Here is a 56,932-nt window from a genome sequence, read left to right as displayed (position 1 = left end):
GCCGAGCTTCGGCTTGACGTCCTTTTCGTAAATGCCCTCCAGCGTTTTCTTCAGGCTGGTCATGGTGGACTTCACGTCCGCCTGCTGGGTGAGGATGGCCGCGGCGGCCTTGGCCAGTTCCTGGTCGGCGCCCGGGAGGAACACCCGGGCATTGTCCTGGACCCGCGTCACGGCCAGCTGGTCCACGGCGGTCTGGATCTGTGGGGTCTGGGCCAGGACCGCTTTCATGTCCGCCGACTCGCGGGTGGGCATGTAGCCGGTGGCAGCCGAGAAGGCTGCGCTGTTTTCCGGCTCGGTCATGAACTTCAGGAACGTGCCGGCCGCCAGCTGCTCCTCCTTGGTGATGCCGCTGGGGATGCCCAGTCCGGCGCCGCCGGTGGGGCAGACGTTGGTCTCGGCCTTCGGTCCGCCGGGCAGGAAGCCCACGCCCACGTTGAACGGTGCGGACTTCAGCACGCCCAGGAGGGACCCGGTGGAGGAGATCGTGGAAGAGGTCAGCCCGGCGGAGAAGTCGTCGGCAGCTTCCTTGGAGGAGACGCCGGCCCAGCCGTTCTTGTAGATCGAGTCCTGGGCCCACTGCAGCGCCTCAATGGATTCGGGCGAATCGCAGGTGATCTCCCACTCCTTGGACCAGGAGCCGCCCCAGCCCCACAGGTTGTTTTGCAGGGTCCAGCCCGCGTAGCCCGCCAACGCCGGGTAGATGTAGGCATACTGCGCGCCTGAGCTGGCCTTCAGCTTGGGCGCCCACTCGCCGAACTCCTGCCAGGTCTTGGGTGCCCGGTCCGGCAGCCCGGCGGCCTGGAAGTGGTCCTTGTTGTAGTAGAACAGGGGAGTTGAGCGCCCGTAGGGCAGGGCCCATTGCTTGTCCTTGTACTTGTAGTCGTCCACGAGTGACTTCCGGAAATCGTCCAGCTTGATGTCCAGCTGCTTCACGAGGGCGTCCACCGGGATGATGCTGCCGTTGGTGAAGTAGCGGAACCACCACACATCGGAGAGGACCACGACGCCCGGGAGGCCCGATTTGGCCGCCTGCGAGGTCTGGAACTTCTGCGCGATTTCCTCGTAGTTCGCGCCGGCCGTGACCAGGTTGACCCGGATGTCCGGGAACTTGGCGTGGAACTTCTCGATAATGGCCTTTTCGACGTCCTGCGACTTGCCGGGGTGGTTTGACCAGAAATCGATTTTCGCGGCCGGCTTCACTCCACTGAAGTCGAGTTCCGCCGCTTCGCTGGCCACGGGGGTGCCGCTCGTTGACGGGCCGCCGCAGGCTGCCAGGGCAGCGGCCGACGCCGTGACCCCGGCGAGTCCCAGGAAGTGCCTCCGATCGAGGTGCTGTGTCATTGCAGGTCCTTTCGTTGGGTACCACATTGAGGAGTTGGGTGCTTCTTCTGTGATGAACGACGGCGGCACGGGCTTACCCGGTGACGCTGCCCTGGGTGAGCCCGGCGACGATGTAACGCTGGAGGGCTGCGAAGACGATCAGGATGGGGACGATCACCAGGACGGCACCGGCCATGAGGATGCCCCAACCGGAGGCGTTGCTCTCGGAGTTCTGGAGCAGCGTCAGGCCCACCGGCAGGGTCATGGTGTCGGGACGGTCCGTGATGATCAGCGGCCAGATGTACTCGTTCCACTCGCTGACGATGGTCACCAGCGCCACCGTGGCGATGGAGGGAACGGAGATGGGAACCACGATGCGCCACAGCCGTCGCCAGTGGCCTGCGCCATCGATTTCCGCGGACTCGAGGATGGAGTTGGGCAGGGTGAGGAAGTGCTGCCGCAGGAGGAAGGTGCCGAAGGCGGTTCCGAGGCCCGGCAGGATGATGCCCCACAGGGTGTTTTTCCCGCCCATCCCCGAAATCAGGATGTAGTTGGGCAGGATGGACACTTGGGGCGGCACCATCAGGGCCACCAGGATGAGCATGAAAATGACGTTCTTGAACGGGAACCGGACGAACACCAGGGCATAGGCCGTGAGGATGGCAAGGACCACCTTGACGCTGGCGCCCGCGGCCGTGACGATCGCGCTGTTAAGGAAGAACTGGCCGAAGGGCACGGTGGTCATGGCGATCTGGTAGTTCTGCAGGTTGAGGCCTTCCGGCAGGATCTCCAGATCCATGGTGATGATTTCACCGGGCTGCTTGAACGAGCTGAGCACCATCCACAGCAGCGGCAGGAACACCACCAGGGTTGCCAGGATCAGGGGGACGTACCCGCCCAGGACGGCCTGCACCAGGTTCCGCCGGGAGAATGGCCGGTCCCGCGGGATCACGGGGTCCGGGGCCTGCGTGGGCGGGGCTGTGGGGTCCGGGTTGACCGGTGACAGGGAGCTCACGAGTAGTGCACCTTCCGTTCCACGAACCGAAGTTGGAACACGGTGATCACCAGGAGGATCGCGAACAGGATCACCGAGATGGCCGCGGAATAGCCGGCCCGGTTGAAGGCGCCGAAGGCCTGGAGGTAGGCCTCGTAGATCAGGGTGCTGGTGCCGGTTCCCAGCGGCGTCATGATCCTGATCAGGTCAAAGGCCTGCAGTGAACTGAGCAAGCTGGTGATCAGCAGGAAGAACGTGGTGGGGGACAGGAGCGGCAGGGACATGGTGATGAACCGCCGGAATCCGTTGGCGCCGTCCAGGGAGGCTGCCTCCATGACATCCTGCGGCAGGGACTGGAGCCCTGCCAGGTACACCACCGCGCAGTACCCCAGGTTTTTCCAGACGTACACCAGGATGACCATGACCAGGGAAAGCTGGGGGTCGTTGATCCACTGCGGGCTTTGCTGGCCGATGCCCCGGAGCAGCCAGGCGAGGACGCCGTAGCCGGGATCGAAGATGAAGAGCCACACCAGGCCCACGCCGACGCCGGACAGGACGTAGGGGGCGAACACCGCCGAGCGGGCGAACGTGGTTCCCCGGACTTTCGCATTCAGCGCCAGGGCGATGAGCAGTCCCAGGATCATGGATCCACCCACGGTGACCACCGTGAAGATCGCCGTGGTGCCCAGTACCTTGGAGGCGTCGTCGCTGGTGAAGAAGGTGACGTAGTTGTTGATGCCCACCACCGTGGCTGACGGTGACCCCAGGGTCCAGTCCAGCGTGGAGTAGTAGATGTTGCTGACCAGCGGCCGGTACGTGAAGACGGCGATCAGCACCAGGTTGGGCAGAGCGAGGGCAAGGAACACGAAAAAGTCCCGCCGGGTTCTCTGCGTCCAGCGCCGGCGTTTTGGGGCGGCGGCCGGTCCGGGCTTCGTGGGCTTGGTGGACGGATGGGGTGCGAGTTGACGGGTCATGCGGTCTCTCACGGGATTCGTGCCTGCTCGTGGCCGGCCGTGGTCGGGGGAGTCTAGCCATTACTTCACCACATGGTCAGTAGGCAGAAAGCCGCAAGTGTCCTCGCCAAAGGACTGTTATCCGAGGCTTCGTTGCCCGTTAACGCTGTGTTGCCTGCAGTCTTGCACAAAGTTTGTTTGAAAGGCAGGGACCCGCCCGTATTCATCCGTTTGCTGGTCAAAAGGGCAGAATGGGTGCCATGGGAGCAATCACTGACGTGCCGGGAGTCCGGGTGGGGCACCAGCAGAAGTCCGGTGACGGCTGGCTGACTGGCGTCACGGTTGTCCTGCCGCCACCGGGGACCTGCGGGTCCGTGGATGTCCAGGGCGGCGGACCTGCCACCCATGAAACAGATGCCTTGGATCCCACCACGCTCGTGAGCGCCGTGGACGCCGTTGTCCTCACCGGAGGCAGCGCCTACGGCCTTGCCTCCGCCGCCGGTGCCCAGCGCTGGTGCGAGGAGAACGGCCGCGGGTTCGCCGTGCCCGGGGGAGTGGTTCCTATCGTGCCGGCAGCCGCAATCTTCGACCTCGGCAGGGGCGGGGACTTCTCGGCACGTCCGACGGCGGACATGGGGTACGCGGCAACCGCCGCCGCTGCGGCGCAAACGGAAGGGCACGACGTCGGACGCGGCAACGTGGGTGCCGGCACCGGCGCCGTCATGGCCCGCACGTACAAGGGCGGCGTCGGGACTGCCTCTGTGACGCTGGAGAACGGCGTGGTGGTAGGGGCGATCGCAGTCGTCAATGCTCTCGGACTGCCATTGACTCCGCCGGGAAATCGCGAACCCTCCGCGCGCTCGGTCGTTCCGCCCCACGAGCCCCCTAACCTCGCAAGCTCGGCCAGGGAACCCGGCTCGCGTGGGCCCACCTTAGACGCGCGCTTCCGGGTTCCCGATTCCCCTTCAGGGGGTGCGGCCCCGCCACCCCTCAATACCACCCTTGTTGTGGTGGCTACCAATGCTGTCCTTGATGTGGCCGAGTGCAAGCGGACTGCAGCTGCATCACATGCTGGTATTGCGAGGGCTCTGAATCCTTCGCACACGTTGGCTGACGGAGACACGGTTTTCTGTCTGTCTACCCAGGCCGTGGCACTCGACCGCTCGGACGAAGCCGCCCGGCAGATCAGCCTTATTACCCTCCAGAGTGCGGCAGCCGACGTCGTACGTTCGGCCATCCTTGACGGCGTGGCCAGCGCGGAAGCCGTCAGCACTCCGGCCGGTGATTATGGTGTGTTTGGCGCCCGGTAGGTTACCATTGCCGATTTAACTTTTTCAGCGATACAGAGTAGTGTTGTTTGTTGGTTGTCTGGACTGCCACGCCCTTTTGGGTCTGGAGCCGGCAATCGATCCAACCAAAACGTTCGTGGCCATGTCCGGTGCAATCCGGCGGGGCTGCGGCAACAACAGTTAGCGGAGGGTATGGCCAAGAAGGACGGGGTCATTGAGATCGAAGGCGTTGTGACCGAGGCGCTGCCTAACGCGATGTTTCGCGTTGAGCTCACCAACAAGCACATCGTTCTGGCACACATCTCTGGAAAGATGCGTCAGCACTACATCCGAATCCTCCCTGAGGACCGCGTAGTGGTGGAGCTGAGCCCGTACGACCTCACCCGTGGTCGTATCGTCTACCGCTACAAGTAAATTGCTGGGCGGCTCCAGTGCGAGCTGGCTGCCGCTCCAGTTGACCAACTGTTACACGCAAAGGAATGCCATGAAGGTCAAGCCGAGCGTCAAGCAGATCTGCGAAAAGTGCAAAGTGATCCGCCGTAATGGCCGGGTCATGGTGATCTGCGAGAACCCGCGCCACAAGCAGCGCCAGGGCTAATTCCCTTCATCGGGAAATCCTGGGTTGCTAACCCACGCAAGTAAATAAAGGCAGCACAAGCTGATCTGGAACATTTAGCTCGAAAGAGTCCGGACAGCTAACCCCCGGTCGGAGGCTGGGGCCGCACGGAACGTGCGGGTGTACTGCCTACGACCTCCGGTTTATTCAAGGAGTACTGCCACTATGGCTCGTCTCGCTGGCGTAGACATTCCCCGCGAAAAGCGGCTGGAAATTGCGCTTACTTACATCTACGGCGTGGGCAAGACCCGTGCACACGAAACCCTGGCTGCCACTGGCATCAGCGCCGACGTTCGCGTCAAGGACCTGACTGATGCACAGCTGGTTGAGCTGCGTGACTACATTGAAGGCAACTACAAGGTTGAGGGTGACCTTCGCCGCGAAGTAGCAGCAGATATCCGCCGCAAGGTTGAAATCGGCAGCTACGAAGGCCTGCGCCACCGCAAGGGCCTGCCCGTACGCGGACAGCGTACGAAGACCAACGCCCGTACCCGCAAGGGCCCGAAGCGCACCGTCGCCGGCAAGAAGAAGGCCCGTTAAAATCCCGCTCGGGATTAACGGACTTTTCCCCAATAACTTTCTGTAGGAGAAATAATGCCCCCGAAGACTCGTGGCGCGGTTCGCAAGCCGCGTAAGAAGGACAAGAAGAATATCGCGCTTGGCCAGGCGCACATCAAGAGCACGTTCAACAACACCATCGTTTCCATCACGGATCCGAGCGGCGCTGTTATCTCTTGGGCCTCCTCAGGTGAGGTTGGCTTCAAGGGCTCGCGTAAGTCCACCCCGTTCGCAGCCCAGATGGCTGCCGAAGCTGCTGCCAAGCGTGCCCAGGAGCACGGCATGCGCAAGGTTGACGTTTTCGTCAAGGGACCGGGTTCCGGACGCGAGACCGCGATCCGTTCGCTGCAGGCCGCAGGCCTCGAGGTTGGCTCCATCCAGGACGTCACCCCCGCTGCGCACAACGGCTGCCGCCCGCCGAAGCGCCGCCGCGTCTAAGGCTTCCGACGCCGCATGAGCTTGCCCGGACCGTTGATGGTCCGGGCAAGCCCAGCGCGTTAAGTCTTCAGACCGAATTTCCACCACCTGTGTTGCGTCATATAGCGGATGCTCGCCGAAAGGAAACCTAAGTGCTCATTGCACAGCGCCCCACCCTCTCCGAAGAGGTAGTCTCCGAAAACCGTTCGCGTTTCATCATTGAACCGCTGGAACCGGGCTTCGGCTACACCCTCGGAAACTCCCTCCGCCGTACCCTGCTCTCCTCCATCCCCGGTGCTGCTGTAACCAGCATCCGGATCGATGGCGTGCTGCACGAGTTCACCACGGTTCCGGGTGTCAAGGAAGATGTCACTGAGATCATCCTGAACATCAAGAGCCTCTCGGTTTCCTCCGAGCACGATGAGCCGGTTGTTGCGTACCTGCGCAAGCAGGGACCCGGAGTCGTCACCGCCGCGGACATCGCTCCGCCGGCCGGCGTCGAATTCCACAACCCGGATCTGCACATCGCCACGCTGAACTCGAAGGGCAAGTTCGAACTCGAACTGACCATCGAGCGCGGCCGCGGCTACGTTTCGGCAGCTCAGAACAAGTCCGGCGACGCAGAGATCGGCCGTATCCCGGTCGACTCCATCTACTCGCCGGTGCTGAAGGTTACTTTCCGCGTGGAAGCAACCCGTGTTGAGCAGCGCACCGACTTCGACAAGCTGATTGTCGACGTCGAGACCAAGCAGGCCATCGCCCCGCGCGATGCCGTCGCTTCCGCAGGCACCACCCTGGTGGAACTGTTCGGTCTGGCCCGTGAGCTGAACACCGCAGCTGAAGGTATCGAGATCGGCCCGTCGCCCACCGACGCTGCCCTGGCAGCCGACATGGCACTGCCGATCGAGGATCTGGACCTCACCGTCCGTTCCTACAACTGCCTCAAGCGTGAGGGCATCCACACCGTGGGTGAACTCGTTGCCCGCTCCGAGGCTGACCTGATGGACATCCGCAACTTCGGTGCCAAGTCCATTGACGAGGTCAAGGCAAAGCTGGTTGAACTGGGCCTGTCCCTCAAGGACTCGCCTCCCGGTTTTGACCTCGCAGCACGCGCCGCAGCAATCGAAGAGGACGACGCCGCCTTCGGCGACGACGAACTCTAAACCAGACCTTGGCCGGCGGGCAGGCACCATGGTGTGCACAGCCCACGGCTTCCATTTGAGGAGAAACAATTATGCCTACCCCCACTAAGGGTCCGCGCCTCGGAGGCGGCCCGGCTCACGAGCGCCTCATGCTCGCGAACCTGGCAGCATCCCTGTTCGAGCACAAGCGGATCACCACCACGGTGACCAAGGCCAAGCGCCTGAAGCCGTACGCAGAGCGCCTGGTCACCTTCGCCAAGCGTGGCGACCTCGCTTCCCGCCGCCGGGTCCTCGGCCTGATCAGCAACAAGGGCGTCGTCCACGAGCTGTTCACCGACATCGCCCAGGCAGTGGAGAACCGCGACGGCGGCTACACCCGCATCACCAAGATCGGCAACCGCAAGGGCGACAACGCTCCCATGGCTGTCATCGAGCTGGTTCTTGAGCCGGTTTCCGCCAAGCAGGCCGTTGTAGCCGAGGCTACTTCCGCTGCGAAGCGCGACGCCGACAAGAAGGAAGCCGCTGCTGCTCCCGTTGCAGAAGAGGCTCCCGAGGCTGAGGCCGCTGAGGCTCCCGCCGCTGAAGAAGCTGCTGAGGCACCTGCCGCTGAAGAAGCTGCAACCGAAGAGGCTCCGGCCGCCGAGGAAGCACCCGAGGCTCCCGCAGCCGAGGAAAAGGACGCGAAGTAATTCGCTGATGTTCTTCGCATAGACTTGGGTCTATGAACGACCAAAAACCCGCGGCCCCCGTATTGGGGGGCGGCGGGTTTTTGCGTGTCCGGCTTGATGTGTCGTACGACGGCGGCCCCTTCAGCGGGTGGGCGCTGCAGCCGGGCCGGAAGACCGTCCAGGGCGTCCTGGAGGAAGCCCTGCACCTGCTGGTCCGGCGCCCTGTCCGCGTGACCGTGGCCGGGCGCACGGACGCCGGCGTTCACGCCCGCGGGCAGGTGGTCCACCTGGACCTGACGGAAGCCGAGTGGCAGGGATTGCCGCGGGGGCACGAACTCGATCCCGCCGTCGCCATGCTGCGCCGCGTCCGGGGTGCCTTGAGCCGGATCCTCGGCGACCTGACAGGCGCCGTTGAGGTGCACCGGATTTCGCTGGCGCCCGCGGGCTTTGACGCCCGCTTCTCCGCCCTCTGGCGCCGGTACAGCTACCGAATCGCGGACGGGCCCGCCCTGTGGGACCCGCTGGAACGCTACTTCACCCTTTGGCACAAGAACCCGCTGGACGTTGTGCTGCTCAACGAGGGCGCGTCCAAGCTGCTGGGGCTCCAGAACTTCCTGTCCTTCTGCAAGCCCCGGGAGGGCGCCACCACCATCCGTGAGCTGCAGCGTTTTGAGTTTGCGCGGGGGGAGGACGGCGTCATTGTTGCCACGGTGCAGGCCGACGCGTTCTGCCACAACATGGTCCGGGCCCTGATCGGGTCTGCGCTGTACGTGGGGGAGGGCGTCGAGGAACCCGGCTGGCTGCACGAGCGGCTCCTGGCGAAAAAGCGGGACGCTAAGTCGGTCCTCGCCGCGCCGCACCCGCTGGTGCTGGAAGAGGTCGCCTACCCGTCCGACGACGAGTTGCTGGCCCGGGCAGAGCTGACCAGGGCGCTGCGCGAAAACTAGAACGACGGCGGAGGGCCGTCCGCGGGCAGGGTCACCGTGAACGTGCTGCCCTTTCCCTGGCCGCTCTCGCAGCTGATGGTCCCGCCGTGTCCCTCCACGATCATCTTGGTGATGGAAAGTCCCAGCCCGGCCCCCGAGATTGAAGCGCGCTGGGCGGATTCCGAGCGGAAGAAGCGTTTGAACACCCGGGCGCTGTCCTCCCGGGACATTCCCATTCCGGTATCGCTGACGCTGAGCTGGACCCAGTCCTTGCCCGCGCGGGCGCTGATGCTCACCGTGCCGCCGTCGGGGGAGTACTTGATGGCGTTGGACACCAGGTTGTCCAGCGCCTGGCCGATCCGGAGCGGATCCGCGTAGGCCCACAGGGGCGAGGGCACGTCCGCGCTGAGCCGAATGTGGGCCCGCTCTGCCTGCGCCTGCGCCGACCCCAGGCTCGTCTCCACCAGGCTGGCGAGGTCCGTCCTTTTCGGATGCACATTCAGGGCAGTCGACGCCGACGCCGTCAGGTCCGCCACGAGGGCCAGCAGCCGTTCCGCGTTCCGCTGGACCACCCGCAGGCGGTGGGCCACCTGCGTCGGCAGGGCGCCGGCGTCGTCCAGCACGAGGTCTATGTTGCCGATGATGGAGTTGAGTGGCGTCTTGAACTCGTGGGACACATTCGAGACGAGCTCCTGGTTCGCGGCCAGCGCCTCCACCCAGCCGGTGACGTCGGTGTACACCACTACCGCGCCGTTGAAGCTGCCGTCCTCGCCCACCAGGGGCCTGGCGGCCGTGGACACGGCGCGCTGGTCCGCTCCCTCTCCGGCCCAGACCAGGTAGTCCGCGAAGGACTCCCCGGCGATGGCCCGGCTGATCGGGCGTTTCCCGGGCGGCAGCAGGGTGCGCCGGTCCTGCCCGAAGATCAGTTGGTGGCCCTGTCCCGGCAGGGCGTCGTCCGCGCCCGTTGCCTGGCGGAAATGCCGCTGCCGGTTGTTGGATACCAGCAGCTGCCCGGAACGGTCGACGGCGGCAATGCCCACGTCTGTGGCGTCCAGGACCGTCTGGAGAAGCTTTTCCCGCTCCCGGCTTTCGTGCAGCAGCGTCCGCAGTTCCCTGTCCTTCTGCGCCAGTTCCTGCTGCTGGAGCCGAAGGTGCACGCTGGCGAAGCGGATGGCGAGGGAGACGGACAGCATCATGAGGGGGAAGAGGATCACGGTGGTGATGTCTGAGGCGGTCAGAGCGGGGAAACGGCCGGCCAGTGACGGGACCATGATGAGCATGGTGCCGAAGAAACTCAGGACCAGGCTGCTCCGGGCCAGCATGCCCGAGGCCGAGAGCCAGATCACCGGGAAGACCGCCAGGACTGCCAGTCCCGGGAGCAGCGGCGCGGCGCCGTTCCGGAGCAGCCCGATGGCCAGGAAATCCAGGATCGGGACCAGCAGGTAGGGCCGGTGGGCCAGGCGTTCCCAGGGCACCAGGAGGCAGCCGAGGAACAGTGCGCCGTGAAGGAGGATGCCGGACAGGTAGACGGGGCTGTGCAGCAGGGTTGGCCAGGCGAAGGGAGTGGCCACGGCCAGCGCCGCCACGATCAACGTCAGCGGCAGTTGGCACAGGGCCACCTGCGCCCGTGGTCCGAGGCCACGGAAGAAGCGGGCAGGTCCGCGCTGGAACAGGTGCTCAGCCACCGGTTGGATTCGGGTCCCGCGGCCTGGACCGGACAGCCGGTCCGCGCGTGCGCTCGAATTCCTGCTGGCCACTCTTTGGCACATCCTTTCGTCGCATAATCCACATGTCTTGTCATAGTAATTGACTTTCCAGAATGACTGCTGAAAAGGATGTGATCAGCCGGGCTTACTAGTAGCGTATAAATGGTTGGAGCGGGTATGGCATTGGCGCTGGGCTGATGGGGGGCCATGTCCGCCTGGCACAGGGATATCAATGGATGAACTTGGTGTGGCTGTAGTAATTGAAGACGATGCCGACGTACGCAACCTCCTTGAGGGAGTGCTGACCCAGGCAGGATTCGAAGTGCATACAGCGGTGGACGGACGTGCCGGCGTGGAAGTGGTCCGCAGCAAGCAGGCCAACGTCGTCACGCTGGATATCGGGCTTCCGGACATTGACGGGTTTGAAGTGTTGCGGCGGATCCGCCACTTCAGCAACGCCTACGTGGTGATGCTGACCGGCCGGACAGAGGAGCCGGACCTGTTGTCTGCGCTTAACGCCGGAGCTGACGATTACATCGCCAAACCTTTCCGGCCCAGGGAGCTGCGGGCGCGGGTGGCCGCCATGATGCGGCGGCCGAGGCATGAGATCAACGGCCAGAGGCCCGCGCCGGCATGGGGAGTACCTGCCACGGCGGCCGCAGCGCCGGGGAGCCACGATTCGGCCGTCCTGCAGCATAACGGCCTGACCCTGAACCACCGCACCCGGACAGTGGAGATCAAAGGCGAACCGCTCGGGCTGACCCGCAGCGAATTCGACCTGCTCCACGTGCTGCTAAGGGGCGGCGGTGCGGTGTGCACCCGGGCTGACCTGGTGCGGGCGGTGCGCGGCGAGTTCTACGAGCATGACACGTACATCAGCGAAGCGGACGAGCGCGCCGTCGAAGTCCATGTGGGGAACCTGCGCCGCAAGCTCAAGGAGGACCAGCTGTCCCCGCGCTGGCTCCAGACGGTCCGCGGCGTGGGCTACCGGCTGGCCCCCAGCAGGCCATTCGAGGACTAGGCGGGGTCAGTCGTTTTCCAGGATGTAGGTGGCCTGGAGTTCGGTGACCGTCTGCCCGCCGTCCTGGGCCACGCGTTCCATAAGCGCCCGGCCCTGGCCGAAGTCGCCCAGGCGGATCACGGACTCCAGCAGTTCCGCGAGTTTCGCCAGCCGCAGGCCGCCCACCATGGCGGACGTGATCTTGAGGCTGATGACGGCGTCCAGGGCGGAGGCTCTGTCCTGTCCGTCCACCGCTGCAGCCAGCCGGGCGTAGCGCTGGTCCCACATGGCGGCGTAGTCGCGGGCGAACCGCTGGGCGAGGCCGGAGCCGGCCAGCTCGTCCTCCAGCTCTTCGAGGACGGCTGCGTCAACGAGCGGCAAGAGACCGGCCGCTTCCTGTGGCAGCGCAGTCCCGGCGGCTGAAGAGATCCCTGGCTGCAGGGAGCCCGCAGCGGCGGCCTCGCGGCTGGTGCCGGGATCTTGACTGTGCATTGTTCAAGGCTACTTCCTGAAATTCTTCCGTTGTCCTATTTCGGGGGATCCTGTGGAAACCTTGAGCGATCTTTCAGCCGGGACTGCGTTGGCTTTACTGTCCGCTGAAAGTCACCACGGTATTAATGACGGCCGGTCCAAGAATGGCGATAAAGAGAACCGGGAATATGAAGAAAAGCAGCGGAAACAGGATCATCACCGGGAGTTTCATCGCCTTCTCCTCGGCCCGCTGGCGCCGCTTTACCCGCATCACCTTGGCCTGCACCCGCAGAACCCGGCTGATGGCAATGCCGTAGGTGTCCGCCTGGACCACAGCCTGCACAAAGCTGCGCAGCTCCGGAATGCTGGTCCGTTCGGCCAGGGCGGTATAGGACTCACGCCGGCTGCGGCCCACCTGCATGTCCTGCAGGGTCCGGACCAGTTCTTCAGCCAGCGGCCCCTTGCCGTTTTCCCCTGCACGGGCCATGGCGCCTTCGAAGCCGAGTCCCGCTTCCACGGAAATCAGCATCTGGTCCAGGGTGTTGGCCAGTTCCAGCTGCATGACCTTCTGGCGTTCCTGCCCCTTGCTGTAGAGCAGGAGGTCCGGGATGAAGTAGCCCAGGAACAGGACAAAGAGGCCGGCGAGCTTCATCAGCGGTGTGCTTCCGATGGCCGTCAGGTAGATGCCCACCGTGATGCCCGCCAGGCCTATCGCCAGCTTGGAGCCGAGGACCTTGCCCAGCGGCATTGAGGCCGGCCGGCCGGCGAGGGCAAGCAGCCGGTCAAGGAAGGCGACATACGCGGGGGGAGTGAGGCGCCTGCCGACGCCTTCAAGCATTCCGGGTTTGCCGGTGGCTGCGACAGTGACCGTCGCGGCGCCGCGGGCCAGGAGCTCGGTGGCTGCCAGGCGGCCCTGCTTGTCCACCGTCAGGACGGACCATGCCAGCCCGGCCAGGGGGACGCAGACCAGCAGGATGGAGAGAAGAACTGTCAGGTTCATGGCGTCCTCAGAACTTCAGGTCGATGATCTTGCGCATCCACAGCGCACCGATGGTCATGAGCACAAACGAAGCCCCGATCATGGCCCAGCCCAGGGGATGGGTGAACATGGAGTTCATGTAGTTCGGGCTCACCGCCAGCAGCATGGCCACGATGCCGAACGGCATGGCGATGAGGATGTAGGCGGAGAACTTGCCTTCGGCCGCCAGGGCTTTGATGTGGCCCTTGATCTCGGCGCGCTCCCGGATGGTTTCGTTGACCTGGTCCAGGACGTCGGCCAGGTTGCCGCCCACCTCGCGGTTGATTTGGATGGCCTGGGAGATCCAGACGAAATCCTCGTTCTTCATCCGGTCCGCGGTGTCGTTGAGGGCGGCCAGCAGGTCCCTGCCCAGGCTGGTCTCCGTGATCACGCGCCGCATTTCCTCCGACGTTGGCTTCTGTGATTCTGCCGCCGCAGCATCGATGGCGCGCAGGATGCTGTGCCCGGCGCGGAGGCCGCCGGACAGCAGCTGGAGGGTGTCGCCCAGCTGGCCGTCGAAGGTGGCCCGCCTTTTACCGGCAAGGAATCCCAGGACGAGTTTGCCGGCCATCGGTGCCAGCAGTGCCAGGAGGAGCCCCACCAGGGGTCCCACGGTGACGGTGCCTACCAGCATCCCTACGCCCGCGCCGATTCCCACCAGCAGGAAGAACTCGGCCTGGCTGAGCCGGAGCCCGGCGTTCTCAAGCTCGGGCCGGGCAAAGAGGGGGATGTTCCGGCCGGCGAGGAGCCGCTCGAAGGACCGGACGGCGGAGAGCGCCAAACGCGACAGGGAAGAGGGAGGTTCGGGATCGAAGGGACGACGGCGGTCCAGGGGCACGTCCGGCGCGCTTGGCAGCAGCACCGCGGCGCCGAACAGGGCCACGGCTGTGAGGAGGATGGCGGTTCCGGCAGCGAGAATCATGGCGTCTGTCACCGTCCGCCGTGGTTCTGGACCGCCGCCGCCTGGGGTCCGGCGAAGACGCCGGGGGAGACGTGGATGCCCAGGTCCTCGAACCGGTCGATGAAGCGTGGCCGGATGCCGGTGGCCACGGGCTTGCCGAGGAAGCGGCCGTGGGCGTCCACTCCGGCGGAGTAGTCGAAGACGAAGGCGTCCTGGAGGGTGACGATGTCCCCTTCCATGCCCTGGACTTCGGTGACGTGGGTGATGCGGCGGGAGCCGTCACGGAGCCGGGAGATCTGGACGATGAGGTTGACGGCGGAGGCGATCTGTTCGCGGATGGCGCGCAGCGGCAGGTCCATGCCGGCCATCAGCACCAGGGTTTCGAGCCTGGCCACCGCGTCCCGGGGCGAGTTGGAGTGGACCGTTGAGAGGGAGCCGTCGTGGCCGGTGTTCATGGCCTGGAGCATGTCCAGCGATTCCCCGCCGCGGACCTCGCCCACCACAATCCGGTCCGGGCGCATGCGCAGCGAGTTCCGCAGCAGTTCGCGGATGGTCACTTCGCCCTTGCCCTCGGTGTTCGGCGGGCGGCTTTCGAGCCGGACCACGTGCTGCTGCTGGATCTGCAGTTCCACGGCGTCCTCGATGGTCACGATCCGTTCGTCCGCGGGCAGGAAGGAGGACAGGACGTTCAGGAGGGTGGTCTTGCCGGTGCCTGTACCGCCGGAGACGATGATGTTGAGCTTGGCCTTGACGCAGGCGTTGAGCAGCTCGGCCATCTCGGGGGTGAGGGTGCCGAAGTCGATCAGGTTGCGGACAGTGAGGGGGACCTTGCTGAATTTACGGATGGTCAGTGAGGAGCCGCCCACGGCCAGCGGAGGGATGACCGCGTTGACGCGTGAGCCGTCCTCGAGGCGGGCGTCCACCAGCGGGGAGGACTCGTCGATGCGGCGGCCCACCTTGGAGACGATCCGCTCGATGACCTTGCGCAGGTGGTCCTCCGAGCTGAAGCGGGACTCCGTCAGGGTCAGCTTGCCCTTGCGTTCAACGTAGATCTGGTCCATCCGGTTGACCATGATTTCGGTGACGGCGGGATCGTCCAGCAGGCGCTGGAGGGGCCCGAAGCCCAGGACGTCGTCAGAAATATCCTGGACAAGCCGGGTGCGTTCCTCGGGCGTCAGCGGAACCTGTTCGGCGTCGATGATCCGGCTCAGTTCCTCCTTGGCCGTGCTCCGCAACTCGTGCTCTGTGGCCGTTGCGTCGTTGAAGCGCGCGCCCATCCGCTCAAAAAGCGCGGTAGCCGCACGGTGCTTCATGGCGGCGAAGACATCCACGGACTGTGCCTTGGGCACTGAGGGAGCTGAAGGCACAGGGGAGGCACCGGCGTCGGACGTTGGAACCACGACGGCGGGAGCGGCGGGCAGGTGCCGCGGCTCGCCCTCCCGGGTTCTGGCCGGGGCCGCCGCGGGACGCGGTGGTTCGAGCACGGCAACGCTGCTGGCGGCGGACTGGTTGCGGTCCTGGACCGCGCTGATCCGTTCGGAGAGTTTCATCAGATGACCACCCTTCGGTGCAGCTTCCGCTGGGTCTGGGTACGCCACGCCGGGTTGAAGCGCTCCACCAGCTGGCGGAGGCTTTTGACGGCGGGGTCCTTTTTGGATTCCTGGAGGACGGGGATGCCACGGTTGGTGGACAGGGCCACGGCGCGGGACCGGGGAACGCTGACGTCCACCGGGGCGCCGATGGTGGACTCGACATCCCGGACGTTGAGGCCGGCCTTGGCGTCGGCCATGTTCAGGACCACGTGCCGGGATTCGGGCATGATTTCCAGCTGGCGGAGCACCTCGAGGCCCGAACGCAGGCCGCGGAGGCTGGGGATGTCCATGGCGCTGACCCACACGACGTCGGTGCACTGTTCCATGGCGGCGAGGCCGATTTCGGGCATGCCGGGGGCCGTGTCCAGGACGACGTACTGGAATTCCTGGGCAAGCTGTTCCAGCAGGTGGGTGATCTGGTCGGGCGTGATGTGGTCCGCGTCCACCGGGTTCGGCGGCGCGCACAGGGCGTAGATCCCGGCGGGGTGCACCGTGAGGAAGGCCTTGAGGACCAGGGAGTCCTGGGCAGCGGCGGGGGTGACGGCATCCGTGACCGTGTGCTCGGGGTTGAGGTACAGGCCGGAGGCGACGTCGCCGAACTGCAGGTCCAGGTCCACAATGACCACGCTCATGGGGGCGATCTGGCCCAGGCCGATGGCGATGTTCGTGGCGAGTGTGGTTTTGCCGACGCCGCCCTTGGGCGAGAAGACGCCGATGACCAGGCCCTTGCCGCCGTTGTCCGCCGCCTGTGTTTCGGGGCTCCGGTGCCGGGTGGCGAAAGACTGGCAGGCGCGCTCCAGCAGCACACGGATCTCGGCGGCGTCCGCCTGCGGGCTGAGGATGTCCCTGATGCCGGCGCGCATGGCGTGGACCAGGAACGACGGGTCGATGTCGCTGACCAGCACCAGGCTGAGGCCGGGGAGCTGGACGTCGAAGACCTTGGCGAACCGCAGGGCCTCCTCGTAGGGAACATCCGGGCCGATGATCAGGACTTCGGGCTGCTCCTGGTTGAGGAGCGCGAACAGTTCGGCGGGGCCCGCGGGGAGGATGTCCGAGGCGATGGTCTGGACGGAGCCGCGGAGGCCGTGGGCGACGGCGGCGCGCAGCTTCTGGTCGAACTCGCCGCTGGGGGAGAGGAGGACGAACCGGCTCACTTGTAGACCACTTCCTTGCGTTCGATCCGGGGTCCGTTGTCCTGGGCGTCCAGGGGTTCCTTGGTGAGCCACAGCCTGCCGAACTCGGAGGCGAAAACGATCTTGCCGGCGTCGACATCGTTGACTGCGACGGTCAACATGAGCGAGCCTGCAGGGAGTGTTGTGTCTTGGGGGTTGACCTCGCCCTCGGCAGGTTCTTCTACGACCGCTGCCCTCTGAACCGCAGTTACGAGGACCTTGCGTAGTGTGAGCTGGGTTGTTGCATCCTCAAGCTTTGGTTTGTAAGCACCCTCTTCAAAGGACAAGAAAATGCCGACGTGGTCGCCGACGGTGATGCGTCCTCCCGCTAGCCTTTGCGGCTCCAGCTGGAACGAGACCTCCTGAAAACCTGCCGGGACGGTCGTAGTGCTCTTGTCCTCCACCACTTCGGGGGCCACGAGGCGCTCGGCCAGGAGCTGTTCGCCGGGGACAAGGTCCACTGCGCTGACGGTGTTGGCTTTTCCCTCCAGGGTGCTGAGGGCGCTGTCGGACTTTCCTGCTGCCGGGACCTTCTCGATGACCAGGGAAGCGGCCATGTCGTTGACCGGGGTGCCTGCCGGAATGGCGGTCTTGACCACCAGGACGTCCACGGGTTCGGTGGAGGCGAGGGCGCGCTGGTCGGCGCCGTTCGCGTAGAAGATGATGAGGAGGGCTCCCACGAGCGCCAGGGCAACCGCGGCCGTTCCGGCGAGCAGGCGAGACTTCACTTTCAGCTCCTGAATATTTGGGGTGGTGGCTAGAGGGTGGGGCGGGCGATGGTGGCGCCGTATTCGTCCACGGGCCCGAGGGTGTAGCCGTCGGCGAGGGAGACGTACTTGACGAAGCTGCCGATGATGCCGCGGCACTCGCCGCGGCATTCCGTGGCGGTGGTGACGCCCGTCGTCGTCGACGCCCTGTTCTGGAAGGTGTAAGGAAGGGACGAATCTCCGCTGAATTTCCAGCCGGTGACTTTGAAAGCGGCGAAGGAGACAAGCCCGTAGATGGCGCCGGCGCCGGCCCCGGTGACCTTGTTGAACACCGGGAGGAGCACGATGACGTCCCGGCCGGCGGTGATGTCACTGGCCCAGCGGTTGAGTTCGGTAGCGCAGTTGCCCGGCGCGTTGTTGCCGGGGTCGCTGCCGCCCTCGCTGACGGCGAGGTCGATGGTGCCGCCGCACTTTCCGGCGTCCTGGACCAGCCAGCCGAAACCGCCCTGCACTGCCGCGCCGGACGGGCCGTAGTTGCAGTCGGCGTTGGCGTTCTTTCCGTGTTCCTGGAGGCGCTGGAGACCGCCGCCGATGTTGTCCTTGACCTGGCAGATGGAGAATGCCAGGGGGAAAGCGGTGCGGCCGGCCCGGGGGCTTCCCCAGATGGCCGATCCCCGGGCACCCACTTCCTTGGTGGGAACGCCGAGGACGTCCGCGAAGAAGAGGGAGACGGAGTTGTCCGGGCCGCCTGCTTCCTTGGCGGAGGTGGTGACGCTGACTTTCCGGGCGGTTGTATCGAGCTCGATGGTGTGCACCTTACTCATGCCGTCCAGCGCGTTCTGGTTGGCCAGGCTGGTGGCGAGAGTGGAGGTTGTGGAACACGCCGGATCCGCTGCATTCCGCGCGCACTTCTGCGCCAGGGCAATAGCGGAGGCGTCGGCCCCATTCTGCAGCTGTGCGCGCTCCGAGTAGATCACCCCGACGTCCACGGCGATGGCCACGAAGCCGAGGAGGGTCACCATGAGGATGGCGACGATGACGCTGACGGCGCCATTTTCGTTCGCTTTGTCCAGGGTCAGCCGCCGCACAGCATGACCCCTTTGCCGGTCATCGGGAACGGGCCGGCGATGCCGGTGATGGTGGCCAGGTTGTACTTGATGGTGAGGGTCACCTGGGCGCCCGTGCTGCACGCGCTGGTGCTGAGCGTGATGTCCGAGGTGGGGATGGTGCTGCTGACGGATGCTGCCGCGTTCTGGGCGGCGGTCTTGGCTCCAGCGGGATCGTTGCCAATGGCCATGACCCGGACGCCGTCGCGGGCTGCGTTGGTGAGGGTGATCTGGGCGTTGTAGGCGCGGCCGAATTCGATGGTGCCCAGGACAAGCATCAAGAGGAGGGGCAGCAGGATCGCGAATTCGACGGCGGCTGCACCGCGTTCCGAATCGTGTGACACCTGCTGCACCTCCTCTAGGATGACTCGTGTTCTGTGCCTGCTTCTTTGAGGCGGTGCGGTTCCGATATGGGGGGCCGGAACCGGGGTCGAAAGATTTAGCCGCCTACAACCGGGGCGGCAGGGGCGAGCTCATTGTTGACGGAGTCGAAGAAGCCGTCGAGGGTGCCGCCCAGGGTGCTGACAGCAACGATGATGACGACTGCGATGAGGCCGACCATGATGCCGTATTCAACGGCGGTGGCACCCTTTTCTTCGTTGAGTCGGTTCTTGAGGTTGAAACCGAGGGTCTGAAGGGTAGCGATGAGAGAAAGCATTTGTACTCCTGAGCGAGACGGGGATGGCTGGCCCTGCACCAGCACTGAAACGAAGTTAGCAAGCAGATCTGCCACTAATCCCGGATCTTGGAGCATCCTGCGCAAAGGCTTTACACGGTGTATTTCTCCTGCGTTTTTGCTGGGTCCTTGCTGCGCTAACGCTGGATTTCTCAAGTCCGTGAACACACAAGCGGACCCCCTCGGTTCTGGGTGCCGAGGGGGTCCGGTATGTGGGGCGCCTGGCGGCGCTGCGGCGGGAAGACTATGGGATACCGAGAGCAGTCTTCACGCCAGTGGTGAGGAAGCCGAAAAACAAGTTGAGTGAGGTCCCGAACAGACCCACACCGGCGACAATCACCATTGCTATGAACCCAGTGAGGATGCTGTACTCCGTCGCGGTGGCGCCGCGTTCCTGGTCGCTCAGGCGGGTGAACCACGCGGCCACCCGGAGCACGATCACAGTCAGACGATTCATAATTCCTCCTAGGAAAAGGCGGCGACGATGTTCATGACGGCCGGCCCCAGCAGGATGATGAAGAGGGTCGGAAAAATAAAGAAGATAAGAGGAAAGAGGATCTTCACTGGAATCTTCATCGCGTGTTCCTCGGCCCGTTGCCGGCGCTTAAGCCTCATCTCGTGGGCCTGAACCTTCAATACCTTTGCGATGGCAATGCCGTACGCATCGGCTTGGACAATGGCCCGAATGAAGGAACGAAGGTCGGGTACGTCGACGCGATCAGACATTGCCAGGTAGGCCTCCTTGCGGGAACGTCCCACCTGCATATCCTGCAAAGTGCGGGTCATCTCATCCGCCAGCGGTCCGCTGCCATTTTGGGCGGTGCGGGCCATCGCAGCCTCGAATCCCAGGCCCGCCTGCACCGAGATCAGCATCTGGTCCAGGGTATTCGGCAGCTCCTGGCGAATTTTCGCCCTCCGCTTCTCAGCATTGGTGCGTACCAGTAGGTCCGGTGCGAAGTACCCGAACGCCAGCGCCGCGACAAGAACTGCAAAGCGTGCGGGTGCCGGTGAGGCGAGGAAGTTGAGGAGCCCAAGGACGCCGGCGCCGAGCGCCAGCGTTGGCTTCACAATCAGTAGCCGCTCCAGCGGCCAATCCTTTGGTCGGCCTACGGCCGCCAGCTGCTTGTCGAGCCAGGCAACGTAGCCTACTGGCGTGGCTTTGCGTGCAATAGCGCCGAACTCTGCCGCGAGGTTCTGCGGCGCCGCATTCCTTGCGCGCTGACCAAGATTGGCTTGGATGTTTCGCAAGGCAACCCTGTCAGTTGCCGCGACGGACCATACCAGGTACGTGATGGGCAGAATTATGGCCAGAATTGCCCCAAGCGCCATGGGTGACATGTCGACCCTCCTAGTACTTCGGTTTGATCAAGCGGCTGAGCCAGAAGCCGCCGGCTGTAAGCATCACAGCTGCGGCGCCAAGCATGAGGAATCCTGGGACCGTGCTAGTGAACGTCTTGGCGTACTGCGCGTTGATCAGGATCAGAGCGAAGAAAAGCACCACCGGGAGTCCCATGAGAACCGCCGCCGACATCTTTCCTTCTGCGCTGAGGGCTTTGACCTGGCGTCTGATCTGATTCCGATCCCGGATGGTCTCACCCACGTGGTCAAGCACTTCAGCAAGGTCACCGCCCACTTCCCGATGTATCTCGATGGCCTGGGAGATCCATGCAAAGTCCTCACTGCCCGTACGTGCGGAGACGTCGATCATGGACTCCCGAAGGTCCCGCCCGATCCTGGTTTCGTTGACGATTCGGCTAAGCTCCTCGGACATTGGAGCATCCGTCTCCCGAGCCGAAGCATCAATTGCCCGCATGAGGCTGTGCCCTGCCCGCATGCTCCCCGTCAGCATTTGCAGTGTGTCGGGGAGTTGCTCGTCGAACTTGCTCTTGCGGCGCGAGGTCAATACGGAAAGGTAAGCCATCATGCCGGCAGGTACGACTGCGATCATCAGAATCGCGAAGAACAGCCCACCCAAAAGGAATCCGAAGACGCTGCCAGCGACCGTGCCTGCACCCATCATGAGCAGGAAGTCGGCGGGTTGGGTTTTGAGGCCTGCCCGCTCGAGTTTCTCCCGGCTTACCAGGAAGTCGTTTTTTCCCTTCAGCTGCTTGTTAATTGCCCCCACCGCCGAATCGGTTAGGACGGTCAGCCTTGAGCTGGCGGAGACGACGTCCGGCCGACGCCGCGAGAGGGGGATCGCGTTTCCGGGCTTGAGGACGACGACGAACAGAACTGTCATCGCAGTAAGGATCATCAGCACGCCCACTAAGAACATCAGCATTGGGGCTTCGGGAGCTTCCATCACCGTCCCCTGACCGCTTGAGCGCCGAATACAGCGGGAGAGATCTTAATGCCGAGCTCCTCAAAACGGTCCGTGAAGCGTGGCCGCACCCCCGTGGGAATCGGCTTCCCCAGGAAACGTCCGTTGGCATCTATGCCGGCCGAGTAGTCGAAGACAAAGGCGTCCTGAAGCGTGACGATGTCTCCCTCCATTCCCTGGACCTCCGTGATGTGCGTTACCCGCCGGGATCCGTCACGAAGCCGCGAAATATGCACGATGAGGTTTACGGCTGATGCGATCTGCTCCCGGATGGCTCGAAGCGGAAGGTCCATACCCGCCATGAGGACCAAGGTCTCCAACCGGGCCACTGCATCCCTGGGGGAGTTCGCGTGGACGGTTGAGATCGAGCCATCGTGGCCCGTATTCATTGCCTGGAGCATGTCCAAAGACTCACCACCGCGGACTTCACCAACAACGATCCGGTCTGGCCTCATGCGAAGAGAGTTGCGCACCAAATCACGGATGGAAACTTCGCCCTTGCCTTCGATGTTTGCCGGCCGGCTCTCCAACCTGACGACGTGGTCCTGTTGGAGTTGCAGTTCAACCGCGTCCTCAATGGTGACGATGCGGTCCGTGGCCGGAATGAAGGATGAGAGAACGTTCAGCATCGTCGTCTTTCCGGTACCCGTACCGCCTGACACGATGATGTTCATCTTGGCGAGGACGCATGCCTGCAAGAGCTCTGCCATCTCAGGGGACAAGCTGCCAAAGCTGATCAGCTTTTGAACAGTCAGCGCCTCCCTGCCAAATTTTCGGATGGTGAGGGACGCGCCATTGACGGCCAGGGGCGGAATGATGGCGTTCACGCGTGAACCATCTGGCAGGCGGGCGTCCACGAGCGGCGACGACTCGTCGATCCGCCGGCCGATGCGCGTCACGATGCGTTCGATCACTCGCCGCAGCGCCTCTTCGGAACTGAACTTGGTATCCGTGAGGAACAAGTGGCCGTTACGCTCCACATAGATTTGGTCAGCCCGATTGACCATGATTTCCGTGACTGTAGGGTCGTCCAGATAACGCTGCATCGGCCCATGGCCCAAGACATCGTCGATGATTTCCCGGGTTAGCCGCTGGCGCTCGCCCTGTGACAGGGGGACCTGCTCTTCATCGACGACGGCTTTCAGTTCGTCTTTGACGAACTGGTGAAGCTCTGTTTCGTCCAAGGAGGAGTCGGTGATTCGCGATCCCAGCCGTTCGTACAGTGCTTGGCTGGCACGCTCTTTCAAACCCGACAAGGCTTCGCTGGCGTTTCCGGTGGTCACCTCCATCACAGCGGGGGCCTGAGCCTGCTGCGTCGCCTGCGCCTGCTGGATGGCGCCGAGTGTAGCTGGCTGTGGCTGTGATGGGGAAGAGGCCGGCACCTCAAGGCCGCCGATTTCGTCGCCGCGCAACTTCGCGAATCGATGTGAGAGAGTCACTGGACTACCGCCCTTCTGTGCAGCTTCTTGCGTGGAGCCTCCCAGTTCGGTTTGAAGCGCTCCACCAGCTGCCTGAGGCCTTTCGCTGCCGGGTCCCTACTCCCGTCCTGCAGTAGGGGAACGCCTTTGTTAGTGGAGAAGGGGACATTCCTGGAACGGGGAAGGACTATGTCTACCGGAGCACCGATTGTCGCTTCTACGTCCTGAACCGTGAGGCCGGTCTTGCGATCGGCCATGTTGAGGATCACGTGTCGGTGATCTGGGAGCAGGTCAAGCTCCGAAAGAATCTGGAACCCCGTTCGCAAACCCCGAATGCTCGGAATGTCCATGCCGCAAACCCAAACAGCATCTGTTGCTTGTTCCAGGGTTGCGAGGACGTGTTCACCAAGCCCTGGAGCCGTATCCACCACTACGTACTGGAATTCGGCGCGGAGCTGGCGCAAGAGGTGACTGATGTGTTCGCCGCTAATCCTGTCCATATCAATGGGGTTGCGGGGGGCACAGAGGACGTAGATGTTGCCGGCGTGCAGCGTCAGGTAAGTCTTGAGGACCATGGCATCTTGGCTCGCCGCGCCAACAACTGCGTCCGTAATAGTGAAGTCGGGCTCCAACATGAGACCACTGCCGATGTCACCGAACTGGAGATCCAGATCCACCACAACGACGCTCATGGGAGCGATTTGTCCCAGACCGATGGCAAGGTTGCTGGCGATCGTTGTTTTGCCAACGCCACCCTTGGGCGACATGACGGCGATAACCCGGCCTCCCTCGGTAGTGGGACGTTCCGCCGTGTTGGGACTCAGTCCGCGTCGACGACCAGCCGCAGCAAGGCTTGCGCGTTCCACCAACGCCCTCACCTGGTCCATGTCGGCCGAGGGCGGAAGGAGATCCCGGATGCCGGAACGCATGGCGTTCAGTGCCAGCTCGCCGTCGTCGTCCGCAGCCAAAACAATGCTAATTTCGGGGTACTGCAGGTCCAAGATGGCTGCGAACTTCAGTGCCTCATCCTGGGGCAGCCCGGGGCCAAGGATCAGGACCTCGGGCGGTTCGCCGGCTTGCTGCCGAAGGATGTCCTCCGGGGATTCGGGCAGGTAAGCCGCCTGGAAGTACTGAAGCGATCCACTCAAGGGGGCTACGGAAGCCCGAACTTTGCGTTCATAATCTACGGAGGGTGAGATCAAAATGAAGCGGCTCATCGGAATACCTTTGTCTGGTTGACGACTCCGCTGGTGCCCTCGGTGGCGCTCGCCGGCTCTTTCGAGAGGTAGATCTTCCCGAATTCCGCGGCGTACACCAGTTTTTCAGCATCAACGGCGTTCCTGGCGAATGTGATCAGGTAGGAGTCGCTTGAAGTCTGCTTAGCCTGGCTGTCTGCATTGAGGGCGCCCTGCGAGCTGGCTTGCGTCGCCTCCCCCTGGGTCTGCGCTGCCTGGCCTGAGCTGAACTGGACCGCCGTCACAAGGACTTTGTGGAAAGTCAGCTGAGTCCCGCTGCCACCCTCCGCTTCAGCTCCGCCAGCGTCGCCGAGCGAAATGAAGACCCCCACTGTGTCGCCGGCTTGTATCTTGCCGCCAACGACCCGGTCGATGCTGAGGCGAACTGTGATTTCCTGTAGTCCTTCGGGAACCTCCACCCGGGCGGGTCCCAGGAACGCGTTTGCGTCCACCATGCGGCTGTTGAGCAGTTGTTCTCCAGGCTGCAGGGCAACGGCCGTTACTTTCGAGCCAAGAGATCCCAGGTCGTCAACAACGCCTTCGGCCACCGCTGTCCGCGGAACAGTCTTCGTGATGAGGTACTGGCCGAGTTGGCTGGCCGGAGTGCCAGCCGCCACCTCCTGCTTTACCACTAGGACGTCGTCCGTTTCTGTGTTGGCAAGAGCCCGGCGATCGGCCCCTTGCACGTAGTTGAAGAGAAGGACAGTGCCTATGATTGCGACAACCAATGCGGCGATGCCTCCCAGTAGGCGTGCTTTCATAACTTTCCCCTTTTGTGGATTTCTACTTCACGAGGTGTGGTGGCAGTTCGGCGCCTCCGCCGGAATAACCGCCACCGCCGTATAACGCCGGATCGGCGACCCAGCTGACAAACTTTCCCCGAACTCCGCGGTTCGTTCCCCCGAGGCCCGTTTGATCGCCCCCAGTTGATCCAGGAAAGCTGTAGCCCAAGAGCAGGAAGGCTGCATAGCCTTTGATGTAATACTTCGCGTTAGCGCCCGTTCCTACGACGGATGAGAAGACAGGAAACAGGATTACCTGGTTCAGGTACGTAGGTATGAGGTCCTTGCATTCCGATGGGAAACTTAGGCCCGTTTTTGATATTGCGTACGGATCTACAACACCGGCTGTCGTCGTGTCATCCGGATGCACGGTTGCCTCGCATTCGCCGGAATCCGGGATGAGCCATTCGAAGCCGCCCGGGATTGGCGCTCCCGAAGGACTGTCGCTCACACAGCTTTCGCTGCCGTGCGTGAGGATTGTGTGGATGGCTCCGTCTACGTCGAACTGACACGGCGCGAAGGTCAGCGGCAGAGCTGCGGGACCGGATCCTGGCGAACCCCAAGCAGCCGTTGAGGTCGCTCCGACCGTCACGGGCCCCGCGTTGAGGGCACTGGCAAACATCTTTGTCAGGAAGCTAGAGGACCCGCTTTTGGTTGACGTAGTTACAGTCACCTGCCCGGCGACACTAAGGTCGACTGTGGCATCACTTAGACCGTCGTTGGAGTTGGCGTTGGCCAAAGGGCCAGCCAGCGAAGTTGTGCAAGGCCCGGGGTCACAACTCTCTGCGACAGCCAGCGCCCCGGCGTCGGCGCCATTCTGAAGTTGCGCCCGTTCCGCATATATCTGGCCAACATCGACGGCTACGGCACCAACTCCAATGAGCACCACCATCATGACAGCAACTGTCACTCCCGCGGCGCCCTGTTCATCTGGCTCAGGAAACTTATATTTTGAAGTTAGCCACCGCATTGCATGGCTCCTTTACCTGTCAGGGTCAATGAGGACCCGAAAAACCCCGTGAGCGAGGTACCGGTGTAAGTCACGGTGACAGTCGCGTTTGGAGCGGGCGTGGTGGCAGGGCAACCTGCCGCGGAATAGTCGAACGTCAGCAGGCCGGTGTTAATCGAAGGAGCACCGGCTTTGCCGGCAGCCGTTGCTTGCGCTGAGTCCTTCGTGATGGCCATAGTCCTGGCTGCCTCGCGAGACGCTTGCGTCACCGACACTTGAATGTTGTAGGCGTTTGCGAACTCAACGATGGCGATGATCAAAGCGAGGAGGATCGGAGCAATGAGAGCGAATTCGACGGCCACCGCACCTCGTTCTTCATCCGGCGGACTGCTGTGCCTGCGTTTCAAAGGAACCCCTTGGACTAATTTCGGCTGAGATGAGTACGGTGTGCCGCGCAATATGGCGCGGCACACCGTGAACTTTTGGACTACCAGGTGCCGACCGTGGTGCCCAGGGTGCTGAACCACTTGTCCAGCTCTCCGCCGAAGAATCCGACGCCGGCGACAAGGACAAGGGCAATAAGTCCTACCAGCAGTGAGTACTCCGTCGCAGTTGCGCCCTTCTCGGATTCGAAGCGCTCCTTGATACCGGCGATGAAAGCAGTCATTGAGACCATGAGAGAAGTCATTGTAATTTCCTTAAATTCGGTGAAATTGGATTTGTTTGATTTCAACGAATTTCCAGCTGCCCCCATAATTCCCTAGCGGCTGGACTTCGCTAATAAGAGATTGTCATTCGGGGGGTGAGGGCAACAATGCGTAGTGGTACTCGACTTTTTCAAGGTGCGCCAAAAGTACGTACTCGAAAGTGGGCGACAGTACTCAGGCAGGTATGCGAGTACATGGGTCCGCTACTTGGAGGGCGGTGTTTGTGAGGAGGGGCAAAGCCTAAAGGTTCCCAGAGCCCGGTTACCGGAGGAAGAGCAAGGTGCCCGCCAAGGCGCCGAGCATGGAGGGCCCGTGAGCTACTTCCGTGGCTTCTTTCCGGCCTTTTTTGCTCAGGACTGCGACTGTAACAAGGCCGTTAAAGATGAAGCAGAGGAGACCGCCGTACAGCAGTTGGCCCCAGCCTAGGTACCCGAGGTACAGGCCCACTGGCGCAGCGAGCTTTACGTCGCCCATTCCGATGGCGCCGGGGGAGATAAGGCCCAGGATAAGGTAACCGGCAAACAAAATCAGGGCTCCTAGTACCGAGCGAAGCAGGTTATCGGCCTGCAGGTTAAGCAGCCCTGGCATTAGCAAGAGAAAGAAGCCGCCGGCGAGAAGTATGAGTACGAGCGGGTTGGGCAGCAGATGCAGCGCGATATCGATCCGCGACAGCTGAACGCCGATGACCGCCAGAAAAATAAATGCGGGGAGAGAAAGATCCATTCCTAGCCGCCAAGTAAAGGCGCCGCACAGAATGCCGGTAAGTACCGCCGTCGTAATCCTTATGGGTGCGGTATTACGACAGGCCAGCCGCGGAAGCCGCCGTGCAATAGCGCTTTCGGTAAGAGGAGATAAGGCCAGACCTAAGAGGGTGGCTGAGACGACCAGGAGCAACCCGGCGGAACCGTCCATTCCTGATGCAACCACGCGACCCCCTGCGTCCGTCAGGCCGGCAGGCACTTGGGCAACCTCCGGCTACCCCATTTTGACCCTGAAGCCCTTAACACGCTAATCTTGGGAGTCGTTGTGCGTGTCCTATTCCGATGGTGCGTGCCCGCTTGAGAATCCGGTTGCAGGATAACTACTCAACGTGCACATTCGGAACCACAGGATGACTGGTTACATAGAGCCCTCACCTCTGTTCCGGTAGCGCGCAGATAGTAGGTGCACGAGCTAGTGACACCTAAACAAGAACGCCAGAACAAGAACGAGGCAAACACCGTGCGTACGTACACCCCGAAGCCCGGCGATATCAACCGCCAGTGGCACGTCATTGACGCCACAGACGTTGTCCTTGGTCGTCTCGCGAGCCAGACCGCAATCCTGCTGCGCGGCAAGCACAAGGCCACCTTTGCGTCCCACATGGACATGGGCGACTTCGTCATCATCATCAACGCCGAAAAGGTTGCCCTCACCGGCGCCAAGCTGGAGCAGAAGCGCGCATACCGCCACTCCGGCTACCCGGGCGGCCTGACCTCCGTCAACTACGCGGAACTCCTGGAATCCAACCCGGTCCGCGCCGTGGAGAAGGCCATCAAGGGCATGCTCCCGAAGAACTCCCTCGCTGCCCAGCAGCTGGGCAAGCTGAAGGTATACCGCGGTGCTGAGCACCCGCACGCCGCCCAGCAGCCCAAGACTTTCGAAATCACCCAGGTCGCCCAGTAGTCCTGGCCACCAAACAACTTATCTATACAAGGAGAATCGTGGCTCAGAACGAAGAGACCACCGAAGCCGTTGAGGCTGAGGAAACCCTGACCAGCTACACGTCTGAAAGCTCAGCTGCTGACGCCGCTGCGCCGAAGAAGGAGCGCCCGGCCCTGACCGTTGCCGGTGCAGCTGTTGGCCGCCGCAAGGAAGCCGTTGCACGTGTTCGCGTCGTCCCCGGCTCCGGTAAGTGGACCATCAACGGCCGTGCGCTGGACAACTACTTCCCGAACAAGCTGCACCAGCAGGACGTCAACGAGCCCTTCAAGATCCTTGATCTCGAAGGCGCCTACGATGTCATCGCCCGCATCCACGGCGGCGGCATCTCCGGCCAGGCCGGCGCACTGCGCCTCGGCATCGCCCGTTCGCTGAACGAGATCGACGTCGAGAACAACCGCGCCACCCTGAAGAAGGCCGGTTACCTGTCTCGCGACGCCCGCGTTATCGAGCGTAAGAAGGCCGGTCTCAAGAAGGCCCGCAAGGCTCAGCAGTACTCCAAGCGCTAACCCCCGCTTACACAGAAGCCCGTCCCGCCATTGGCGGGGCGGGCTTTTGTGCGTGTTGTCTGTCAGTCTTTGAGAAGCCGATAAACGGTAGTGTTCCCGAGGCGTTCGGGGGAGTAGTTTCTGTGCACCCAGCGGGAGATGGCACTGGACGTCCACTCAGCCGCCTGGACTTCGATCAAAGCTTCCTGTTCGACGAAGTAGCATATTTCTCCGCCCGCGACTTTTTCCTGAAATTCTTCAAGCGTCGGGGACGGGTCGTGCCCAGCAAAGCCGCCTATCGGCATGACAGGCCGTACTGACTCAAGCTGGAGGCGCGCAGCGGTTTGGGCTGCGTAAGTAGCCGCAGCCCAAGTGCAGTCCTGTGTTCCGTTCAGGGCATCTACAAGTGGCCTGTCTGGTAAACGCCCGAGAACTAGGTCGTGGGCCCACACCGGATCGTTTTCATTTAGCCTCTTCAAGAAGTGACTGATGCCAGTTGGGTTTTTCGTTACCATCCCCGAGAGTGGGTTGGAGCCACTGAATCCGAGCGTTACATTGTGAATAGAGGTAGCTGTTGGTCCAAACAGCAACGACACCGCAAGGAGGCCTGCTGCGGCTGATTCAATCTTGCGTGCCGGTGGCTCGATGACCAACGCGGCGGTGGCCGTGATTCCAACTCCGAGGACAGCAGAGGGAAGCCACTCGGGCCAGCCACTGGTTCCTGACATTATCAGCCAGGTTGTGAGTAGGCCCACGAGGGCTAACGTGGCCCCGACTATGCGGAGCCGAACCGACTTGCGGTTGACGATGAGGTTGTCCAAAGTGACGCTCAAGACTATGGCTAGAGGCGGTGCAAGCGCGGCTGTGTAGTAAGTGTGGATTTGGTTCCCCATAAAGCTGAGGAGAGCAAATGCAGTACACATCCAGACCACGGCTGCCAAGGACAAGGCACTTAGTACAGGTGTTCTATAGAAGTCTTTCCAGCGGAAGGCGAGCATGAATACCGCCAGAATTCCCACGAAGAGGAACCAAGTAGCTTCCTGGTTGTAGTTCACGTTCAGCAGTCTGAAGAGGCCGGCATCACTAGCAACGGAGCTGTACTCGCTGGGTGCTTGCATGACTCTTGGAGTTGTCTCACCTCCAGAGATCCTCTCCACGCCGTTATAAGCAAAGGTGAGTTCAAGCACGCTGTTTGAGGGGGAACCTCCCACATAGGGCCGGACATCCGCGGGAATTTGATCCACGATTGTCATCCACAAACCGCCGGTGACTATCAATGCGCCCGTGCCCGCCGCTGCCGTTGCTAAGCGCTTCGGCCAAATTTGAGGGCTCAACAGTAAAAAGGCCAAACCCAAGGCGGGAACATTCAGCAGTCCTTGCAGTTGTTTAGTCATGAAGGCCAACCCTAAAAGGACTCCAGCTATCACGAAGAACCGCCCCTGCCCGGATTCAATGCTGCGCATTACGCACCAAAAAGCGGACACCATGAGCAGCAACATGAGGGGATCGGGATTGTTGTAGCGCGACATGAGGGTGATTATTGGTGTCGTGAAGAACACGGCTGCTCCGAAGAGTGAAGCCACAGCCGAGACGCGTCGCCTTAGGATCAAGTAGATCAGCAGTGTTGTCCCAACGCCCATGACAACTTGAGGTAGCAAGATGGCCGTAGGGCTGAAGCCGAATAGCCGTACAGATAGCCCCATGACCCAGAGGCTTAGTGGCGGCTTGTCGACCGTAATCGAATTTCCCCAATCGGAGGATCCGAAAAAGAACGCCTTGGGATCCATCATTCCGGATTGCACGGCAGCACTGTAGTAGTTGTTCGCGAAACCGTTTGTACCCAAGTTCCAGCCGTATAGCACCGCATTAAGAGCTAATAACGAAAGTAAAGTCGGACGTTCCCAGACAGGATCCTGCCGATGTCCCCGCCATAAGCTAATTACGGGGGTCCAATAGCCCGCGCCGACGCCGGTGAAAGAGGCTCGTGATCGGGATCTCCGTCGCCTAATTTCTGAGGTCGTAGAGTTGGACACCGTCGACCACCTGCTTCCTGAAGTGGCTGCGGACCCATTCGGTAATGCTGAGTGTCTCCGAACTTAGTTCTCCACGGTCCAGCAGGTCCTGCTGCCAGATAAAGTACCCAATTTGGCCTTCTGACACCAGGCGCTGAAACTGTTCCAAAGTGGGTGCGGGATCGGTCCCAAGCCAACCACCCAAAGGGATGACAGGGCGGCCGGAATCGATCTGGTAGAGGGCAGCGTTCTGTGCAGAATAGGTGGCAGCCGCCCACTTCTGGGCGGCGGTGTCTTTGCGGAGAAGATCAACGACCGCAGGAGAAGGCAGTGCTCCCATGGCTGTTTGCTGCGCCCAGGGAGGTTGCCCTGCTTTGACGGAAACCATGAGCTGAGACATCGAGGTCGCGTCATTGCCCAACGGCCCGGACTGCGGATTGGTCCCTTTTTGGGGGGTAGCCAGGGTGTATAGATTGACTGCAAGAGGTGCCAACAGGAGGCAGAGCGTGACGGCACCTGCAGAAAAGAAACGGGGAAGACCAGATCGGGTCGGCAAGAACCAAGTGAGAGCTGCTACCAGGCCCAACCCCACCAGGACAGCGTAAACCCACGTCGGCCACTGATCGCTATACTGCATCACCCTCAAAGCCATGTAGGTCGATGCGCCGACAAGCAGAGCGCCAAGTAGGCGGAGTGCCGGACGGTGACGAAGATGCCACAGGCATGACAATCCTATGGCCACTATAAGAGCCATCGGCGCGCCCAACGCGTACGTGTAATAGGTATGAATCATGGTGCCCATAAAGCAGAGCACCAAAAAAACCGTGGCGAACCAAGCCGATGCAACCACTGCAAGATTTCGCTGTTGACTGGAGAAGTCGAGTGACCTGAACAGAACCACAACAATGAGGCAGCAAACGATAGCGGTGAACAGCAACCAGCCAATCTCTGGCGCAAAGTTGCCGTTGAATATGCGTCGAATGCCCCCGTCGTACGGGGCCGTCTCGTCCGCCGCCGTGGCTCGTCCCCCCTCGGCGTTCAATGGAATGTGAATGAAACGAGCCAACCCGTTGTAGTTCAGTGTGAGTTCTAGGGCGCTGTTAGTTGTTGAACCCCCTATGAAAGGCCGCTCGGCGGCAGGAGTTAGATCCGCTGCGACCAACCATGCGCCACCTGTTGCAACGAACATGCCAGCTGACATCAAGAGCTGGTGTGTGCGCTGCCAGAGCCGACCGTTGCTGAACACCATCACTGCCGCGCAGAGGGCTGGAACCACCAATAGGGCCTGAACCTGCTTGGCCATGAATGCCAGCCCCAGGAGGAACCCTGCCAAGGCGAAGGTCCGCAGCCGGCCGGACTCCATGGCTTTGAGTGTCACAAGGACGCAAGCCACGGTTAAAAGCCCCATCAGCGGTTCTGGGTTGTTGAAACGGGACATTAGGACCACCACAGGGGTTGTGGCATAAACAGCGGCGCCGAAGAGAGCCGTTCGTGGGCCAAAACCACGTCGAATTACCCTGTAGATCAAGTAGCTGGTAGTAACACCCATCAATGCCTGAGGCACAAGTATGCTCCAGCTGCTGAGGCCAAAGAGCCGCACGGAGAGAGACATGACCCAGATGCTGAGAGGGGTCTTGTCAACGGTGATGAGGTTGCCCCATTCAAAGGACCCGAAGAAGAATGCCTTCCAATCCTGTGAGCCGGCTTGCGCTGCAGCTGAGTAGTAAGGGTTTGCCCATCCGTTGGCGTCCAGTCCCCACAGGAACAGCACGGCTGTGCCGCCGAGTAGGGCCAAGAGCGCGGGCCGCTCCCACTGTTCGTCTTGTTCCGGACCGCGCACGAACCTGCACACCAGCGAGAAGATGTAATGAGCTGGCGTGGCTGCTTTCCCGCGTCCTGGCCTTATGCCCCCCAGGTGCTCTGCATCCTTCGCTGCGGGGCCGTCGAGAACCGCGCTCACAGGACGCGTCCGGTCGGCGCAAGGCTGGACGAAACCGAGATTCTGGAACGACCGTCAATGCGCCGCACCCGGAACACCCAGAGCCGGAGGAGGACAAACCGCATCAGAGTGGCAAAGATATTGGCGGCTGTCAGCGTCAAAAGTTCCAGATTTGGGGCCGCGTCAGGGCTCGCTGCATGGAGAATCAGCAACGACGAGGACGTTATGGTCCAAGCGAGTAGAAAAACGATCAAGCCCTGAAACTGTTGTGTGAACAACTTCGCAGGGCCACTTATCCCGAAGGTGAACCTGCGGTTGGCGGCAGTATTGCCGACAGCCGTCAGAAGCAGGGCCAGGAAGTTTGCCTCCTGCGCCCCGAAGGGGCCTTGGAAAATGAGGTAAAGCAAGGCGAAAGCAAGCGTGGAGACAGCCCCCACCAGTCCAAAACGAAGAACCTGGCCAAAGAAGCTGGGTCGGCCCGACGGCACTATCGGACGGCGACCCAATTCGGCGTATATCGCCGCTACTGGAATTACCCCTTTCACCAGGGAACCGGCGACACGCACCATGCCCCGCAAATCGTCGAGAGCGGTCTGCTTAATGTCAACACGGCTGTCCGGGTCATCCACCCAATCGACAGGAATTTCATGTATGCGCAGTCCGGAGCGCTCTGCAATGATCAGGAGCTCCGTATCGAAGAACCACCCGTTGTCCTCCACATGGGGGAGGAGGCGCTTCGCAACGTCAGCGCGGATCGCTTTGAAGCCGCACTGGGCATCCGAGAAACGCACCTGCATGGTCCGCCGGAGAAGGAAGTTGTAGGACCTTGAAATGAATTCGCGTTTGGGACCCCTGCTTACACGGGAACTTTGGCCCAGACGAGTGCCAATAGAAATGTCGGAATGCCCGGACAACAACGGAGCGACCAAGGGCAGCAGCGCGGCCAGATCTGTGGAAAGGTCCACGTCCAGATAGGCAAGGACCTTCGCGTCGGAAGCGCCCCAGGCATCCCTCAGGGCGTATCCGCGCCCTTTGACGTCAAGGCGGCGATACTCAACATTCGGCATGTGCTCGCTGAGTCGAGCGGCAATCACCGGAGTCCGATCGGTGCTTGCATTATCGGCGATGGTTATTTTCCACGTCGACGGCATTTCGTGCGTCAAGTATTCGGCGAGCCTCGTGATGCTGTTTTCGAGTACCGCTTCCTCGTTAAAGACCGGTACAACAATTTCGAGCGCCAAGCCCCCATAGCTAGGTGTCATGCATTGGATCGTAGGGGTGCCGAAATAGCCATGGCGAGGCTTTTGGGGAAAGACAGGTAACAACGAAAAGAACCAAGTAGTCCCAGTAATTGCCCTTGCTGGAACGCAGGTACTCACCAAGTAGAAGCGGTCTGGACTGCCGGGCTACGCAGGTGCTGCGCTGCCCATCCTCTAGACTTGACCGGTGTCTAGATTATTTGGAACTGATGGTGTCCGGGGCCTGGCGAACGGTCTGTTGACTGCGGAGCTGGCGATGCAGCTGGCCCAGGCGGCCGCCGTCGTGCTCGGCCACGACCGCAACTCCAACGGAACGCGGCCTCGTGCCGTGGTGGCCCGTGACCCGCGCGCCAGCGGCGAGTTCATCGCCGCTGCGGTGGAGGCCGGGCTGTCCAGTTCCGGCATTGACGTCTACGACGCCGGCGTCCTCCCCACACCCGCGGCGGCCTACCTGGTTGCTGACCTGGACGCGGATTTCGGCGTGATGATCTCCGCCTCCCACAACCCCGCGCCGGACAACGGCATCAAGTTTTTCGCCCGCGGCGGCCAGAAACTCCCGGATGACGTCGAGGACGCCATCGAGGCCCAGATGTCCAAGGAGGCGGTGCGCCCTGTCGGCGCGGACGTGGGCCGCATCCAGCGCTTCTCCGACGCCGAGGACCGCTACATCGTCCACCTCCTGGGCACCATCCCGCACAACCTGGAGGGCATCCGGGTGGTCCTGGACTGCGCCCACGGTGCCGCCAGCGGCTGCTCGCCCCAGGTGTTCAAGGACGCCGGCGCAGACGTCATCGTCATCGGGGCTGAACCGGACGGCCACAACATCAACGACGGCGTCGGCTCCACCCACCTTGGCCCGCTCAAGGAGGCTGTGCTGAAGTACGGCGCCAACCTGGGAATTGCCCACGACGGCGACGCCGACCGCTGCCTCGCCGTGGACCACGAGGGCAACGTGGTGGACGGCGACCAGATCATGGCCATCCTCGCCGTTGCCCTGAAAAAGTCCGGAAAGCTTAAGGACGACGTCCTGGTGGCCACCGTCATGAGCAACCTCGGCCTGAAGATCGCCCTCCGCCAGGCCGGTATCACCATCCGCGAAACGGCAGTGGGGGACCGCTACGTGCTGGAAGAGATGCGCGACGGCGGCTTCAACCTTGGCGGCGAGCAGTCCGGCCACGTGATCTTCGCCGACTACGCCACCACCGGCGATGGCGTCCTCACAGGACTGCAGCTCGCCGCCCAGATCGCCCTGACCGGAAAGCCGCTCAAGGAACTCGCCACGGTGATGACCAAGCTTCCCCAGGTCCTCATCAACGTCAAGGGCGTGGACCGCACCAGGGCGGGAAGCAACGAGGTCCTCGCCCAGGCCGTGGCGGCAGCGGAAGCCGCACTGGGCGACACCGGTCGTGTCCTGCTCCGCCCTTCCGGCACGGAACCCGTAGTGCGCGTAATGGTGGAGGCCGCGGACGAAGAAACCGCCCACTCCATCGCCGAGCACCTGGCCCAAGTGGTCCGCGCCGAACTCGCCCTGGAACTGGTCAGCGAGTAACCAGCAAACAAAAAAGTGGCCCGTTTCCGGGAAGGAAACGGGCCACTTTCGGTGATGAAGGTTTAGGAACGGCTCTTCAGCGCGTCCCGGATCTCGGTGAGCAGGGCGATCTGCGGATCCTCGTCCGCTTCTTCCTTGACGTCGGTGTTAATTCCCAGCCTGCGGTTGCGGCGTTCGATCATGTGGTTCATGGGCATGATGACCACGAAGTAGATCGCGGCGGCGATCAGCACGAACGAGATGATGGAGGAGATGACCTGTCCATACAGGAACCCCTCCCACTGCATCTCCTCGATGCCTTTCGCCTGGAAAAGGAGCCCGATCAGGGGTGTGAGCAGGCCCTCGACAATGGAGGTCACGACAGCGCCAAAAGCGGCACCCATCACGACGGCGACGGCAAGGTCTACGACGTTGCCCTTCATGATGAAATTCTTGAATCCTGTCAACATACGGACCAAGCTAGCGCACCCGGGTGAGCCGAACGTGACAGCCAAGTAAATTAGTTGTCCGTGTCGCGAACTAAGCCAGCCTGCCGATCGTACCGCCGGGGCGTGCGCACAGCCCTACGGATACGCCGGAGCCGGCTCCACGCCGAAATACTCCTCCACCGTGTTGATGCCCCGGTTCACCATGTCCGTGGCCGCCTCCACCCCGATGTACCGCAGGTGCCACGGCTCGTAGTAGTAGCCCGTGATCCGGTGGAACATCCACGGGTACCGCACCACGAACCCGAACCGGTGCCCATTCGCCTTGGCCCAGACGGCCGAGGGCTGGTCCGCGAAGCACGGCTGGAACCCGCAGGCGCCGTTGCCGTCGGCAATGTCGAAGGCCCAGCCCGTCTGGTGCTCCGAATAGCCGGGCCTGGCGCTGGCCGTGTCCGCATCGGCCTGGCCGCGGGCGGCAACATACCCGTTGTACGTGGCCACCTGGGTGGTGTATGAGCGGTATCCGCTGGCCAGGACCATCGCCACACCGTCCCGCGCGGCCGCCGCGAACATTGCTTCCGCAGCAGCCGCCGCCGTGCTGTTCAACAACGACGCCTCACCGGAAGCAGTCATGGCAACGGCGGGACGCACCAGGTCAGCCGGGAGGTAATCCGCCGGCACCAGCGGCCGGTGCTTGTTCACGATCAGCCAGGGGCTGGCCGGATCAGTGAGGGAGAACTGCCGCGGCAACGCAGCCGAGGGCGACGGCGTGGGGGACGGCGCGGCCGGTGCCGCGGCCTCTGTGGCGGGCGCCGCCGTCGTAATTTCCGGGGTGGGCGTGGCGGCCACCGTGGCAGGTGCCGGAGCGGAGGCAGGGGCCGACGACGGCGGCACGGCGCTGGGTGCCTCCGGTGTGCAGGCTGCCAGGACAGTGAGTCCGGCGCCCGCAGCGAGGAAGCGCGTGAAACTTCGCCGGCTCGCCGCCTGCCCGGAAACAGGGGAGCAGTCCTGGCACACCTGTGTTAAACCTTCCGGAGCAGCATGCGGCGGATCGAATGGTCCGCCTCCTTGGTGAGCACCAGCTGCGCACGTCCCCGGGTGGGAAGGACGTTCTCCTCAAGGTTGGGCTCGTTGATGCGCTTCCAGATGTCCCGCGCCGTAGTCTCCGCCTCTTCGTCGGACAGGGTGGCGTACCGGTGGAAGTAGGACTCCGGCTGCGCGAACGCAGTGCTGCGCAGCTTGCGGAACCGGTCCACGTACCATTCCTCGATGTAGGAGGTCTTGGCATCCACGTAGATGGAGAAATCGAAGAAGTCGCTCAGCGCCAGGCCCTGCCGGCCGTCGTGCCGCGGACGCGCCGGAGCCAGCACGTTCAGGCCCTCCACGATCAAAACGTCAGGCCGGCGGACCACCACCTCCTTGCCCGGAACGATGTCGTACGTCACGTGGGAGTACCAGGGGGCGCGCACTTCCTCGGCGCCGCTTTTGATCTCGCTCACGAAACGGAGCAGCGCCCTGCGGTCATAGGACTCCGGGAAACCCTTGCGCTCCAGCAGCTGGCGCCGCTTGAGCTCAGCCAGGGGGTAGAGGAAGCCGTCCGTGGTGATGAGTTCCACATTGGGGGTTCCGGGCCAGCGCCGCAGCATTTCACGCAGCACACGGGCAATGGTGGACTTGCCCACGGCAACAGACCCCGCGACGCCGATCACGAACGGCGTGCGCTGGGTGTGTTCACCCAGGAACGTGGTGGTGGCCGCGTGCAGCTGCCCGGCAGCCTCCACATACAGGTGCAGGAGCCTGGAAAGCGGAAGGTAGACCTCGCGGATCTCCCTCATGTCCAGGGGGTCCCCGAGGCCACGGAGACGGATGATGTCCTCTTGGTTGAGAGGCTGCTCCATCTCATCTGCGAGCCGGGACCAGGTCTGCCGGTCCAGCTCGACGAACGGGGAGACACCCTCCCCGTTCGCCTCGTTGCGTTGCAAAGTCACTCTAGAGATTCTGCCCCCCGCCCGGCACATAGCGAAATGGAGCACGGCCTGCGCGCGGCGGCAGCCGCAATATTCTGCTCCTGCAGGGACGCTGCCGGTTTAGATCTGGGGTGCCCCTGCCGATAGTCTTGAGCCTATGTGTGGAATTGTGGGATATGTGGGCCGTTCAGTCGACGGTGGAATTGCCGGTCACAGCGCGCTGGATGTTGTTCTTGAAGGCCTTCGCCGCCTGGAGTACCGGGGCTACGACTCCGCCGGGGTCGCCGTCGTGTCCAAGGGCGCGATCGAGTCGCGGAAGAAGTCCGGGAAGCTGAGCAACCTGATCGCCGAGCTCGAGGCGCACCCGCTGCCGGAGACGGTGACGGGGATCGGCCATACCCGGTGGGCCACGCACGGCGGGCCGACGGACCGCAACGCGCACCCGCACCTGGCCGATGGCGGCAAGCTCGCCGTGATCCACAACGGCATCATTGAAAACTTCGCCGAGCTCAAGCTTGAGCTGCTGGACAAGGGCGTGACCTTCCTGTCCGAGACGGACACCGAGGTGGCCGCGGCGCTGCTGGCGGATATCTACCGGAACAAGCTCGCCGGGGACACCGCTGAGGGCCGGCTGACCCGCGCCATGGAACTGGCCTGCCAGCGCCTGGAGGGCGCCTTCACGCTCCTGGCCGTCCACGCCGACCAGCCCGACGTCGTAGTGGCCGCCCGCCGCAACTCACCCCTCGTGGTGGGCCTGGGCGAGGGCGAGAACTTCCTGGGCTCGGACGTGTCCGGGTTCATCGACTACACCCGCCGTGCCGTGGAGCTGGGCCAGGACCAGATCGTCACCATCACCGCGGAGACCGTGGAGATCACCGACTTCTTCGGCAACCCGGCTGCGGGCAAGGAATACCACGTGGACTGGGACCCGGCCTCGGCGGAAAAGGGCGGTTTCAGCTCCTTCATGGAGAAGGAAATCCATGACCAGCCCGACGCCGTGGCGCAGACCCTGCTGGGCCGCTCCGACATCAACGGCAAGCTGACCCTGGACGAGCTCCGGATCGACCCCGCCCTGCTGAAGCAGGTCAACAAGATCATCGTGCTGGCCTGCGGCACCGCCGCGTACGCGGGCATGGTGGCAAAGTACGCGATCGAGAACTGGTGCCGGATCCCCACCGAGGTGGAACTGGCGCACGAGTTCCGCTACCGGGACCCGATCCTGGACGCGAACACCCTGGTGGTGTCCATCAGCCAGTCGGGGGAGACCATGGACACCCTGATGGCCGTCCGCTACGCCCGGGAACAGGGCGCCAAGACCATCTCCATCTGCAACACCAACGGCTCCACCATCCCCCGTGAATCCGACGCCGTGCTCTACACCCACGCCGGCCCGGAGATCGCGGTGGCCTCCACCAAGGCGTTCCTGGCGCAGATCACCGCCGCGTACCTGCTGGGCCTGTATTTGGCACAGCTGCGCGGAAATATCTTCTCCGGCCAGATCAAGGACGTCCTCGCGGACCTGAACAAGATCCCGGCCAAGATCCAGAAAATCCTGGACAACGCCGGACCCTTGCGCGAACTGGCCCGCAGCATGGCCAACGAAAAGTCGGTGCTGTTCCTGGGCCGGCACGTGGGATTCCCGGTGGCGCTGGAGGGTGCGCTGAAGCTGAAGGAAATCGCGTACATCCACGCCGAGGGCTTCGCCGCCGGCGAGCTCAAGCACGGCCCGATCGCCCTGATCGATGAAGGCCAGCCGGTGTTCGTGGTGGTCCCGTCCCCGCGCGGCCGGGATTCCCTGCACGCCAAGGTGGTCTCCAACATCCAGGAAGTCCGCGCCCGCGGCGCCCGGACCCTGGTCATCGCCGAGGAAGGCGACGAAGCAGTCAAGGCCTACGCCGAGTACGTCTTCTACGTCCCGGAAACCCCCACGCTGCTCATGCCCCTGCTGACCACCGTCCCGCTGCAGATCTTCGCCGCGGAACTGGCCCAGGCCAAGGGCTACGATGTGGACCAGCCCCGCAACCTCGCCAAGAGCGTCACCGTCGAGTAACGGCCTGATCTGGTACTGATTCATGAAGGAAGCCCTGGGCCCTGCGCCCGGGGCTTCCTTCGTTTCAACCGGCTGCCACGCGCGTGCTGCGCACAGCCGGCCGGGACCGTCGACGTAGAGTAGTGCCATGATTGTTGGCATTGGCGTAGACGTTGTAGACATCGAGCGGTTCGGCCGCCAGCTTGAACGCACCCCCGGCCTCCGGGACAGGCTGTTCGTTCCCGCCGAGCGTGAGCTGAACACCCGGTCACTGGCTGCGCGGTTTGCCGCCAAGGAAGCTGTTGCCAAGGTCCTCGGTGCACCCGCCGGCATGAACTGGCAGGACTGCTGGATCGGCCTGGACCAGAACGGACCCACCGTGCAGGTCAAGGGCACCGTGCTGGCAGTGGCCGAGGCCAAAGGCGTCAAGCGCTGGCACCTCTCCATGAGCCACGACGGCGGGATCGCCACGGCCACCGTCCTGGCCGAGGGCTGAACCTGCCCGGGCCCCCTCGGGAACTGACGCCGTGATCAGCGCCTACACCGGAACCCAGGTCCGCCGGGCTGAGGAACCACTCCTCGCCTCCGGACTGGGTGACGTCCTCATGCAGCGCGCAGCCCACGGCCTGGCCAACGCCGTCATCAGGGAACGCCGTTCCCGAGGCCTGGGTATCTACGGCGCAAGTGTTTCCGTCCTTGCCGGCAAGGGCAACAACGGCGGCGACGGGCTGTACGCCGCCTCCTTCCTGGCGGCACGCGGCATGCGGACGACGGCGGTGCTCACCGGAGACAGCGCCCACCCGCAGGCGCTGGCTGCTTTTGAGCGCGCCGGCGGCCGGGTGCACCGTCTCGACGGGGCGGCACCCGCTGCACTCGCCGCAGAAGCGGCGCGCGCCGACGTCGTCATTGATGCCGTGCTGGGCACAGGCGCCAAAGGCGGGCTGCGGGGGAGCGCTGCCGCGCTGGTTGCCGCCGTCTCCGAGCTTCTGGCAGGCGGCAGCGGACAGGCGCTCGTGGTGGCGTGCGACCTTCCCAGCGGTGTGGACGCCGATACCGGGGAAGTCTTCCAGCCGGTGCTGCCGGCGGACCTGACCGTCACCTTCGGCGGTGCCAAGAACGGCCTGGTCACGGACCCAGGCGCCGACTACGCCGGCCGGGTGCTGGTGGTGCCCATCGGTATCGAGGAGCACCTGCCGCAGCCTTCGCTCCGCCGGCTCGACGACGGGGACCTGGCCCTGCTGCTCCCACACCCTCCCCGGCGTGCCCACAAGTACTCCCGCGGCGTGCTGGGCGTGGTTGCGGGCTCCGTGGACTATCCCGGTGCCGCCGTCCTGGCCTGCCGGGGCGCCCTGGCAGCGGGCGTGGGGATGGTCCGCTACCTTGGCCCGCCCCAAGTCGCGGACCTGGTGAGGCAGGCCTGCCCTGAGGTGGTCTGCAGTACCGGAGCTGTTGCGGACAATCGCGTGCAGGCCTGGCTGGTGGGCTCCGGCATGGGTCCCGAACACCACGAGCAGCTCCAGCGGGCGCGCGACGCCGTGGGATCGGGCCTGCCCGTCGTCGCGGACGCGGGTGCCCTTCCCGTTCTTCCCGAAAACCTCGGCCCGCATGTGGTCCTTACCCCCCACGCCGGAGAGCTGGCCTCGCTGCTGCAACGCCTGGGCAGATCAGAGGACCGCGACCTGGTGGAAGCCGGAACCCTGACCGCGGTACGCCGCGCCTCGGAACTGACCGGCGCCACCGTGCTCCTCAAGGGCGCCACCACCCTGGTCGCCGCGCCCTCGGGCGACGTGTTCAGCCAGGCAGACGGCACCCCCTGGCTGGCGACTGCCGGTAGCGGGGACGTCCTGGCCGGCATCATCGGCGCCCTGCTCGCCCAGGCGGGGAACGACGTCGGACGCTTCAGTAAGGAGGGCATGGAACCGGACGTGCGCTGGGCCGCCATTGCCGCGCTGGGAGCCGCCCTGCACGGCAAAGCCGGACGGTCGGCGTCGGACGTGAACGCCGGAGGACCGGTCACCGCAGGAGGTATCGCCGACTCCCTACCCCAGATCTGGGGTAAAGTAAGCACGCTTAGTAACTCAGGGGTGCGGAAACGTAATAGTCACACCCAACCGTTACGGTAGGCATTAGTTCGCACCGGCAGCAGGGCGCTCCTGCTCTTCTGCTGCCGAATCACAATGAGGAGCATTATGGAAGTCTGGCCTGGATCGGCTTATCCCCTTGGCGCCACCTACAACGGAACCGGCACCAACTTTGCGCTGTTCAGCGAACGAGCAGAAAAAGTCGAGCTTTGCCTTTTCGATGACGACGGCAAGGAAACCCGCATCGAGCTGGACGAGGTGGACGGCTACGTCTGGCACTGCTACATCCCGCAGGTCCAGCCCGGCCAAAAGTACGGCTACCGGGTCCACGGACCGTACGACCCCGCGTCCGGCAACCGCTTCAACCCCAACAAGCTCCTGCTGGACCCCTACGCCAAGGCCGTCCACGGCCAGGTTGACTGGGATCCCTCACTGTTCACGTACAACCTCGGCGAGCCGGACTCCATCAACAACGAGGACTCCGCCAGCCACATGATGATGGGCGTGGTCATCAACCCGTTCTTCGACTGGGACGGCGACCAGAACCTCCGGATCCCGTACCACCAGTCCGTCATCTACGAAGCGCACGTCAAGGGCCTCACCCAGCTGCACCCGGAAATCCCCGAGGAGCAGCGCGGCACCTACGCCGGCGTGGCGCACCCCGCCGTCATTTCCCACCTGCAGAAGCTCGGCGTCACCGCCATCGAGCTGATGCCCGTGCACCAGTTCGTCAATGACGGCACCCTGCAGGACAAGGGCCTGAACAACTACTGGGGCTACAACACCATCGGCTTCTTTGCGCCGCAGAACACCTACAGCTCCACCGGGGACACCGGCCAGCAGGTCCAGGACTTCAAGGCCATGGTCCGTTCCCTGCACAAAGCGGGCATCGAGGTCATCCTGGACGTGGTGTACAACCACACCGCCGAAGGCAACCACCTGGGCCCCACGCTGTCCTTCAAGGGCATCGACAACGCCGCCTACTACCGGTTGATGGAGGGCGACGAGAAGCACTACATGGACTACACCGGCACCGGCAACTCCCTGAACGTCCGCCAGCCGCACTCCCTTCAGCTGCTCATGGACTCGCTGCGCTACTGGGTGTCCGAAATGCACGTGGACGGCTTCCGCTTCGACCTCGCCTCCACCCTGGCCCGCGAGTTCTATGACGTGGACAAGCTGTCAACGTTCTTCGAACTCATCCAGCAGGACCCGGTCGTGTCCCAGGTCAAGCTCATCGCCGAGCCGTGGGACGTTGGACCCGGCGGCTACCAGGTGGGCAACTTCCCGCCGCAGTGGACCGAATGGAACGGCAAGTACCGAGACACCGTGCGCGACTTCTGGCGCGGCGAGCCCGCCACCCTGGGCGAATTCGCCTCCCGCATCACCGGTTCCGCGGACCTGTACGAGCACTCCGGCCGCCGCCCCGTGGCATCCATCAACTTCGTCACCGCGCACGACGGCTTCACCCTCGCGGACCTGGTGTCCTACAACGAGAAGCACAACGACGCCAACGGCGAGGACAACAACGACGGCGAATCCCACAACCGGTCCTGGAACTGCGGCATTGAAGGTCCCACGGACGATCCCGAAGTCCTTGGCCTCCGCGCCCGCCAGCAGCGGAACTTCATCGCCTCGCTGCTGCTCTCCCAGGGCGTACCCATGCTGCTGCACGGCGACGAAATGGGACGCACCCAGCAGGGCAACAACAACGGCTACTGCCAGGACTCCGAGCTGACCTGGATCAACTGGGACACCGTTGACCAGCCGCTGATCGAGTTCACCGCGGCCGTCAACGCGCTCCGCGCCAAGCACCCCACCTTCCGCCGCAGCCGCTTCTTCGACGGACGCCCGGTACTGCGTGGGGAAGGCGAACGGCTGCCGGACATCGTATGGCTGGACCCGGAGGGCGAGAACATGAAGCCCGAGGCCTGGGACAGCGGGTTCGGCCGGTCCGTGGGCGTGTTCCTGAACGGGCACGGCATCCAGGGCAAGGACAGCCGCGGCCGGAGGATCACCGACGTGAACTTCCTGCTGTACTTCAACGCCCACGATGACACCGTCAAGTTCACCCTGCCCTCGGACGAGTACGCCCCGGCCTGGGACGTCATCATCGACACCGCCGGGCAGAACGCGGACACGGAGCCGGTCGCTGCCGGCCAGCCGCTGCCCGTCGAGGCCAAGTCCCTGGTGGTCCTCCGTGCGCACACCGTCGAGGAAGTTGAACCGGACCACTCCGTGGCGGCTTCCCTGGCGGCATTGACGCAGACCTCCACCAGCGAGACCGAATCGCTTACCACCCCCATGGTGGCCGAGCCCGGCAAGACCACCAAGATCGGGGAACGGAAGGCTACAGCAAAGTGAGGGTCCCGGCATCCACCTACCGACTTCAGATCCGCCGCAGCTTCACCCTGTTCGACGCCGCCGACAAGGTCCCGTACCTCAAGGACCTCGGCGTTGACTGGGTCTACCTCTCGCCCATCCTCACCGCGGAGCAGGGCTCGGATCACGGCTACGACGTGACCGACCCCTCCGCGGTGGACCCGGAGCGGGGCGGCCCCGAGGGCCTGCTGGCCCTGTCCAAGGCTGCCCGCGAGCACGGCATGGGTGTCCTGGTGGACATCGTGCCCAACCACGTGGGCGTAGCGACGCCCGTGCAGAACCCCTGGTGGTGGTCCCTGCTGAAGGAAGGGCAGGGCTCGCCCTACGCCGAAGCCTTCGACGTCGACTGGGACCTGGCAGGCGGGAAGATCCGGCTGCCCATGCTTGGCTCGGACGACGACCTGGACAAGCTGGAAATCAAGGACGGCGAGCTCCGCTACTACGACCACCGGTTCCCGCTCGCTTCGGGAAGCTACTCAGAGGGCGACTCCCCCCAGGAGGTGCACAGCCGGCAGCACTATGAGCTGATGGACTGGCGCCGGGCGGACGCCGAACTGAACTACCGGCGCTTCTTCGCAGTGACCACGTTGGCCGGGATCCGGGTGGAAACCCCCAAGGTCTTCGAGGAAGCACATGCCGAGGTGGGCCGCTGGTTCAAGGAAGGCCTGGTGGACGGCCTGCGGGTTGACCACCCGGACGGCCTGGCCGATCCCGCCGGCTACCTGCGCTGGCTGAAGGACCTCAGCGGCGGAGCCTACGTCCTGGTGGAAAAGATCCTCGAGCCGGGCGAAACCCTGCCGCAGGACTTCGCCACCGAGGGAACCACCGGGTACGACGCCCTCGCGGACGTGGACCGGGTGTTCGTGGACCCCGCAGGCCAGCAGGCGCTGGACGAGTTGGACGCGAAGCTTCGCGGCTCCAGCACCCCTGCGGACTACGCGGAGATGATCAGGGGCACCAAGCGGATGATTGCGGACGGCATCCTGCGGTCCGAGGTCCTGCGCTTGGCCCGCCTGGTACCGGAGTCCTACGGGCTGCCGGTGGAGCAGGCCGCAGATGCCATTGCCGAGATCATCGCTGCGTTCCCGGTCTACCGGACATACCTGCCCACCGGCGCCGAGATCCTCAAGGAAGCGTGCGAATCAGCGGCGGCCCACCGGCCCGACCTCGAGGTTGCCGTGGGCACCCTGCTGCCGCTGCTCCTTGATCCCGGGAACCCCATCGCGGTCCGCTTCCAGCAGACCTCCGGCATGGTGATGGCAAAGGGCGTCGAGGATACGGCGTTCTACCGCTACAGCCGCCTGGGCACCCTGACAGAGGTGGGGGCCGAACCGACAGAGTTCTCTGTTTCCGCGGCTGAGTTCCACCAGCGGATGGTCCGGCGCCAACAGGAACTTCCCCTGTCCATGACCACCATGTCCACGCATGACACCAAGCGTAGCGAGGACGCCCGGGCCCGGATCTCGGTCATCGCCGAGCTGCCGGAGGAGTGGGCGGACACCTTGGCCACGCTCCGCGGACTCGCCCCGATTCCGGACGGCCCCTACGAGAACCTGCTGTGGCAGGCTGTGGTGGGGGCGTGGCCCGCAAGCAGGGAACGCCTGCAGGGCTACGCCGAGAAGGCTGCCCGGGAAGCCGGCAACTCCACCACCTGGACCAGCCCCGACGAGGACTTCGAATCCTCCGTCAAGGCCGCGGTGGACGCAGTGTTCGACGACGGCCGCGTCACCAAAGCGGTGGAGGACTTCGTGGCACGGATCGATTCCTACGCCGCGTCCAACTCCGTGTCCGCCAAGCTGGTCCAGCTGACCATGCCCGGCGTGCCGGATGTTTACCAGGGCAGCGAGTTCTGGGAACGGTCCCTGACCGACCCCGACAACCGGCGGCCGGTGGACTTTGAAGTCCGCCGGCAGGAGCTCGCCAAGCTCGACGCCGGCACCCTCCCCGCGGCCGGCACGGAACCCAGCAAGCTCCTGGCCACGTCCCGCGCGCTCCGGCTCCGCCGCGACCGGCCCGAACTGTTCCAGGGCTACAGCCCCGTGACAGCCACGGGCCCGGCGGCGGATCACGTCCTCGCATTCCACCGCGGGGGTGACGGCGCCCTGGGCGCCCTGACCCTGGCCACCCGGCTTCCCGCCGGACTCGCGGCCGACGGCGGATGGCGGGACACCGCCGTCGAACTTCCCGTTGCGGTGCGTGACGAACTCACCGGCAACGCCTACGGACCCGGCTCCGTTCCGGTGGCCGACGTCCTGGGCACCTACCCCGTGGCATTGCTCGTACCGGCGGATGGAGAAAAGGCATGACCCTCGTCAATGGCGGGCCCGAGCGCTTCGACGTCTGGGCTCCCGACGCTAAATCCGTGGTACTGCTGGCCGGCGGCCAGCAGTATCCCATGGTGGGAAAGGACACGGCGCCTGGCTCTGAAGGCTGGTGGACAGCCCCGGACGCTCCGGCTGGCGGTGAGGTGGACTACGGCTACCTGCTGGACGGGGACAGTCACCCAGTTCCCGATCCGCGGTCGCGCCGCCTGCCCGCCGGCGTCCATGAGCTCTCCAGGACGTTCGACCCCGCAGCCCACGCCTGGCAGGACTCCGGCTGGAAGGGCAAGGAGCTGAAGGGTTCGGTAATCTACGAACTCCACATCGGCACCTTCACCCCTGAGGGAACCCTTGACGCTGCAGCCGAAAAGCTCGGCTACCTTGCGGACCTGGGAATCGACTTCGTCGAGCTGCTCCCGGTCAATGGCTTCAACGGGACCCACAACTGGGGCTACGACGGCGTCCAGTGGTACGCGGTCCATGAAGGCTACGGCGGGCCTGCGGCCTACCAGCGCTTTGTGGACGCTGCCCACGCCGCCGGCCTGGGCGTCATCCAGGACGTGGTGTACAACCACCTCGGCCCGAGCGGAAACTACCTGTCCAAGTTCGGCCCGTACCTGAAACAGGGGGATGCCAACACTTGGGGCGACTCCGTGAACCTGGACGGTCCCGGCTCCGACGTGGTGCGGGAATACATCTTGGACAACCTTGTCCTCTGGCTCCGGGATTACCACGTGGACGGCCTCCGCCTGGACGCCGTGCACGCGCTGAAGGACGAGCGCGCCGTGCACATCCTCGAGGAGTTCGGCGCCCTGGGCGACGCCGTCTCGGCGGAGACCGGGCTGCCGAAGACCCTGATTGCCGAGTCGGACCTGAACAACCCCCGCCTGCTGTACCCGCGGGACGTCAACGGGTACGGGCTGGCCGGGCAGTGGAGCGACGACTTCCACCACGCGGTCCATGTCAGCGTCAGCGGCGAGACCACCGGGTACTACGAGGACTTCCAGTCCCTGGCGGTGCTGGCAAAGGTCCTGAAGGACGGCTTCCTTCACGACGGCAGCTACTCCAGCTTCCGCGGCCGGCACCACGGCCGGCCTATCAATGCCTCGCTGGTGCACCCTGCGGCGCTGGTGGTCTGCAACCAGAACCACGACCAGATCGGCAACCGCGCCACGGGGGACAGGCTCTCGCAGTCGCTGTCCCACGGGCAGCTGGCCGTGGCCGCCGTGCTCACCCTGACGTCCCCGTTCACGCCCATGCTGTTCATGGGCGAGGAGTTTGCGGCCAGCACCCCTTGGCAGTTCTTCACCTCCCACCCGGAACCGGAGCTGGGCAAGGCCACCGCGGAAGGCCGGATCAAGGAGTTCGAGCGCATGGGGTGGGATCCCGCCGTCGTGCCCGACCCCCAGGATCCGGAAACCTTCCGCCGGTCCAAGCTGGACTGGAACGAGGCCTCCGCCGGGGACCACGCACGGCTCCTGGAGCTTTACCGCTCCCTCACGGCGCTGCGCCGCGGGCACCCCGAGCTTGCCGGGCTCGGCTTCACCGAGACGGACGTGACGTTCGACGACGACGCCGGCTGGCTGCGTTTCCGTCGCGGAAGCGTTGAGGTACTGCTGAACCTCTCAGACGCCAAGGTGCGGCTGGAGGACGTTTCCGGGACGGTGCTGCTTGCAACGGACGAGGGAACCGGCCTTGACGGCGAGGCCCTCGCCCTGGCGCCCTGGAGTGCGGCAATCGTCAAATCCTGACGCTCCATTTCGGCCAGTGTTGCGCCGCGGGCTGATGTCAGCCCGCGGCGTAACTTTTCCGCCCTGGCCTGTTGCGCGGGTCACAGCTGGCAGGATGGAACACATGACTTATTCCGCGGCGGAAGACCGCTACGAATCCATGCCCTACCGCCGCGTCGGCCGCAGCGGACTCAAGCTCCCCGCCATCTCGCTCGGCCTGTGGCACAACTTCGGCGATGACAAGCGCTTCGACGAACAGCGCGCCATCCTGCGCCGCGCGTTCGACCTCGGCGTCAACCACTTCGACCTCGCCAACAACTACGGCCCGCCGGACGGGTCCGCCGAAACGAACTTCGGCCGGCACCTCCAAGACGACTTCAGGCCCTACCGGGACGAACTCGTCATCTCCACCAAGGCCGGCTACTACATGTGGCCCGGCCCGTATGGTGAGTGGGGCTCCCGCAAGTACCTCATCTCCAGCCTGGACCAGTCGCTGCAACGAATGGGCCTGGACTACGTGGACATCTTCTACAGCCACAGGCCGGATCCGGAAACGCCGATGGAAGAGACCATGGGCGCCCTGGACTACGCCGTCCGTTCAGGCAAGGCACTGTACGCGGGCATCTCCTCCTACACCCCGGAGCAGACCATTGAGGCCGCGCGCATCCTGAAGGACCTGGGGACGCCGCTGCTCATCCACCAGCCCAGCTACTCGATGCTCAACCGGTGGACGGAGAACGGTTCGCCCAACCTCTACGAAGCGCTGGACCAGGTGGGGGCAGGCTCCATCGCCTTCTCCCCGCTCGCACAGGGCATGCTCACCGACCGGTACCTCAACGGCATCCCCGCAGATTCCCGGGCAGCCAAGGCCCGCTTCCTCTCCGAGGATGCGATCACCGAGGAGAAGCTGGAGCGGATCCGCGGCCTGCACGCCATCGCCGCCGGGCGCGGACAGTCCCTCGCCCAGATGGCCATTGCATGGATCCTGCGGGACCAGCCCAAGGGTTCGCCCGTGACGTCGGCCCTGGTGGGCGCGTCCAGCGTCACCCAGCTGGAGGACACCCTGTCCGCCATCAACAACCTGGCGTTCACCGCCGATGAGCTGAACGCCATCGACGAGTTCGCGGTGGAATCCGACATCAACCTTTGGAAGCAGCCGGCCTGATTCGGTTACGGTGATTCCGCAGAGTGGGACAAGGGAACAACCCCGCGTCCCACTCTGTTGGTTACTATGAAAAGGCGCCGTTTTGGCGCAGAGCCTGCCGCGCCGCCGTCGTCCCCTCCCGGACGCGACGCCGGCGGGCTGACGTTTGTCCTCAAAGGAGTTCCGTGTCTTCACATCCGATTCGTGTTGCAATCGTCGGCGTAGGCAACTGCGCCGCTTCGCTGGTCCAGGGCGTCCACTACTACAAGGATGCCGACCCCAAGGCCACGATCCCGGGCCTGATGCACGTTGAGTTCGGCCAGTACCACGTGGGCGACGTTGAGTTCGTCGCCGCGTTTGACGTTGATGGCAAGAAGGTCGGCGTTGACCTTTCCGATGCCATCCTGGCGAGCGAAAACAACACCATCAAGATCGCCGACGTGCCGCCCACCGGTGTCACCGTCCAGCGCGGCCACACCCTCGACGGGCTCGGCAAGTACTACCTCGAGACCATCGAGCAGTCCACCGAAGAGCCCGTCGACGTTGTGCAGGCGCTCAAGGACGCCAAGGTTGACGTGATGGTCTGCTACCTGCCCGTCGGATCGCAGGAAGCAGCCGAGTTCTACGCCCAGGCAGCAATTGACGCCGGCGTGGCCTTCGTGAACGCCCTGCCTGTCTTCATCGCCGGTACCAAGGAATGGGCTGACAAGTTCACCGCCGCTGGCGTCCCGATCGTGGGCGACGACATCAAGAGCCAGATCGGCGCCACTATCACGCACCGCGTCATGGCTAAGCTCTTCGAAGACCGCGGCGTCACCCTGGACCGCACGTACCAGCTGAACGTCGGCGGCAACATGGACTTCAAGAACATGCTGGAGCGCGACCGCCTGGAGTCCAAGAAGATCTCAAAGACCCAGGCCGTCACCTCCAACGTCGAGGCCGAACTGGCCGCCAAGGACGTCCACATCGGCCCGTCCGACTACGTCCAGTGGCTCGACGACCGCAAGTGGGCCTTCGTCCGCCTCGAGGGCCGCAACTTCGGCGACGCCCCCGTGTCACTTGAGTACAAGCTGGAAGTCTGGGATTCCCCGAACTCCGCCGGCGTGATCATCGACGCGATCCGTGCCGCCAAGATCGGCCTGGACCGCGGCATCGGCGGCCCGCTGCTCTCCGCATCGAGCTACTTCATGAAGTCCCCGCCGGAGCAGTTCAACGACGACCTCGCCCGCGAAAAGGTGGAAGCCTTTATCCGCGGAGACCTCGAGCGCTAAGCCTTCGGTCCGGTTGCCCCCGGGACGCTCTCTCACTTAACTGCGGTTTCCGGACGATCCTCTCTCACTAGATGTAGGTTTTCACGCGGCGCTCTCTCACTTCGGTGGGGGAGCGCCGCTCCTTTAACGCTGGTAACGGCGGATGGCGTGGCTGGCTTGGGCGAGTGCCAGGAGTTTAAGGAGAAGCTGGCTGTGCATATGCATGCCGACAGCGGCAGTGAGGATGAGCCTGTCGGTGCTCTCCGGGGCGGTCGTTGCGGCAATGTCGAGTCCGGCCACGTCGTCCATCGCCTTGCTGTACGCATCCAGCACTGTCTCAGATACAGGAATCTTGAGGCCCGCCATCAGCTCCAGGTGGGCAGTGAGGGCGTTCCGGGCGTCACTTGCGGAATCCGGCCAACCGCGGAGACGCACGACGGCGTCAGTCGCCTCTGCCGCTTCCCCGCCGATCGACGTGGTGTAGTTTCCAAGATCCAGAACCACCCGCTGGACCGCAGCAAGGAGATCGAGGCGGGGCACGCCGTCGTCGGCCATTTTCACGAGGCCGCGAATCTGCCCGATGTTAAGGCCCATGATCTGGCGGAGCGCCTGGATTAATTCGAGCCGCTCGAGATGCCTGGCTGAATACTCGGCACGGGTTGCGTGAACGGCCTCACCTGGCGGCAGCAGACCCTCGCGCAGGTAGTACTTGATGCTTGCAGGTGTGACTCCTGACCGCTGACTCAGTTCATTGAGCTGCATCCCGATCTCCTTACCTGCCCGTGTCAATGGATAGTAAATTCGGGCCCGGCTATCCTGATGTACACGCATGGATAGTGGCTCTATCCTAAGGCTATGGAGCTTGGGAATGTTCTACTTGCCAGCCACGTGGTTGGCGCCCTTTTTGTGCTGGCCATCGGGCCCTTGCAGATACTGCGCCGACAGCGAGACCGTATCCACCGCACCATGGGCTACTTCTGGGTGGCTGCCATGTACTACGTCTGCTTCAGCAGTTTCTGGATTGTGTCGGACGGGCATTTCAGCTGGCTGCACGGGCTCTCGGCCTTCACCATCGTGACCGTAACCCTGGGCCTAGTCAGTGCCGTTCGCGGCAACATCGCCTCGCATAGGGGAAACATGATTGGCAGCTACGTCGGCATCGCCGTGGCCTTCATCTTCGCAGTGACTGTGCCGGGCCGTGCCATTCCTGATCTGCTCGCCACCGACCCCTCCTCCGTGGCGTTCGTCTGCGGACTCGTGGTGCTGAGCACGGCGGTGATCTTTGTTTCAGTGAAGCGGGGAGGCCGCGTGGGCGGGAGGCCGCGGACCGTTGTGACCGTAAATGCGCCTTCAGCACGGGTCCCTGACTCGCGGGAAGTGCGAGAGGATCGCCGGAAAGCCCGCATCAGGTGAGAGAGCGTCGATGGAAAGCCGACATCAAGTGAGAGAGCGTCGCAGGGGTCAGGCGAGGCCCACCGGGTTGCCGTCGCCGTCCACGTCCATGCGCATCGCGGCCGGGGCAGCGGGCAGCCCGGGCATGGTCATCACCGCTCCGGTCAGGGCCACAATGAAGCCGGCACCGGTCTTGGGCAGGAGGTCGCGGACGTGGATGGTGAATCCCTTCGGGGCGCCCAGGCGTGAGGCGTCGTCGGTGAACGAGTACTGGGTCTTGGCCATGCACACAGGGAGGCCGCCCCAGCCGTTCCGCTCGATATCGGCCAGCCGCTTCAGGGCCGGCACGGAGAAGTCCACCCCGTCCGCCCCGTAGATTTCCTGGGCGATGGTCCGGATCTTGTCCTCCACCGGCAGCCCCAGCGCGTACAGGTGCCGGAAATTGTTTGGCCCCGCCACCGTCTTCGCCACAAGGGCCGCAAGGTCATCCCCGCCGTCACCACCGCCGCCGCGTCCCCACACGTCGGCGACGGCGGCCGGCACTCCCTCCGCCGCGCACCACGCCAGCAGCCAGTCGAGCTCCTCGGCGGAGTCGGAGGAGAACCTGTTGATGGCCACCACGGGCGGCACCCCGAACTTCTCGACGTTGCGGACGTGGCGGCGCAGGTTCTCCACGCCGGCTTCCAGCGCGGCGATGTTCGGTGCGGTCAGCTGGTCCTTGGCCACTCCGCCCTGCATTTTCAGGGCCCGTACCGTTGCCACCACCACCACCGCGGAGGGCGCCAGGCCGCCGGTCCGTGCCTTGATGTCCATGAACTTTTCGGCGCCGAGGTCTGCGCCGAAGCCCGCCTCCGTGACCACAATGTCCGCCAGCCGCCGGGCCGTCTGGGTGGCAATGAGCGAATTGCAGCCGTGGGCGATGTTGGCGAACGGGCCGCCGTGAACCAGGGCCGGGGTGCCGGCGATGGTCTGCACCAGGTTGGGCTTGACGGCCTCCTTCAGCAGCAGCGTGAGCGCCCCCTGCACACCGAGGTCCGCCACGGTCACCGGTGACCGGTCAAAGGTGTAGCCGAACGTGATCCGGCCGAGCCGGGAGCGGAGGTCGGCCAGGTCCATGGCCAGGCAGAAGACCGCCATGATTTCCGACGCGACGGTGATGTCGAAGCCGTCCTGCCGCGGGACGCCCTGGGTGGGCCCGCCCAAACCGATGACCACCTCCCGCAGGGCGCGGTCGTTCATGTCCAGCACCCGCTTGAACGTCATGCGCCGAGGGTCGATGTTGAGCTGGTTGCCCTGGTAGATGTGGTTGTCCACCAGGGCCATCAGCGCGTTGTTGGCGGCTGTGACGGCGTGGAAGTCGCCGGTGAAGTGGAGGTTGATCTCGTCCATGGGCAGAACCTGGGAGTAGCCGCCGCCGGTGGCGCCGCCCTTCATGCCCAGGACCGGGCCCAGCGAGGGCTCACGCAGGGCGATCATCACCTTGTGGCCCGCCCGTGCCAGGGAATCGGCGAGCCCCACGGTGGTGGTGGACTTTCCCTCGCCGGCCGGCGTGGGGGACATTGCCGAGACCAGCACCACCTTCCCGGCAGGGGCAGGAGCCTGCAGCCGGGCAGGATCGATCTTGGCTTTGTACCGCCCATACTGCTCGAGGGCGTCCGCATTGATGCCCGCAGCCGCCGCAACCTCCTCGATGGGCCGGATCCGTGCCGCTCGGGCAATCTCAAGGTCACTGGGGGTGGGAGACATCGTTGTCCTTCGCTGGGCGGAATGGTTCGGCGGAACTGGTGGGCGGATCAGGTTCTCGTCATTTGGGCAGGCCGGCTGTCAGGACGCGGGAAAGGCCTGCACCAGCCGGGTCCCCACATGGTTGTCGACGGCGGCGTGATAGCTTTCCAGCGTGATCGCAGCAGTGCGGGCCCATCCCGAGTTCTGGGCCCTGATGGCGGCGGCCCGTCCCATGTCCTCGCGGGTGGCGGGGTCGTCGTACAGGGCCTCGAGCGCGTCGGCCCAGTCGGCGGCATGGTGGCCGTCCACCAGCAGGCCGGTCCTGCCGTGGAAGATGGCCCGCGACAGCCCGCCAACGCGCGTGGCCACCACCGGCGTGCCGCAGGCCTGGGCTTCGAGCGCCACCAGCCCGAAGGACTCGCTGAAGGAGGGCATCACCACCACGTCCGCCGCGCGGAACCAGGCCGCAAGCTCAGGTGCCTTGACCGGGGGAAGCTGCGTGAGGACGTCGTCCATCTCCGCCTCCGACACCAGCCGCCGGAGGTTGAACTCCTTGTTGCCGCTCAGCGAGCCCAGGATGGTGACCCGGAGATCGATGTCCGGGCGGCGTTTCCGCAGCAGCGCCGCGGCCTTGACCAGGACCTGCGGCCCCTTCAGCCGCTGGATGCGCCCGGCGAAGACCAGGTGGAACGTCCCGGGATTGATGCCCCGCTCCGCCCTGGACCGTGCCCGGAAGGCAGGCGTGAAGGTGCCCAGGTCCACGCCGGGCGGGGCAATGTCGATCCGGTCGTACGTGGCGCCGTAGTGCGAGACCAGTTCGGCGGCCTCGGCACTGGTGTTGGCGATGAGCCGGGCGGCGCCGTCCACAATGCGGTGCTCGCCCAGTTCACGCCGCCGCGGCTCCGGCTGTTCACCGGACTCCAGCAGCAGGTTCTTGACCTTGGCCATGGTGTGCATCGTATGGACCAGCGGCACGCCCCAGAGCTCGGACAGCTCCAGGCCGGCAATCCCGGACACCCAGTAGTGGGAATGGATGACGTCGTAGCGGCCATGCGGCTGCCGGCGGCGGATCTGCTCGATCTCCGCCACCATGCTGTGCAGCAGGCCCGGCAGCTCTTCCTTCGGAATCTTCTTCAGCGGCCCGGCCAGGACGTTGTGCACGCAGACGCCCGGATCAGGGTGTTCGACGGCGGGCTGGTTGGCCGAGGTGGACCGGGTGAAGATCTCCACCTCGACGCCCGCTTCCGCCAGCGCCGATGCCAGTTCGCGGATGTACACGTTCATCCCGCCTGCGTCACCGGAACCGGGCTGCTCCATGGGGGAGGTGTGGAGGGAGAGCAAAGCAACCCTGCGGATCAGTGCCACGGGACCTCCTTCCGGCCACCGGCGTGTACGGGCAGCGCCGGTAGAGTGCGCATCCGATAAAACACTACTCCTCCCTCACCTGACACCTGGGCGCCACAGGTCCCGGAGCGCGGGGAACTCCCGCTCGTAGCCGCCCAGCAGGGCATGGGCCAGGGCCTCCGAGTCCACCAGCGGATGCCCGGCGAACGCCGCAAGGGCGGCTTCGCGGTCACCCTCGACGGCGGCCCGCACGGTCAGCCGCTCCACCTCCTTGACCTGCCGGAGCAGTCCCAGCTGCGGTTCCGGGGGAGCCTGCTGGGGCAGCGGCAGCGCGCCGTCGGCCGTTACCGTGCAGGGAACTTCGACGATGGCGTCCGCCGGCAGCCCCGGAATGGCCGGTTCAGGGGCGGCCGGCCGGGCCGTGGTTTGGCCGGCGGCTGTGTCCGGTACGGGCGCGGGGGAGTTGCGGGTGTTCAGGATCAGCTGTGTGCCACCCGCTCCGGACAGGGCACGCATGGCCGCGAGGGCCACCCGCTCGTAGCCGCCGCCGGCGAGGTCGGCCTCGTCCCGCTGCCCGCCCTGGGTGCGTGCCTCGGCCAGGTAGCCCTCCTCGCGGGACCGGCGCGCTTCCTCCCAGAGCCGGAACGCATCGGCGCCCGCGCCTGCCAGCCGCGGGTACAGCTCCTCCTGCTGGCTGTGGATGGTCTCGCCGCGGGTCCGGGCCATGGCGCGCATAGCCTCGCGGGCGGCGTCCCGCTGGTAGTAGTAATAGAGGTACTCGTTGGGCAGCGCGCCGAGCTCCGCCAGGAACGGCTGGGGGAACAGACGGCCCTCCTCGAACGTGGCCAGCGCCAGAGGATCCGCGAGCAGCCGCGGCAGCAGGTCCTGCCCGTTGTACTCCAGCCGGTACAGCCAGCCCAGGTGGTTCAGGCCGTAGTAGCCCACGCCGTCGAGCCTTCCCTCCGGCAGCGGTGCCCCGGCCGCCCGCGCCGCCCGCTGCACCAGGCCGCCGGCCGAGTCGCAGATCCCGACGACCTTCCTGCCCATCACGGGGAGCAGCGCCTCGGTGACCATGCCTGCGGGGTTGGTGAAGTTGACCAGCCAGGCCTCCGGGCAGTGCTCCTTCATCAGCCGTGCCAGGTTGAGCATGTGCGGGATCGTCCGCAGCGCGTAGGAGATCCCGCCCGCGCCGGTTGTCTCCTGCCCCAGCAGGCCAAGGTCCTGCGCCACCCTTTCGTCCGCCACCCGCCCTGCCGTACCGCCGGGCCGGATGGCCGCGAACACCATCCCGGTGCCCGCCAGCGCCTGCGGCAGGTTGGTGGTGGCGTGCACCGGAACCCAGGCACCCGGACCGCCCGGCATGCTGTGCAGGACGGCGGTGACGGCCTGGAGGCGGACGGGGTCGACGTCGTACAGCACCAGCTCGCTGACCATCCCCGCAAAGCGTCCGGAGGCCAGCGCCCGGTATATCAGCGGCACCCGGAAACCCCCGCCGCCGGCAATGAGAAGCCGCATAACCAGCAGTCTAGGCCCGCGCCCGGCGGGCCCCTA

General features: G+C 64.2%; 54 protein-coding genes (1 of these 54 cut by a window edge). 21 read left to right on the top strand and 33 right to left on the bottom strand.

Features of this window, described 5'->3' with window-relative positions; genetic code table 11:
* The 3 genes from HTS88_RS06740 to HTS88_RS06730 form a co-directional block, all read right to left on the bottom strand.
* Window positions 1–1,341, bottom strand: the 5' portion of a protein-coding gene (locus tag HTS88_RS06740; RefSeq protein WP_174176722.1) for an ABC transporter substrate-binding protein. 3 nt of this gene lie to the left of the window's left edge; 1,341 of the gene's 1,344 nt are visible here — the first part of the coding sequence; its start codon is at window positions 1,339–1,341; its stop codon lies beyond the left edge, outside the window.
* 73 nt (window positions 1,342–1,414) lie between these two features.
* Window positions 1,415–2,335 carry a carbohydrate ABC transporter permease gene (locus tag HTS88_RS06735; RefSeq protein ID WP_174176720.1) on the bottom strand — a complete coding sequence of 307 codons (921 nt, stop codon included), beginning with the start codon at window positions 2,333–2,335 and terminating at the stop codon, window positions 1,415–1,417.
* Complete coding sequence (locus tag HTS88_RS06730; protein WP_181037972.1) at window positions 2,332–3,288, bottom strand: carbohydrate ABC transporter permease; 957 nt, start codon at window positions 3,286–3,288, stop codon at window positions 2,332–2,334. Before HTS88_RS06730 ends, HTS88_RS06735 begins: the two co-directional genes overlap by 4 nt.
* Before the next feature lie 239 nt (window positions 3,289–3,527).
* Here HTS88_RS06730 and HTS88_RS06725 point away from each other — a divergent pair, with 239 nt between their 5' ends.
* The 8 genes from HTS88_RS06725 to HTS88_RS06690 all read left to right on the top strand — a co-directional run bounded on the left by HTS88_RS06725 (window position 3,528) and on the right by HTS88_RS06690 (window position 8,904).
* Window positions 3,528–4,577, top strand: a complete 1,050-nt coding sequence (locus HTS88_RS06725; protein ID WP_174176719.1) for a P1 family peptidase — start codon at window positions 3,528–3,530, stop codon at window positions 4,575–4,577.
* Between the two features lie 171 nt (window positions 4,578–4,748).
* Window positions 4,749–4,970 carry a translation initiation factor IF-1 gene (infA, locus tag HTS88_RS06720; RefSeq protein ID WP_009358723.1) on the top strand — a complete coding sequence of 74 codons (222 nt, stop codon included), beginning with the start codon at window positions 4,749–4,751 and terminating at the stop codon, window positions 4,968–4,970.
* Window positions 4,971–5,040: 70 nt separating this feature from the next.
* A complete protein-coding gene (rpmJ, locus tag HTS88_RS06715; RefSeq protein WP_009358722.1) occupies window positions 5,041–5,154 on the top strand; it encodes a 50S ribosomal protein L36 in 114 nt (37 codons plus the stop codon).
* 183 nt (window positions 5,155–5,337) lie between these two features.
* A complete protein-coding gene (gene rpsM / locus HTS88_RS06710; RefSeq protein WP_003803743.1) occupies window positions 5,338–5,712 on the top strand; it encodes a 30S ribosomal protein S13 in 375 nt (124 codons plus the stop codon).
* 54 nt (window positions 5,713–5,766) lie between these two features.
* Complete coding sequence (rpsK, locus tag HTS88_RS06705; RefSeq protein WP_018760435.1) at window positions 5,767–6,168, top strand: 30S ribosomal protein S11; 402 nt, start codon at window positions 5,767–5,769, stop codon at window positions 6,166–6,168.
* A 131-nt stretch (window positions 6,169–6,299) separates the two neighbouring features.
* Window positions 6,300–7,310 carry a DNA-directed RNA polymerase subunit alpha gene (locus tag HTS88_RS06700; protein WP_013601812.1) on the top strand — a complete coding sequence of 337 codons (1,011 nt, stop codon included), beginning with the start codon at window positions 6,300–6,302 and terminating at the stop codon, window positions 7,308–7,310.
* A 71-nt stretch (window positions 7,311–7,381) separates the two neighbouring features.
* The gene (gene rplQ, locus HTS88_RS06695; protein ID WP_174176716.1) at window positions 7,382–7,978 is read left to right on the top strand and encodes a 50S ribosomal protein L17; all 597 of its coding nucleotides are present in this window, start codon (window positions 7,382–7,384) and stop codon (window positions 7,976–7,978) included.
* A 32-nt stretch (window positions 7,979–8,010) separates the two neighbouring features.
* Window positions 8,011–8,904, top strand: coding sequence for a tRNA pseudouridine synthase A (locus tag HTS88_RS06690; RefSeq protein WP_174176714.1), 894 nt, complete (start codon window positions 8,011–8,013; stop codon window positions 8,902–8,904).
* Here the strand turns inward: HTS88_RS06690 and HTS88_RS06685 are convergent.
* Window positions 8,901–10,568 carry an ATP-binding protein gene (locus tag HTS88_RS06685; protein ID WP_174176712.1) on the bottom strand — a complete coding sequence of 556 codons (1,668 nt, stop codon included), beginning with the start codon at window positions 10,566–10,568 and terminating at the stop codon, window positions 8,901–8,903. The genes HTS88_RS06690 and HTS88_RS06685 overlap by 4 nt on opposite strands.
* A gap of 253 nt (window positions 10,569–10,821) precedes the next feature.
* Here HTS88_RS06685 and HTS88_RS06680 point away from each other — a divergent pair, with 253 nt between their 5' ends.
* Window positions 10,822–11,610 carry a response regulator transcription factor gene (locus HTS88_RS06680; RefSeq protein WP_174176710.1) on the top strand — a complete coding sequence of 263 codons (789 nt, stop codon included), beginning with the start codon at window positions 10,822–10,824 and terminating at the stop codon, window positions 11,608–11,610.
* 6 nt (window positions 11,611–11,616) lie between these two features.
* Here HTS88_RS06680 and HTS88_RS06675 read toward each other — a convergent pair whose 3' ends face one another.
* From HTS88_RS06675 to HTS88_RS06585, 19 genes are all read right to left on the bottom strand, one after another.
* Complete coding sequence (locus HTS88_RS06675) at window positions 11,617–12,081, bottom strand: Hpt domain-containing protein (protein ID WP_174176708.1); 465 nt, start codon at window positions 12,079–12,081, stop codon at window positions 11,617–11,619.
* A 94-nt stretch (window positions 12,082–12,175) separates the two neighbouring features.
* Window positions 12,176–13,060 (bottom strand): type II secretion system F family protein, encoded by an 885-nt coding sequence (locus tag HTS88_RS06670; RefSeq protein ID WP_174176706.1) that lies wholly within the window; start codon window positions 13,058–13,060, stop codon window positions 12,176–12,178.
* A 7-nt stretch (window positions 13,061–13,067) separates the two neighbouring features.
* Entirely contained in the window at window positions 13,068–14,000 is a 933-nt protein-coding gene (locus HTS88_RS06665; protein ID WP_174176704.1) for a type II secretion system F family protein, read from the bottom strand.
* An 8-nt stretch (window positions 14,001–14,008) separates the two neighbouring features.
* Window positions 14,009–15,529 (bottom strand): TadA family conjugal transfer-associated ATPase, encoded by a 1,521-nt coding sequence (locus HTS88_RS06660; protein ID WP_174176695.1) that lies wholly within the window; start codon window positions 15,527–15,529, stop codon window positions 14,009–14,011.
* Window positions 15,529–16,725, bottom strand: a complete 1,197-nt coding sequence (locus HTS88_RS06655) for an AAA family ATPase (RefSeq protein WP_174176693.1) — start codon at window positions 16,723–16,725, stop codon at window positions 15,529–15,531. The genes HTS88_RS06660 and HTS88_RS06655 overlap by 1 nt, the downstream gene beginning before the upstream one ends.
* Complete coding sequence (gene cpaB / locus HTS88_RS06650) at window positions 16,722–17,471, bottom strand: RcpC/CpaB family pilus assembly protein (protein ID WP_174176602.1); 750 nt, start codon at window positions 17,469–17,471, stop codon at window positions 16,722–16,724. Before cpaB (HTS88_RS06650) ends, HTS88_RS06655 begins: the two co-directional genes overlap by 4 nt.
* Before the next feature lie 29 nt (window positions 17,472–17,500).
* Window positions 17,501–18,538 (bottom strand): pilus assembly protein TadG-related protein, encoded by a 1,038-nt coding sequence (locus HTS88_RS06645; protein WP_174176691.1) that lies wholly within the window; start codon window positions 18,536–18,538, stop codon window positions 17,501–17,503.
* Window positions 18,526–18,900, bottom strand: coding sequence for a TadE/TadG family type IV pilus assembly protein (locus HTS88_RS06640; RefSeq protein ID WP_174176689.1), 375 nt, complete (start codon window positions 18,898–18,900; stop codon window positions 18,526–18,528). Before HTS88_RS06640 ends, HTS88_RS06645 begins: the two co-directional genes overlap by 13 nt.
* 95 nt (window positions 18,901–18,995) lie before the next feature.
* Window positions 18,996–19,214 (bottom strand): Flp family type IVb pilin, encoded by a 219-nt coding sequence (locus HTS88_RS06635; protein WP_174176687.1) that lies wholly within the window; start codon window positions 19,212–19,214, stop codon window positions 18,996–18,998.
* Between the two features lie 262 nt (window positions 19,215–19,476).
* On the bottom strand, window positions 19,477–19,689 hold the full coding sequence (locus tag HTS88_RS06630) for a Flp family type IVb pilin (RefSeq protein WP_174176685.1): 213 nt from the start codon (window positions 19,687–19,689) through the stop codon (window positions 19,477–19,479).
* 8 nt (window positions 19,690–19,697) lie between these two features.
* Window positions 19,698–20,570: a type II secretion system F family protein gene (locus tag HTS88_RS06625; RefSeq protein WP_174176683.1), complete on the bottom strand. Its 873-nt coding sequence runs from the start codon at window positions 20,568–20,570 to the stop codon at window positions 19,698–19,700.
* Between the two features lie 10 nt (window positions 20,571–20,580).
* Window positions 20,581–21,534 (bottom strand): type II secretion system F family protein, encoded by a 954-nt coding sequence (locus HTS88_RS06620; RefSeq protein WP_174176680.1) that lies wholly within the window; start codon window positions 21,532–21,534, stop codon window positions 20,581–20,583.
* On the bottom strand, window positions 21,534–22,991 hold the full coding sequence (locus HTS88_RS06615; RefSeq protein WP_174176671.1) for an ATPase, T2SS/T4P/T4SS family: 1,458 nt from the start codon (window positions 22,989–22,991) through the stop codon (window positions 21,534–21,536). The genes HTS88_RS06620 and HTS88_RS06615 overlap by 1 nt, the downstream gene beginning before the upstream one ends.
* Window positions 22,988–24,187 (bottom strand): CpaE/TadZ family protein, encoded by a 1,200-nt coding sequence (locus HTS88_RS06610; protein WP_174176669.1) that lies wholly within the window; start codon window positions 24,185–24,187, stop codon window positions 22,988–22,990. Before HTS88_RS06610 ends, HTS88_RS06615 begins: the two co-directional genes overlap by 4 nt.
* Entirely contained in the window at window positions 24,184–24,966 is a 783-nt protein-coding gene (cpaB, locus tag HTS88_RS06605; RefSeq protein ID WP_174176666.1) for a Flp pilus assembly protein CpaB, read from the bottom strand. The genes HTS88_RS06610 and cpaB (HTS88_RS06605) overlap by 4 nt, the downstream gene beginning before the upstream one ends.
* Window positions 24,967–24,988: 22 nt before the next feature.
* The gene (locus HTS88_RS06600) at window positions 24,989–25,957 is read right to left on the bottom strand and encodes a pilus assembly protein TadG-related protein (protein WP_174176664.1); all 969 of its coding nucleotides are present in this window, start codon (window positions 25,955–25,957) and stop codon (window positions 24,989–24,991) included.
* The gene (locus tag HTS88_RS06595) at window positions 25,945–26,343 is read right to left on the bottom strand and encodes a TadE/TadG family type IV pilus assembly protein (protein WP_174176662.1); all 399 of its coding nucleotides are present in this window, start codon (window positions 26,341–26,343) and stop codon (window positions 25,945–25,947) included. Before HTS88_RS06595 ends, HTS88_RS06600 begins: the two co-directional genes overlap by 13 nt.
* Before the next feature lie 80 nt (window positions 26,344–26,423).
* Window positions 26,424–26,624, bottom strand: a complete 201-nt coding sequence (locus tag HTS88_RS06590) for a Flp family type IVb pilin (RefSeq protein ID WP_174176660.1) — start codon at window positions 26,622–26,624, stop codon at window positions 26,424–26,426.
* A gap of 280 nt (window positions 26,625–26,904) precedes the next feature.
* A complete protein-coding gene (locus HTS88_RS06585; protein WP_309296835.1) occupies window positions 26,905–27,366 on the bottom strand; it encodes a prepilin peptidase in 462 nt (153 codons plus the stop codon).
* Between the two features lie 498 nt (window positions 27,367–27,864).
* Here HTS88_RS06585 and rplM point away from each other — a divergent pair, with 498 nt between their 5' ends.
* Entirely contained in the window at window positions 27,865–28,308 is a 444-nt protein-coding gene (gene rplM, locus HTS88_RS06580) for a 50S ribosomal protein L13 (protein WP_015937805.1), read from the top strand.
* Between the two features lie 38 nt (window positions 28,309–28,346).
* Entirely contained in the window at window positions 28,347–28,853 is a 507-nt protein-coding gene (gene rpsI / locus HTS88_RS06575; protein WP_050684362.1) for a 30S ribosomal protein S9, read from the top strand.
* Window positions 28,854–28,915: 62 nt separating this feature from the next.
* On the opposite strand, the gene HTS88_RS06570 is transcribed toward rpsI, so the two are convergent.
* From HTS88_RS06570 to HTS88_RS06560, 3 genes are all read right to left on the bottom strand, one after another.
* Window positions 28,916–30,634 (bottom strand): glycosyltransferase family 39 protein, encoded by a 1,719-nt coding sequence (locus tag HTS88_RS06570; protein WP_174176639.1) that lies wholly within the window; start codon window positions 30,632–30,634, stop codon window positions 28,916–28,918.
* A gap of 202 nt (window positions 30,635–30,836) precedes the next feature.
* Window positions 30,837–32,804: an ArnT family glycosyltransferase gene (locus HTS88_RS06565; protein WP_343044890.1), complete on the bottom strand. Its 1,968-nt coding sequence runs from the start codon at window positions 32,802–32,804 to the stop codon at window positions 30,837–30,839.
* Window positions 32,801–34,045 (bottom strand): bifunctional glycosyltransferase family 2/GtrA family protein, encoded by a 1,245-nt coding sequence (locus tag HTS88_RS06560; RefSeq protein WP_174176637.1) that lies wholly within the window; start codon window positions 34,043–34,045, stop codon window positions 32,801–32,803. Before HTS88_RS06560 ends, HTS88_RS06565 begins: the two co-directional genes overlap by 4 nt.
* A gap of 184 nt (window positions 34,046–34,229) precedes the next feature.
* Between HTS88_RS06560 and glmM the strand changes: the two genes are divergently transcribed.
* Window positions 34,230–35,591, top strand: coding sequence for a phosphoglucosamine mutase (gene glmM / locus HTS88_RS06555; RefSeq protein WP_174176635.1), 1,362 nt, complete (start codon window positions 34,230–34,232; stop codon window positions 35,589–35,591).
* Window positions 35,592–35,653: 62 nt separating this feature from the next.
* Here the strand turns inward: glmM and mscL are convergent, their stop codons facing one another.
* The 3 genes from mscL to coaA all read right to left on the bottom strand — a co-directional run bounded on the left by mscL (window position 35,654) and on the right by coaA (window position 38,034).
* Window positions 35,654–36,040: a large conductance mechanosensitive channel protein MscL gene (gene mscL / locus HTS88_RS06550; RefSeq protein WP_174176633.1), complete on the bottom strand. Its 387-nt coding sequence runs from the start codon at window positions 36,038–36,040 to the stop codon at window positions 35,654–35,656.
* A 114-nt stretch (window positions 36,041–36,154) separates the two neighbouring features.
* Window positions 36,155–37,033 carry a D-alanyl-D-alanine carboxypeptidase family protein gene (locus HTS88_RS06545; RefSeq protein WP_174176631.1) on the bottom strand — a complete coding sequence of 293 codons (879 nt, stop codon included), beginning with the start codon at window positions 37,031–37,033 and terminating at the stop codon, window positions 36,155–36,157.
* A gap of 5 nt (window positions 37,034–37,038) precedes the next feature.
* Window positions 37,039–38,034, bottom strand: coding sequence for a type I pantothenate kinase (coaA, locus tag HTS88_RS06540; protein WP_174176629.1), 996 nt, complete (start codon window positions 38,032–38,034; stop codon window positions 37,039–37,041).
* Window positions 38,035–38,140: 106 nt separating this feature from the next.
* On the opposite strand from coaA, the gene glmS reads away from it, so the two are divergent.
* From glmS to HTS88_RS06500, 8 genes are all read left to right on the top strand, one after another.
* Window positions 38,141–40,033 (top strand): glutamine--fructose-6-phosphate transaminase (isomerizing), encoded by a 1,893-nt coding sequence (gene glmS, locus HTS88_RS06535; protein ID WP_174176627.1) that lies wholly within the window; start codon window positions 38,141–38,143, stop codon window positions 40,031–40,033.
* Between the two features lie 127 nt (window positions 40,034–40,160).
* The gene (locus HTS88_RS06530) at window positions 40,161–40,508 is read left to right on the top strand and encodes a holo-ACP synthase (RefSeq protein ID WP_066277757.1); all 348 of its coding nucleotides are present in this window, start codon (window positions 40,161–40,163) and stop codon (window positions 40,506–40,508) included.
* A gap of 31 nt (window positions 40,509–40,539) precedes the next feature.
* Window positions 40,540–42,135 carry an NAD(P)H-hydrate dehydratase gene (locus HTS88_RS06525; RefSeq protein WP_174176625.1) on the top strand — a complete coding sequence of 532 codons (1,596 nt, stop codon included), beginning with the start codon at window positions 40,540–40,542 and terminating at the stop codon, window positions 42,133–42,135.
* A 66-nt stretch (window positions 42,136–42,201) separates the two neighbouring features.
* On the top strand, window positions 42,202–44,457 hold the full coding sequence (gene glgX / locus HTS88_RS06520; protein ID WP_174176623.1) for a glycogen debranching protein GlgX: 2,256 nt from the start codon (window positions 42,202–42,204) through the stop codon (window positions 44,455–44,457).
* Window positions 44,454–46,781, top strand: a complete 2,328-nt coding sequence (gene treY, locus HTS88_RS06515) for a malto-oligosyltrehalose synthase (protein ID WP_174176621.1) — start codon at window positions 44,454–44,456, stop codon at window positions 46,779–46,781. The genes glgX and treY overlap by 4 nt, the downstream gene beginning before the upstream one ends.
* Window positions 46,778–48,547 (top strand): malto-oligosyltrehalose trehalohydrolase, encoded by a 1,770-nt coding sequence (treZ, locus tag HTS88_RS06510; protein WP_174176618.1) that lies wholly within the window; start codon window positions 46,778–46,780, stop codon window positions 48,545–48,547. Before treY ends, treZ begins: the two co-directional genes overlap by 4 nt.
* A gap of 103 nt (window positions 48,548–48,650) precedes the next feature.
* Window positions 48,651–49,691, top strand: coding sequence for an L-glyceraldehyde 3-phosphate reductase (gene mgrA / locus HTS88_RS06505; RefSeq protein ID WP_174176616.1), 1,041 nt, complete (start codon window positions 48,651–48,653; stop codon window positions 49,689–49,691).
* Window positions 49,692–49,855: 164 nt separating this feature from the next.
* Window positions 49,856–50,941, top strand: a complete 1,086-nt coding sequence (locus HTS88_RS06500; RefSeq protein WP_174176614.1) for an inositol-3-phosphate synthase — start codon at window positions 49,856–49,858, stop codon at window positions 50,939–50,941.
* 123 nt (window positions 50,942–51,064) lie between these two features.
* Here the strand turns inward: HTS88_RS06500 and HTS88_RS06495 are convergent, their stop codons facing one another.
* Window positions 51,065–51,682, bottom strand: coding sequence for a MerR family transcriptional regulator (locus HTS88_RS06495; protein ID WP_174176612.1), 618 nt, complete (start codon window positions 51,680–51,682; stop codon window positions 51,065–51,067).
* A 93-nt stretch (window positions 51,683–51,775) separates the two neighbouring features.
* On the opposite strand from HTS88_RS06495, the gene HTS88_RS06490 reads away from it, so the two are divergent.
* Complete coding sequence (locus HTS88_RS06490; RefSeq protein ID WP_174176610.1) at window positions 51,776–52,333, top strand: DUF2306 domain-containing protein; 558 nt, start codon at window positions 51,776–51,778, stop codon at window positions 52,331–52,333.
* Between the two features lie 48 nt (window positions 52,334–52,381).
* Here HTS88_RS06490 and HTS88_RS06485 read toward each other — a convergent pair whose 3' ends face one another.
* The 3 genes from HTS88_RS06485 to HTS88_RS06475 all read right to left on the bottom strand — a co-directional run bounded on the left by HTS88_RS06485 (window position 52,382) and on the right by HTS88_RS06475 (window position 56,896).
* Entirely contained in the window at window positions 52,382–54,058 is a 1,677-nt protein-coding gene (locus HTS88_RS06485; protein WP_174176608.1) for a formate--tetrahydrofolate ligase, read from the bottom strand.
* A 78-nt stretch (window positions 54,059–54,136) separates the two neighbouring features.
* Window positions 54,137–55,402 (bottom strand): D-inositol-3-phosphate glycosyltransferase, encoded by a 1,266-nt coding sequence (gene mshA / locus HTS88_RS06480; protein WP_174176606.1) that lies wholly within the window; start codon window positions 55,400–55,402, stop codon window positions 54,137–54,139.
* A 75-nt stretch (window positions 55,403–55,477) separates the two neighbouring features.
* Complete coding sequence (locus tag HTS88_RS06475; RefSeq protein ID WP_174176604.1) at window positions 55,478–56,896, bottom strand: family 4 glycosyl hydrolase; 1,419 nt, start codon at window positions 56,894–56,896, stop codon at window positions 55,478–55,480.
* Window positions 56,897–56,932: the final 36 nt, after the last annotated feature.

Source organism: Pseudarthrobacter oxydans, from assembly GCF_013314975.1.
Taxonomy (GTDB): Bacteria; Actinomycetota; Actinomycetes; order Actinomycetales; family Micrococcaceae; genus Arthrobacter; species Arthrobacter oxydans.
The sequence above is the reverse complement of the archived record's forward strand: the minus strand, read 5'-3'. Positions and strand labels throughout refer to the sequence as shown.

What these genes read in the sequence shown, in the direction of transcription:
- HTS88_RS06530 (WP_066277757.1), top strand. Translation starts at nt 40,161, where the DNA reads ATGATTGTTGGCATTGGCGTAGACGTTGTAGACATCGAGCGGTTCGGC.
- HTS88_RS06725 (WP_174176719.1), top strand. Translation starts at nt 3,528, where the DNA reads ATGGGAGCAATCACTGACGTGCCGGGAGTCCGGGTGGGGCACCAGCAG.
- HTS88_RS06620 (WP_174176680.1), bottom strand. Translation starts at nt 21,534, where the DNA reads ATGGAAGCTCCCGAAGCCCCAATGCTGATGTTCTTAGTGGGCGTGCTG.
- rplQ (WP_174176716.1), top strand. Translation starts at nt 7,382, where the DNA reads ATGCCTACCCCCACTAAGGGTCCGCGCCTCGGAGGCGGCCCGGCTCAC.
- HTS88_RS06495 (WP_174176612.1), bottom strand. Translation starts at nt 51,682, where the DNA reads ATGCAGCTCAATGAACTGAGTCAGCGGTCAGGAGTCACACCTGCAAGC.
- HTS88_RS06600 (WP_174176664.1), bottom strand. Translation starts at nt 25,957, where the DNA reads ATGCGGTGGCTAACTTCAAAATATAAGTTTCCTGAGCCAGATGAACAG.
- HTS88_RS06675 (WP_174176708.1), bottom strand. Translation starts at nt 12,081, where the DNA reads ATGCACAGTCAAGATCCCGGCACCAGCCGCGAGGCCGCCGCTGCGGGC.
- HTS88_RS06665 (WP_174176704.1), bottom strand. Translation starts at nt 14,000, where the DNA reads ATGATTCTCGCTGCCGGAACCGCCATCCTCCTCACAGCCGTGGCCCTG.
- HTS88_RS06475 (WP_174176604.1), bottom strand. Translation starts at nt 56,896, where the DNA reads ATGCGGCTTCTCATTGCCGGCGGCGGGGGTTTCCGGGTGCCGCTGATA.
- HTS88_RS06560 (WP_174176637.1), bottom strand. Translation starts at nt 34,045, where the DNA reads ATGACACCTAGCTATGGGGGCTTGGCGCTCGAAATTGTTGTACCGGTC.
- HTS88_RS06730 (WP_181037972.1), bottom strand. Translation starts at nt 3,288, where the DNA reads ATGACCCGTCAACTCGCACCCCATCCGTCCACCAAGCCCACGAAGCCC.
- treZ (WP_174176618.1), top strand. Translation starts at nt 46,778, where the DNA reads ATGACCCTCGTCAATGGCGGGCCCGAGCGCTTCGACGTCTGGGCTCCC.
- infA (WP_009358723.1), top strand. Translation starts at nt 4,749, where the DNA reads ATGGCCAAGAAGGACGGGGTCATTGAGATCGAAGGCGTTGTGACCGAG.
- rpsM (WP_003803743.1), top strand. Translation starts at nt 5,338, where the DNA reads ATGGCTCGTCTCGCTGGCGTAGACATTCCCCGCGAAAAGCGGCTGGAA.
- coaA (WP_174176629.1), bottom strand. Translation starts at nt 38,034, where the DNA reads ATGTGCCGGGCGGGGGGCAGAATCTCTAGAGTGACTTTGCAACGCAAC.
- HTS88_RS06485 (WP_174176608.1), bottom strand. Translation starts at nt 54,058, where the DNA reads ATGTCTCCCACCCCCAGTGACCTTGAGATTGCCCGAGCGGCACGGATC.
- HTS88_RS06590 (WP_174176660.1), bottom strand. Translation starts at nt 26,624, where the DNA reads ATGACTTCTCTCATGGTCTCAATGACTGCTTTCATCGCCGGTATCAAG.
- HTS88_RS06490 (WP_174176610.1), top strand. Translation starts at nt 51,776, where the DNA reads ATGGAGCTTGGGAATGTTCTACTTGCCAGCCACGTGGTTGGCGCCCTT.
- HTS88_RS06690 (WP_174176714.1), top strand. Translation starts at nt 8,011, where the DNA reads ATGAACGACCAAAAACCCGCGGCCCCCGTATTGGGGGGCGGCGGGTTT.
- HTS88_RS06660 (WP_174176695.1), bottom strand. Translation starts at nt 15,529, where the DNA reads ATGAAACTCTCCGAACGGATCAGCGCGGTCCAGGACCGCAACCAGTCC.
- glgX (WP_174176623.1), top strand. Translation starts at nt 42,202, where the DNA reads ATGGAAGTCTGGCCTGGATCGGCTTATCCCCTTGGCGCCACCTACAAC.
- HTS88_RS06585 (WP_309296835.1), bottom strand. Translation starts at nt 27,366, where the DNA reads ATGGATCTTTCTCTCCCCGCATTTATTTTTCTGGCGGTCATCGGCGTT.
- HTS88_RS06630 (WP_174176685.1), bottom strand. Translation starts at nt 19,689, where the DNA reads ATGAATCGTCTGACTGTGATCGTGCTCCGGGTGGCCGCGTGGTTCACC.
- rpsK (WP_018760435.1), top strand. Translation starts at nt 5,767, where the DNA reads ATGCCCCCGAAGACTCGTGGCGCGGTTCGCAAGCCGCGTAAGAAGGAC.
- mgrA (WP_174176616.1), top strand. Translation starts at nt 48,651, where the DNA reads ATGACTTATTCCGCGGCGGAAGACCGCTACGAATCCATGCCCTACCGC.
- cpaB (WP_174176666.1), bottom strand. Translation starts at nt 24,966, where the DNA reads ATGAAAGCACGCCTACTGGGAGGCATCGCCGCATTGGTTGTCGCAATC.
- HTS88_RS06610 (WP_174176669.1), bottom strand. Translation starts at nt 24,187, where the DNA reads ATGAGCCGCTTCATTTTGATCTCACCCTCCGTAGATTATGAACGCAAA.
- HTS88_RS06670 (WP_174176706.1), bottom strand. Translation starts at nt 13,060, where the DNA reads ATGAACCTGACAGTTCTTCTCTCCATCCTGCTGGTCTGCGTCCCCCTG.
- HTS88_RS06625 (WP_174176683.1), bottom strand. Translation starts at nt 20,570, where the DNA reads ATGTCACCCATGGCGCTTGGGGCAATTCTGGCCATAATTCTGCCCATC.
- HTS88_RS06635 (WP_174176687.1), bottom strand. Translation starts at nt 19,214, where the DNA reads ATGCTTTCTCTCATCGCTACCCTTCAGACCCTCGGTTTCAACCTCAAG.
- mscL (WP_174176633.1), bottom strand. Translation starts at nt 36,040, where the DNA reads ATGTTGACAGGATTCAAGAATTTCATCATGAAGGGCAACGTCGTAGAC.
- glmS (WP_174176627.1), top strand. Translation starts at nt 38,141, where the DNA reads ATGTGTGGAATTGTGGGATATGTGGGCCGTTCAGTCGACGGTGGAATT.
- rpmJ (WP_009358722.1), top strand. Translation starts at nt 5,041, where the DNA reads ATGAAGGTCAAGCCGAGCGTCAAGCAGATCTGCGAAAAGTGCAAAGTG.
- HTS88_RS06680 (WP_174176710.1), top strand. Translation starts at nt 10,822, where the DNA reads ATGGATGAACTTGGTGTGGCTGTAGTAATTGAAGACGATGCCGACGTA.